The sequence below is a fragment of the Brevundimonas sp. Root1423 genome (genome assembly GCF_001426805.1).
Genome location: NZ_LMFL01000002.1, coordinates 54557 through 110096, shown reverse-complemented (window position 1 = coordinate 110096; position 55540 = coordinate 54557). Strand labels below are relative to the sequence as shown.

Genomic DNA, 55540 nt, shown 5'->3' with positions numbered 1-55540 from the left:
GGGTATCGACCAGCATGGCTCCGGTGACTGCGATCCCGTAGGCGGCGTTAAGGTTGGTCGATGTGCGCAGCGCGACAAGCAGAATGACGACGCCGATCGCCAGAGCCGCGTTGACGGCGGGCACATAGATTTGACCCGCTTGGGTCTCCGAGGTTCGCAGGATGCGAAGCCGGGGCAGCAGGCCCAGTTGCACAGCCTGCTGGGTAAGGGAGAAAGCTCCGCTGATGACAGCCTGGCTCGCGATGATGGCTGCGGCGATGGCGAGCGCCACCACGGGCCAGTACGCGAGTTCGGGGATCATTCGGAAGAAGGGGTTTTGCGCAGCTGTCGGATCGGACAGCACGAGGGCGCCCTGACCCAAGTAGTTCAGCATGAGGCAGGGGAAGACCAGGACGAACCATGCCGCGCGTATCGGTCCCCGTCCGAAGTGGCCCATGTCCGCATAGAGCGCTTCAGCGCCCGTCACGGCGAGGAAGACGCTTCCGAGAATGATGAAGCCGATGGCTCCGCTGTTGAAGAGGAACCACACGCCATAGTGCGGGGAAAGCGCCCGGAAGATCGACAGGTCACTGCCGATGTTGATCAGGCCGAGCGTGGCGATGACCAAGAACCAGAGAATGGTCACCGGGCCGAAGAACCGGCCCATGGCGGCGGTCCCGCGAGACTGAACCATGAAGAGCGCGATCAGGATGACGATGGCGCTTGGCAACGCGAACTTTGCAAGCTGGGGGCCGATTCCAGGCGCTTCCTTGAGGCCCTCCAAGGCTCCCATGACAGACGAAGCCGGGGTGACGATCCCATCGCCGTAGAACAAGGCCGCGCCGCACGCTCCGAGGAGGAACACGATCCTTGAGTGTTTGACCATGGCGCGTTGTGCGAGGGCCATGAGCGCCAAGGTGCCACCTTCGCCCTTGTTGTCGGCGCGCATCATGAAGAACACATATTTCACGGTGACCACGAGGATCAGCGCCCAGAAGATCAGGGACACGACACCGAGAACGGACAGCTCGAGCCCGCCACCGGTATCGGACCGATGGAGCGCTTCTCGCATCGCGTAGAGAGGGCTGGTCCCGATGTCCCCGAAGACGACCCCGATGGATCCGATAGCCAAGGCCAAGAAGCCGCTATGCTTGCCGACCGTGTGCGGCCCCAGCATGCCACCGCTCGGTGTGACATCTTCAGGACTGTCTGACGCCGTCCCGTTTTCGTCGCGGCCCATTCGGTCCCTCAATGCAATTTTTAGGGTGGAGCTGGCGTCACCGCACCCTTCCGGATCACGCGCATAATGCACATCCGCGATCAGCGATCCGCTGAGACGTCGCTTTAAGCAAGAACACTCTCCGCCGGGAGATTGACCTCACGTCTTGCAGTAGCTGTCTGCCTTGTTGTTTTGTCCGCTTTCCCTCCTTATGCGACCGTCTGCTCCCGACCCATAGCGGACGTTTCGGACTGCGTCAGCGAAGTCCGCGATTGCTGCCCTATCCACCGGCCAAGAAGACGTGTCGCCGCCCGCGCGCACCATGTCGCTTTGGCTAACGAGGACAATCTCTCTCCCAATAACCGTGAAGGTGCGGCGTGGGATCACCCATTCCTCGAAGACATAGTCTCGCCTCGGGGAATGCGGCAAAGACTGACGCATTCTGTTTCGTCAGGTCAGTGCAAAACAGGAACGGTTGTCTTTCCCGTAGGCACTTCGGCGCCCCCTGCTGCCAATGATCGACGTAGTCGCCGGTATTCCAGGCCGCGAGGCCGAACAAGACGGTCTCGACCGCATCACCCAAGTGCACCGTTGCCGATCCGTAGCTGGGAGGCACTGAGACCGGCCCACATGGGCCCTCTCCCGGGAAGAAGCCAAATCTGCTCATAGCGGTCACGCTATCGCAGAACGATGTCCGCTAACCACCCTTAGGCAACAGTCCGGTCTCGACCCGTTGTGGACGTTCCAAGTCCGTCGGTCGTCAGAGGAAGAAGACCAGCGGTATCCACGTTGCGAAAAACATGACGAAACCGGCCACCGCGCTGGAAACGAAAGGGTCCGCCCGTCGCTCGGAACAGACCACCATCTACCTATCAGTTCAAACATGAAGATAGGGCTTGGAAATCGCTTCTCGGGTTCAACCAGCCGGAGGGTTCCACCCCCACAGAGGATGGCTGAGACGACCAGGAGGCCCAGCAGAAGATAGGTGATCATCCAGACCCCCTCAAAGGGAACGACGATGTGCAAGGGCCGCTTCTACCACAGCTGAATGTCCGCTTCCCGCCCTCAAGCAGCAGTCGGCTTCCGACCCATTGCGGACTTCAGCTGCGTCATTCCCGAACTCCGCTCTGACTACCGTTCAGGCGAAGGTCCGCCATAGGCCTCCACCTCACGGCCGTTCCAGTTGGAAAGTGTCGAGGTTCGACGTCCGCTCGTGGGGTGATGAAGGGACGGGACATCGGCTTTACTCCAAGCGCGCCTGACACGGACTGTCAGCGCACATAGGGCCCTACGCGCGGGTCCGCACGGGACGCCTCGACCTCCTCCTGGAAAGCACATTTCGCGTCCGCGAGACTGGCGAACAGACGACGGCTCTCGTTTCGCAAGCTCGTAACAGCAAACGTCGGGCAAGCCTTCCTCCAGCGCCTGACTCTGTTGGCTTAGCCGCACACCCGCCGTCATTGCGAGGATGATGCATTGGCGAGGCATTCACCTTCTCCAGGGATCAACCAAACGCGAAGGGGCGGTCGCGAGACCGCCCCTCCTTTAGATCAGAACTCAGGTGTAACGACTATCGAACCCCGATCGGGTCCGGATTTCCGTCCGGGTCCCCGGCAACAGGGCCGCCATTGCGCACCGCACCCGCCAGCAGAAGGCCCGCGAGATGCGGCGTCGCCATCGAGGTTCCGCTGATGGTGTTGTAGCCGCCGTCCTTCCACGTCGATTTGATCGAGGAACCCGGTTCGGCGTAGTCGATGGGCGGATTGCCGAAGTTCGAATAGGACGCCCACCGGTCCCCTACGGCGAACGCGGAAACCGTGAAGACATTCGGGCCATTGGCTCGTGCAGGCGAGTGGTTGTTGGCGTTGTCACTCTCGTTCCCGGCCGCAAGGGCAAAGCGCACGCCGCCCGCGGAAGCAGAAACCACGGCATCGTCCAGCGCCTGGCTGACGCCGCCGCCGAGGCTCATGTTGGCGACATCGCCAGCACGACCGTACTGGGCCACGTAATCGACCCCGGCAATCACGCCCGAGGTGCTGCCGCTGCCGCGACGATCGAGGACCCGCACCGCGACAACAGAAGCGCCGGGCGCGACACCGATCACACCGATGGCGTTGTCGAGCGCCGCGATCGTTCCGGCGACATGGCTGCCGTGGCCGTTCAAATCATCGGGCGAGGCGTCATTGGACAGGAAGCTGCGGCTGCGCGTCACGTCGACACGCAGATCCGGGTGATCGAGGTCGATCCCGGTGTCGATCACCCAAGCGGTGGCGAAAGTCCCTGCGGCGCCGCCGTTGACCCGAGCGATACCCCAAGGCGTTTCCTGAGCCGGCTGGACGCCGCCGCCGCCGCCGGGTCTAGCTTCGGCGCGCACCGGCGGAATGGTGAAGACCTGGTCCTGTTCGCAGTAGGCGATGTTCGGATTTGCGGCGCGGACACGCTCAAGGGCCTGCGGGGGCAGGTCCGCCGAGAACCCTTGCAGGGCGACGCTGTAGACATGTTTCACCCGGCCGCCGCCGGCCTGAACCGCTCTGTTGGCTTCCGCCTGCGCGTTCCCGCGGGAAACCGATCCCTTATTGAAGACGCAAACGTAGCTGCCGGGGATTGCGTCTCCCGCCACCTGCGCCTGGGCCGGCAAGGCCAAAGCCATCAGCGAGACGCCAGCAATACCGAGTACTGTAAGTTTAATCACCCCTGAACTCCCTCTCAGCGTTAATGATCGCGGCCAAATGCCTGTGCAATCAAGTCGATGCTAGGAAGGACGTTCTCGTCTGTCGACTCTAATTTCATCGGTGAAGAGTAAAAACCCTCAACTACACAACCCATTCCTGAATAGTCGAGAGTCATCACGAAGCGGGTACGCTTCGTGATGAGTCAGATACGCACGGAGCAGCACTACGAGGTCGGTGAAATCTCTCTGAAGCTGGGCGCCGGCTCGGATTGAGCATCGAACCGGCGGTGCCGGACGATGCGAGGCGTGATGATGATGTAGAGCTCGGTTTTCGACCGCGTGGACCTGTTGACGCGGAACAGGCTGCCGAGAATCGGGACGGATCCGAGCACCGGAACGCTTGAGGTGGTGGTGAGCGTGTTTTCCTGGGTCAGGCCGCCAATCACGAAGGTCTCGCCGTCCCGTACAGAGGCGGACGTTTCGGCCTCTCGCTGACTGATGGTCGGATAGCCCTGCGAGAACCCTGTCACTGACGAGACCACGCAGTAGATTTGCGAGGTCACGAATCCGTCGGAGCTGACCCGCGGCGCGATCTGGAGGGTGACGCCGACGTTCACATACTGGACCTGTTGTGAGACGGCATTGACTCCGGAAAGCGCGATCGAGGTCAGGATCGGTAGGGCGTCGCCGGTGATGATCTTCGCAGTAGCCCCGCTCTGAGCCGCGATGCGCGGCCGCGAGACGATGCGTCCTTCGCCGGCGAGAACCTGCGCATAAATGGTCGCTTGAAGCTGACCCGAGGCCAGAACCAGCTCAGGATCCGTCCCGAAGGGGAGGTTTGCGCCGGTCTGGAGGGTGGCGACGGCAATCTGCCCGGCGGGGTTGTTGAGGTCGATGCCGAGGTTGCGCACCCCCTGCTCGGTTAGTTCGACGAACTGGGTCTCCAAGATCACGGAGTCGACCGGGATGTCGATCAGTTCGATCTGCGCCTTGACCCGTTCGATCCGTTCCGGCGACCCGGTGATCCATATGGCGTTAAGCCGGCGGTCGATCGCCAATCCCTGGCCGGGGAAGGATTCGCCCAGAGGAACGGCTTCCCGCTCTCCCTGATTTCCGTTGTTGTTGAAGCCTTGCTGGGTGGTCGAGGCGATGGACCCGAAGCCGGGCTCCCGTCGGATGAAAACGTTGTTCGGCTCGATTGTCTGGCCCTCGACAAGCAGGCCAATCACCTCGCTGACGTCCGCATAACGCAGGGGCACCAGTTCCGAGGCTTCGCCCGAAACCAAGCTCCCGCTGGCCACATAGGCTGGGAGGTCCGTCGCCGGCACGACGGCTTCACCGGTCGATCCAAGCGGGCGCGTGCCGGTCGCTTCCTCGTCGCTTATCCGCGTGATGGTAACTTGAAGCCGTCCCTCGCCGGCCGGTTCAGTTCGAACCCTGGAGGGCTCGGCCGTGTCAAATCGCAGGAGCAGGTCGCCGTTCGCCGTTTCGAAGCTCGCCTGTCGAACAAGGCCGTTCGGCAGGCGCGGCGAAACCACTCGCGGCGCTTTCAAAGTCGCGCGCATCCGAAGTTCTGGCCGCCGCAGGTTAGTACTTGTTGGCGCGTGTTGGGGTTCGGCGGGGGAAAAGCGTAGCAGGAACGCCGCCCTGTCTGCGCTCTGGGTGACAAGCGTTAGCTCTTCAAGCACAGATGGCGTCTGCGCTGAACTTAAAGTCGTGCAGAAGAGCACGCTGAGCGCCAAAATGAGACTGGCTGCCCAGCGGGAAACTACCAAGACGTACTGTTGCAAATGCTGTTACCCGATCCCTCAGGGTTTCACCTTATGGCACGCAGGACCAAGCGCAACCCGATACCCGTAAATCTCTAGGGTTAGTACGGTAGCGAACGCGTAATCTGGGAGAGCACCCAGCGGCGATCAGGGGCGAGGGTTTACTGGCTGCTTGGCCACCCCGGCCCGACCTTCCGCTTTCGACCCAAAGCGGACGTTCGCTAGCTGGCTCTGTGTCTGGTCTTGGCCGCGACGTTTCCGCGCCGACGCGGCGACCGCGGTTGCCTGACTTCAGGCGGGGTAGGGCGGCTTTCGGCTTGGCGCGGTTAAACTGACAGCACCATGTGCCCCGGAACACTGAGCGGTTATGATTGGGCCGACAGAGCCGCGCAAACCTAAGGCTCGGCCCGCATCCCGGAGACCATCATGTTGGCATAGGTTTCGCCGATTTCGCGGGCAGTCTGGGGTGAGGTCTCAGGGCGGAACCAGCGGTGGGTCCAGCCGACGACGCCCAACATCCCGTAGGCGACGATGCGCGAGGGGCCGACGTCGCGCAAGGTTCCGTCAGTATAGCCCTCTTCGATGATCTCGATGAAAGCATTCTCGATGATGCGGTTCACCTGGCGCATGTCCGAGGACCATTTCGAACGGGCTCCGGACACACGGCTGAGGTTCTCGCGGATGTAGATGAACAGGAGGGGATAGTGCTCGCCGTACGATTCCATGATCGCGACGATCAGATTCCACAGCTTGTCAGGCGCTGGCAGCGTGCTGCCCGCTATATCGGTGGCGATCTGGGAGTTCCGTTCCGCAACGGCCCTCAGCACTTCGTCGAACAACTCTTCCTTGGACGAGATGTAGTAGTAGACCGAAGCGCGATCGATGCCGAGTTCGGCAGCCACAGCGCTGATGCTCGCGCCCTGCAGACCCAAGCGGTCAAAGACGCGAACGGCCGCCTCCGCGATCTCGCGGCGACGCCGCTTGTAAGCGTCGGAGCTTTCTTCCTTTGCCGCCTTCCGGCGTTTGCCGATGCCGCTGGTCTTGTCGCTTGTCGGACTCATGTCGGGGATTGATTAGCGAGTGCTTGCCGAAAGTCCAAACCGTTCAGGTCGTCAACCACGTGGACCGCCCGCCACGAACAGCACCTGACCTGACACAAACCCCGAGCGTGCGTCGGCGAAGAAGGAGACGGCATTAGCGATGTCTTCGGGCTGGCCCGGGCGACCGGCGGGGATATCGCGCACAATGTCTGCGACCATCGCCTCGAAGGTCACCCCCAGCCGTTCGGCTACAGCAGTCGTCATCGGGGTTACGACAAAGCCGGGTGCGACGACGTTGGCGGTGATGCCGGACTTGCCCATTTCCAGCGCCAAGGTCTTGGTCAGGCCGATCAGCCCGGCCTTGGCTGCGGCATAGTTGGCCTGTCCGTAAGCGCCCAAGGCGGCAATGCTGGCGAGGTTGACGATCCGCCCGTGGCCTTCGCGGCGCATCGCGGGCTGGACCGCGCGGCACATCAGGAACGCCCCGCGCAGGTTGACATCCTGGACAACCTGCCAGTCATCCAGCGTCATCTTGGCCAAGGTCTTCTCGCGCAGGACGCCGGCGTTGTTGACCAGAACGGCGGGCGGCCCCAGCGCGGCTTCGGCAGTTGCGACAGCGGCCTGGACGGAAGTTTCATCGGAGACATCGACGGCCACGGCCATGGCCCGACGCCCGAGCGCCTGGATTCGCTGAACGGTGTCAGCGCAGGCTTGCGTCTGAAGATCCATTACGGCGACATCGCAGCCGTCCCGGGCCAGGCGTTCGGCGATGGCGGCGCCGATGCCGCGCGCGGCTCCGGTCACGAGGGCGACGCGGGAGGGTTCGCTCATGACAGGCCCAGACGTTCGATGGCCAGGCGCGACAGCAGGAATTTGCGGGGTCGCCCTGACGGCGTTAGCGGCACGTCTTCTACCTTGATCGCCAGGATATGGCGCGGCACCTTGAAGCGTGCGAGCCGTTCGGCGCACCAGTTGATCAGGACCTGAGGCTCCAGCCCGCTTCCCGGGCGCGTCACGATGAAGGCAATGCCTATCTCGCCCATGCGGTCGTCTGGCACGGGTGCCACGTAAGCCTGCAAGACTGAAGGGTGCCCCATCAGCACGTCCTCGATCTCGGAGGGGGTGACCTGTTCGCCGCCGCAGCGATAGCTTTCCTTCACCCGGCCGACCAGGCTCAGGTAGCCGTCCGCATCGATCCGGCCGAGGTCGCCGGTGTGCAGCCAGCCCTCGGCATCGAAGGCTTCGGCGGTCGCCTCGGGCTTGTCGAAATATCCTGTGGTGACGCCGGGACCTCTGGCCATCAGCTCGCCGACCTCACCGGGCGCCAGCACCGCGCCGGACTGTGGGTCGACCACGCGATAGTCGACGATGCGGTTGCCGATGGCTGGATCGCCCGCCGACCCTACGTCGCGCAGACGACCGTTGGTCGTCTTCAGGCGGTCGCTGGGATCATCCGGCCGGGTTACCGTGGTCGAGGCCGTGCATTCGCTCATGCCATAGCCGGTGGTGATCTCGATGCTGTCGAAGGTCGCCAGAATACGATCCCACAGACCGGGCGGGGTGCGCCCTCCCGAGGACAGCATCCCCTTGAGCGACGCGGTATCGACCGGCGTGTCGGCCAGGGCATCCAGGACGGCGAGCGTCATCGTCGGGATCAACAGCAGGTCGGTCACCCTGTGGCGCTCGATGGCCCGCAGCGTTTCGCACGGATCGAACTTCAGGTGCGGCACGATCGCCCCGCCTACGAACAGGGCCGCGAGAAGGCCTTCGACATAGCCATACACGTGGTTCATCGGCAGGCTGAAATGGATGCGGCGCCCATCCTCAAACGCACGGGCATAGGCACTGCCGAAGGCCGCGCGCAGCAGCATGTCATGGGTCAGCACCACGCCCTTGGGCGAACCGGTCGTACCGGAGGTGTAGATGATGTCGGCGGGCGCCGCAGGGTCGCCTCGTGGCAGATCGACCGCGCCGCCCTGAAGATTCTCAAACGTGGTCGCGCCCACTCGTCCATCGCCCTCCGCCTTGAAGACCGCGACCGAGCGCAGGTCGGGCAGGGCCGTGCCGCGCCCCCCGGTTTCCCAGCCCGGCGCGATCTCATCCAGCATCCCCAAGTAATCGAGGTCACGAAACCGGTCCATCGTGACCAGCATGACGGCCCGCGACTGGCGCAGCACATAGGCCAGTTCGTCGCGGCGGTTCAGGATGTTGACGGGCACAGCCACGGCCCCGACCGCTGCGATGGCGAACTTCAATGCGGCGAAGGCGGGGTAGTTGGCCATGACGAGGGCAACGTGCTCACCCGGCCGTACGCCGGCGGTGACCAATCCGCCCGCGAGTTGACGCACCCATTGCGCCATCTCCCGATAGGTCCAGGTCCGCTGGTCGGTGATCAGATAAGGACGGTCCGGGAATTCTTCTGCCGCGGCATCCAACATCTCAGCCAAGGTCAGCGGCCGCCATTCGGGGAAGCGCCGCGACAGCGCCGCCTGGCGGTCTTGAACCGATGGAAGGGGGCGGGGGGGCGGCATTGTATGGGGGGCTTTGCCGGTACGGTTAGGGGTTCAGAGCTTCGTGGTGCCGCCGGTAGGCAGGCCGTGCCCAGCCGAACACCAAAGCCGCTGCCAACGTCGACGCGGCCAAGGTGATGCCAAGGGAGACGCCCAGCGCACCTTCGTCCCGAAAGACATAGTCGTTGAGAAGGCCCGGCAGAAGCGGGCCCATTGTCAGGCCACCCAGGTTGGCGATGAACAGGATCAACGCCATCACCTGGCCCCGCACCTGGTTCGGAAACACCATCTGCGCCGCTGCGTAACAGCTACCTGCGGGCATGGCCAAAAGGATCACACCGAGGAAGAAGACGCTCACTGTGGCCCAGTCATTTTGCAGAGCGAGCCCCAATAGAGCGAAGACGGCGAAACCTCCGAGCGAGCTGAGAGCCGCCACCCGGAGTGCCGCGTCGCGACGTCCGCCGCGCAGACCCCGATCGCTGAATCGGCCGCCCGCCAGCATGCCGGCCGTGCCCCCAATCAGCACTACGATCCCCATAACGAGGCCGGTGACCTGTGGGCTCCAGTCAAAGGTGCGCTGAAGCGTGGCAGGGGACCAGAGCATGTAGGAGTAAAGCGCGACGGCCTGGAACATGAGGCCCAGCGCGATGCCGGCTACGGCCTGCCAACGCTTGCCGACCTCCACGAGCGTTTCTTGGATTGTCAGTTGCGCAGTCTGACCGTCCATCGCCTTCAGAGTGTTTTTGCGGGCGGGTTCACGCAGCGACAGAGCCCAGAACGCGATGAACAGACCCGGTAGGCCGACGATCATGAAGGTCGCTCGCCAGGAGGCGATTTCTCCGAACACCGGCAGAGTGATCGCCGGTATCTGTGACACGGCCGCGATTACCGCACCGCCAAGGAGAAGCGCCAGACCGGAGCCCAGGTAGATGCCGATACCGTAGAGGCTCATCGCGGAACCCAGACGATCGTTCGGGAAGGAGTCAGAGATCATGGAAACCGCTGCAGGCGCCAAGGTGGCCTCCCCGATTCCCACGCCCATGCGGGCGAGGAACAGGCCGCCATAACCGGGGGCGATCGCACAGGCGGCGGTCATCAGGCTCCAGAAGAACACACCGGCCCCGATGATGATGCGACGGCTGTATCGGTCGACCAGCCTGCCCAGCGGCAGGCTGACCAAGGTGTAGAATAGCGAGAAGGCGAGGCCGCTCAGAAGGCCGATTTGGGTGTCGGAGACGCCGAACTCTGCCTTGATGGAACCGACCAGCAGTCCGAAAATCTGCCGATCAATAAAGGACAGCGTGTAGCAGACCGTCAGAACCGAAACCGTGTACCAGGCATAGCCGAGATCGGGCCTTGCGGCGGACGCCGGTTTCGGTTCCGCAGCCATCAGAAGGTGTACGAGAACTGGAGTGCGATCTCGCGGCCTCTTGAGACCACGCCGCGCTGCTCGCCGAACGCGCCCGGAACGCTCGCGCCGCCGGTCCGGTCCGCCGCATACTGGAGATAGTATTCGTCGGTCAGATTGCGGCCGATCAGCTGCAGGGACCAGGCTTCATCGGCGGGTTTGAGGGTCAGGCCAGCGTTGAAGCGCCAGAAGGCGTCCTGGATCGACCCGGGCGACATGGCTTCGGAGGCGTAATATTCGCTGGTGTAAAAGGTGTCGCCCGTGACCCCGAGATTGTAGCTGCCCAGCGGCACGTCCCAAGTGAAGCCGGCGCTGCCCGCCCATTCCGGCGAGCGGGCCGGAGCGCGGCCGTTGAAGTCCTGCTGCAGGGTCAGGTTTGTGGTGTTCACGAACGAGCAGTTTGGCGGAGGGGTCGCCGTGGCTCGCGTCGAACCTGTGGGGAAGGCGTAGCTATAGCACTGGCCGACGAAGTCCTTGAACTGGGCGTTGACGTAGGCGATCGCACCCCGAACCGAGAAGGTGTCTGTCACCGAGAAGTTGGCGTCGGCCTCTATGCCGCGCTGCTCCAGGGTGCCCGCATTGTTGATTGTGTAGGCGATGCGCGCCGGGTCGTAGGTATTAACCTGCAGATCACTGAAATCGAACGCGAAGGCTGCCGCGTTCAGGCGCAGCTGTCCGTCCATGAAGATACCCTTGCCGCCCAGCTCGAAGCCCTTGGCTGTTTCCGGACCAAAGTCGATATCCCCGATGACCGTTGTCACCTGCAGGGGGCTGGTCAGGCCGAACCCGCCGGACTTGTAGCCAGTCTTGTAGGCCAGGAAGACCGTATGAGTGCTGTCAGGCCGCCAGGTCAGCGTGACCTCGGGCGAGACGTTCTCGTCCTCGAAAGTCCCCTGGATCTCGCCGACGGTGTCAGAGCCCGCGTAGACCCTGGCCGCCGTATTGAAGGTCCCGATGCCGTATAGATTGCGCTTGCGGAAATCCTTGCTTTCGCGGGTCCAGCGAAGGCCGCCCGCCAGTTCGACGGTGTCGGTGAGGTCCCACAGCACTTGGCCGAAGACTGATTGGGTGTCGCCCTCCTGCGTCGCCAGATCCTCATAGGTCGAGAACCGACCCGAAGCCGCGCTATAGTTGCTGTCGCGCAGCTTGGTATCGTTGTTGGTGAAGAGGTCGGTCTTCTGGAAGTAGGCGCCGACCATGAAGTTGACCGGCCCCTGGAAGTCGCTGGTCAGGCGGAATTCCTGGCTGATCTCCTCGTTGGTCTGCAGATTGTAGAAGGCCAGTTGGGAATAGGCGGTTTGATCCAGTCCCGAAAGAAACTGATATTCGGTCCGATTGTAACCCGTCGTCGAGGCCAGGCTCAGGTCGCCGAACCGCCAGTTCAGGTCGAGCGCGCCGGTCATGATGTCGAGCTCGTCGTAAGGCGCTCCGCTTCCTTGATAGCCCCTCATAGTGCGGGCGATGGCGTCCGGCAGGTCGCCTATGGACGTGTTGCGGTCCGCGACGCATTCACCGGACGGATCGGCGAAGCCGTAGACACGGGGGTTGGGGCCCGTGCAGGGGCCGATGTTCTGGGTCCCGACGCCGGGGCCGCTGCCTTCCGATGAACTTGCGAACAGCTTCAGGCGGGCGTCGAAATTGGGCGAGAAGTCCGCCGTGAGGGTCAGCCGACCCAGCAGTTCCTCATCGCCCGGGCGGCTGTCTGAGGCGCCCGGCAGCTGCGCGGCGCCGATCGGCGCTCCGGTAGACGCTAGGTAGAACGGATTGGCGATCGGCTGCGCCGTATTGCGCAGCCATCCGTCGAGATTGCGGTATTTGACGGCGATACGGGCACCGAAAATCTCGCTGAGCGGGCCCGAAACCACGCCTTCCAGACTGGCCTCGTCGCCGACGAATTCATAGCCGGCGCGAAGCGAGGCCATGAAGTCGGCGGTGGGATCCGCCGACTTGACGGAGATGACGCCCGCCGGACTGTTCTTTCCGAAGAACAGGGCTTGTGGCCCCTTCATCACTTCTACCTGTTGCAGGTCGAAGAAGCCGGCCTGTGTGATTCGGCCGTCGCTGGTCTGCACGCCGTCGATCGCGACCGACACCGCCTGCTCGAAGCCGGTCTGATTGGCCGGCGAGCTGACGCCCCGGATGCCGACGGAACCGCCGCCGTTGGACTTGTAGGCGCCGACGATCACTGTCGGCGTCAGTTCGCCGATGCTGGCCAGACTGTCGGCCCGGTTGCGCTCCAGGACTTCGGTGGTCAGGACGTTGACGACGACGGGGACGCTGACCAGCGTCTCGGTGCGTCGCCGGGCCGTGACCACGACGTCGTCGATCTGCGACGTGGTTTCAGGTTCCGCGGTTTGCGTCGCGGGCGCCGTTTGTGCAAAGGCCGATCCTGCGGTGCATATCAGTACTGAACTCGCGGCCCCGCCCAGCAGCGCCAGCTTCATGGTCGTCCTGTTCATGTCTCTCCCCGGGTTTCCTGCCCTTGTCGTGATCAGGTCATCTGACGCGGCCTGTATGCGACGACGTCAGAGGGAACCATGATACGGCAGGTGTCAATAGGGGTGTTGACGAAAATCAACATTGCCGTTGATCGCCATGATAAGCCCAATGACGCCCGGCTTGAACGTTATCAACGTATGCGTTGACGAACGATTTGAAGTGGTGCAGCGTGACGTGCTTCGCGGGCTAGGCCAGCGGGACTGGAGTCTTCGCCCGCCCAATCCGTTTGAAGAGTGACGCATGTTCTCGGAGACCCTACCCATGACCTCCCGATCACCCGGCAGCGCATTCCGGCATCGGATCACGACGGAAACGCCCGTAGGCTTTGAACTGCAAAGCCTCAAGAAGAAGGCGGCGATCCAGTTAATGGGGTCGCGGCTGTGGGGGCGTTTCAACCCCAACCATTGGGACCCGGTCTATGCGGCGTCGACGGGTCTGGCCGCCCCGATCCAGACGGGCGAGATGTCATCTGCCTACATCGCCGAGATGTGCGTCAACCACTTCGGCGAGGACCTGTTCCGCAACGCACGCGTGGTTTGCAAATACATCGCCTCGACCTTGGCCGACGAGGTGATCAGCACCCACGGCGTGGTGCGCGAGAAGATTCCAAAAGGCGACGGCTACCGGTTTGTCGTCGACACCTGGGCCCGGAATGAGGCCGGTGAAAAGAAGACCGTCGGCTGGGTCGAAGTCGATGTCGGGGTCTGATCGGCGGACCCTCGCCGCAACCGAAGTCTTACAGGCAGTACAATGAGCAGCATTTCACAAACGGATGCCTTGCGGCCCATGTCGCCGATCCAGATCGAGCAGACACGGGACTTCATCGACGGGCTGGCCTCCGTCGCCGAGCCCTATTGGAACATGGTCGAGATCGGCGACGAACTGGTCCGCGAACTCGAGATCACGCCCGAGTTGGTCATCCTCTATGCGGACGGCGTGGAGGACTTCAATCCCTGGTACGAGGGTTGGAAGATGAATACCTGGCGGACGGAGGGGGAATCGCCCTTCGGCGGGGCCATAGTCCCCCCGTTGCTGGTGTCCCACTTCGTGCTGTCCGTGCAGTTCGATCCCGCTCGGCCGTTCGCCATCGGCTCTATCCACACCTTCCACGACTCCGAAATCCTGGAGCCCATTCCTGTCGGCGCTACTGTCCGCATCACCACGCGGGCGGCTGACAAATACGTCAAGCGCGAGCGGCGTTATGTGCGCCATGCCGTGACGGTCGAGGATGTCAAAACCGGCGTCCTCTACTTCCGTGAAACGCGCGACATTCTTTCCCTGTGAGGCTCCGGAAATGACCTTCTCGGCCGTCCCCGTCGTCGAAGGCCTGTTCGAGGTGGAGGCAGAGGTCCCTCGTCTGAACGGTTCCCGCTGTGTGGGGTGTGGGGCGGTCTATTTCCCCTCTTCGTCCAACTGCCGGAACCCCGAATGCCATGACCCACACGTCGCACCCGCGCTGATCGGCGGTCTTGGAGAGCTTTACAGCTACACCGTCCAGAATTACCGCCCGCCTCCGCTGTTCCAGATGGAACCGTGGGCGCCGTATGCGATCGGTCTGGTGGATCTTGCGGACGGCCTGCGCCTGATGGCGGTGCTGTCCGTGCCCGTCGAGGACATCCATATCGGCATGCCCGTCAGGCTCGCGGTTCGGACGCTGTACAACACGAATGAGAGCGGCGAAGTCACGACGCACGTTTTCGTAGCGGACCTCGGGCGCGGAGCCGTGTCATGAGACCGGTCTATTTGCTCGGCGTCGGGGCCCATCCCTGGGGCAAGTGGCCTGAAAAGACCCAGATCGCGCTCGCGCTCCACGCCATGGGCGCTGCGCTCAAGGACGCCGCCCTCGACTGGAAAGACCTTCAGGGTCTGGTCGCCGCCAGTTCGCGGTTCGAAGGCGGGATGGGCTGGGGTCTTCACGCCAACGAGGCGGTCCAGGCCGTCGCCGAGCGAGGAATCGCCTGCGTCAATGTCGGCGGCGCCTGTGCGGCGGGGGCCATTGCCTTCCACACAGCGCACATGATGGTCGCCAGCGGCCAGTATGACGTGATGGCGGCGATGGGCGCCGAGCGGATGCCCAAGGGGTTCATCCCGCGGCCGCCCGGCAGCGCCGACGACATCAGCGACAGCGATTATCTGCGCTGGGTCACCATGGGGGCGACCAATCCGGCCTACTGGGCGATGGAGACCCGCCGGCGCATGCATGACTTCGGCACCAGCGCCGAAACCCTGGCGGCCGCTTCCGTCCTGATGCGCCGCAACGCGGTGCACAATCCGAACGCCCGCTTCAGAACGGCCTCGACGGTGGGCGAGGTGCTGGCGTCGCCGGTCGTCAGCGATCCGCTGCATCTGCTTGAAATCTGCGCCGTGAGCGACGGGGCGGCCGCGGTCATCCTGGGTACGGAAGCCCAGGCGCGGCGCGCCGGCGGCCCCATGATCCAGGTCGCCGCCAGCGCTATCGCCACCGGGACATTCGGCGATCCAGCGGCGCGAATTCCCACAGTGTCCGCCACGCCGAGGCCCGGCGTGCCGCATACGAGCGAGGTGGTCTCGGCCGTGCGCCGCGGCTGGGAGATCGCCGGCGTTGGTCCCGGGGACATCGACCTGATCGAGATCGCCGACAATACCGCCTGGCACATTCTGGCATGGCCGGAGTTCTTCGGTTTCCACGCTCCGGGCGAAAGCGACAGAAGACTGGCGGATGGCGAGTTCGAGATCGACGGTTCGCTCCCGATCAACCCCAGCGGCGGTTTCCTGTCGTTCGGCGAGGCCACGACGGCCCAGGCGCTGATGCAGGTCTGCGAACTGGGGTGGCAACTCCGCGGCCAGGCCGGGGGGCGCCAGGTGCCGGACGCCCGCATCGCCATGTCCGCCGTGCTGGGCCTGGGGGCCAACGGCGGCTCCGTTGTCCTGAAACGATGAGCGAGGCTGTCCAGATCGAGGTCCGGGATCGCGTCGCGGTCCTGACTCTTTCGCGCCCCGACACCGGCAACGCCATCGACCAGGAGATGGCCGACGGCCTGCTGAAAGCCGCCCTGGCCTGTGCATCCGACGACGACATACGGGCGGTGGTGCTGACCGGGCAGGGGAAGTCATTCTGCGTTGGCGGCGACGTGAAGGCCTTCGCGGCCGCCGGTCCGGGTGCGTCGATTCTCGTGCAAGGCCTGACCGCGTCCCTGCATATGGCGGTTGCGCGACTGGCGCGGATGGACAAGCCTCTGGTGACGGCGATTAACGGCGCAGCGGCCGGCGCCGGCTTTGGCCTGGCCATCCTGGGCGACGTCGCTTTGGGGGCCCGATCGGCGAAGTTCGCTATGGCCTATGGCGCGATCGGCCTGACGCCCGATGGCGGGGCGACCTGGCTCCTGCCACGCTTGGTCGGATACCGCCAGTCGCAGCGGCTGGCGCTGACCGGCGCGCGGATCGATGCCGTGGAGGCCGAGCGGATCGGGCTGATCACCCAGGCGATCGACGACGAGGCCTTGCAGGACGAGGCCTTCACACTCGCCGAGACGCTCGCACAGGGTCCGCGGCGCGCCTTCGCCCGCACGCGGGCCCTGCTGCATCAGGCCCTGTCCAACGGGCTGGAGACGCAGCTCGAACTGGAGGCGCAAGGCATCGCAGAGGCCGTCGGCCTGCCCGAGGGCCGGGAGGGTATCACCGCCTTTGTCGCCCGTCGTCCGCCCGACTTCGGCGGCCTCTGACCTCGCTCAGGTCAGGGCAGCGACCAGCCCTTCCGCAAGGCGCGCGATTGCGTCGTCGCTGCGTCTACTGCCCTGTGGGAGGCCCGCGAACCCGTGGATCATGTCCGGATAATGGTAGGCCTTGACCTCTACGCCCGCCTTCCGTGCTCGCTCGACCAAAGCTTGTCCCTCGTCCCGTAAGGGATCGAAGCCAGCCGTAATGACCGTGGTGGACGGCAGCGTCGACAGGTCGCCACCCATCAGGTCGACCATGCCGTCCCTGGCGTAGGCCTGCCATGCCCACAGCATGAACGTCCGCGTCAGCATGTGGTCCTGCCCAAGAGCCAACTGGGATGCGCTGGCGCAGCCAGGGTCCACCGCCGGATAGAGCAAGGCCAGACCCTTGACCGGCTGTCCGACGGCCGCCGACCCCAGCGCGGTCGCCAGGGCCAGCCAGGCTCCTGCGCTGTCTCCAGCCAGCTCGACGGGGAGGCCGGCAAAGCGCGTTCTGACCCAGTCCAGGGCGGCGACCGCGTCGTCCATGCCCGCAGGGTACGGATGCTCCGGGGCCAGCCGGTAATCGACCGCGACCAGGGTCAGGCCGCTGCTCAAGGCAAGGCGTCGGCACACGGCGTCGTGGGTTTCGAGGTTGCCGAAAACGAAGGCTCCGCCATGCAGAAAGACCACGATAGCCCGATCCGGCCCCGGCGCTGGCCGATAGACACGTAGAGCCAGGGGTCCGCCCGGCCCGGTGATCTCCACGTCCTCGACGGCGTGGACGTCCGGTCTGGGCGCACGCGCGAGATAGCCGTTGGCTCCCGACCGAAACGCCGTCAGATCCGTGGGCACGCTCAGGGCAACGCGCGGGTCCGTGAGCCACTTGGCCAGATCGGGGTCCAGCGACCCGTCAGGAAGCGGCACGCATCGTCTCGCTGCCGCGCAGGTCGAAGCCCTCGTAGCCTTGCGCCGCCGCTTTTTCGAGGATGCGGCGATAGCCACGGACACCGCCGGAGTAGGGCATGAAGACGCGGGGCTTACCGGGCATCTCGGCCCCGATGTAGTAGGATGGCGTCTTCATATAGAGGGTCTCATGGGCGCGGGCGTTGACGTGGTCCACCCAGTCTGCCTGGGCCGCCTGTGTCGCCTCGATCTCCGATACGCCCTGCTGTCGCGCCGCGTCGAAGAGGGCCGCCAGCCAGTCGATCTGTTCCTCGCTCGACAGTATGACATTGCTCAGAAGGGACGGGCTGCCGGGTCCGCCGACGAAGAACAGGTTGGGAAAGCCGTGGACCCCGATGCCCAGATAGCTGGCCGGACCGCCGGCCCAGGCGTCCTTCAGGGTCTTGCCGTCCCGGCCCACGATATCGATCTTCAGGATCGAGCCGGTGAAGACGTCGAACCCCGTGGCATAGATCACCACGTCGAACGGTATATCCTGCGCCGTCGTGCGAACACCTGTCGGGGTGAAGCGCTCGATCGGCGTCTCGCTGATGTCCACCAAAGACACGTTTGGCCGGTTGAAGGTGGCAAAGTAGCCTCCATCGACGGAAGGCCGGCGCGTTCCGAAAGGGAAGCCCTTTGGCACCAGCTTGTCGCGCAGCGCCGGGTCCTCGATCTGCTCGCCGATCTTTCTCTGCACGAAGGCCGAGGCGATGTCGTTGGCGGCCTGGTTCAGCAGGATATCCTTGAACGTCAGGGCAAAGCCAAACCCCAGACGGTTCCAGGCCGCCTCGAAGGCCCGTTCGCGCTCGTCCGGATCGACCTCGGCGGCGGACCGGGGATCGGGCGCAAAACCGAGGCCGCTGGGGGAGTTCCGCGCGGCCTCGCGGCGTGTGCGGTAGTTGGCCTTCACCGCCCGATCTTCCTCGTCCGAAACGGGCGCATTGGCGGCGGGAATGGAATAGTTCGCTGTCCGCTGGAAGACCGTCAGGTGCTCGGCCTGGGCTGCGATGATCGGTGTCATCTGTACCCCGGATGAACCGGTGCCGATAATGGCCACCCGCTTGCCCCGCAGATCGACCGGCTCGCGTGGCCAGCGGGCGCTGTAGAAAATCTGCCCCTCGAACGCCTTCTGTCCCGGATAGGTCGTCGCCTTGGGTGTGGACAGTTGACCCACGGCCATGACGAACCGTTGGGCGGACCAGCGCCGCCCGTCTTCCGCCTCGATCAGCCAGCGGCCCGTGGAAGCGTCCAGCTCTGCGCGCCGAACGCGCGTGTTCAGGCTGACAGAGCGGCGCAGGTCAAAACGGTCGGCAACGTGATTGATATAGCGCAGGATTTCCGGCTGTTTCGCGTAGCGCTCGGTCCATCGCCATTCCTGTTCCAGCTCTTCGGAAAAGCGGTACGAATAGTCGAAGCTTTCGACGTCGCAGCGGGCTCCCGGATAGCGATTGAAGTTCCAGACGCCGCCGATCTCGTCGGACGCTTCCAGCACCTGAACCCCGAACCCTTGTGCCCGGAAGGTGTGAAGGGCGCGCAGGCCGGCCAGTCCGGCCCCTATCACGACGACGTCGATATGAACGGCTTCAACCATAGCGCTCTCCCTCCTTCGAGGTTGCCACGGTGACCAATGCTCGTCAACGATGGTGTTGATTATGGAGGACTGCTTGGGTGCTGTCAGTCTGATGGCAACCAGTCTCGACGCTGGGCGCGGCAGAAGAGCTGGTATGCGTGTGAGGTTCGAGTCTCTGGCCCGGTTCAGCGAATGGCGTTTAGGCGAGGCGAGGGACCAACGTCTGCTTTTGGGCAGAAAGCTTTTGCCGGAAGCGGACATTGGCGCGGCCTCACCTACAGAGCTACTGTGGCGATGACCTATGTCGAAATCGGACGGCTGATCCTTTTCTTGGTCCCCGTCTACGCCATCGCGTTTTTCCTTTTCCCTTCGCACTTGGCATCTTATTTCGAACGGGATGGCCTGCCGAGCCATGAGATTGTGCGGCAGTTCCGCGTTCTCGAACGACGGCGTCTCTGGATTGGAGCGGGGGGCTTCGGGGCGTGCTTGCTTTTGCTCCCGCTCCACGGGTCACACGTGACCTTTATGGTGACCATGATCGCCGGGTTGGCAGCCCTGTGGGTGGCAGACGCCTTTCAGTTTTGCAGCATTTCGCGGGATCACCGGAATGTCGCCTGAGGGTCGGGAGCGGACAATGGTCTACGGGTCGATAGACGACGCTAGCGTCAGGCGGGAGTGCTACGTCCTCCGCCCGACCTGCAACGAAGATGCGGAATTCTCGCCAATTTTAACGGCATGTGCACCGCATGCAGCCACCATCCGGGAGCAACTGTCAGGAGTATGGCGTGCATCCCGCTCCCAAGCCTCAAGATGAGGCTGGTCGTCTCAAGGCGCTTCGGCGCCTGAAGCTTCGCGACATCCAGCAATCGCTTCATCTGGAACGCGCGACCCGCCTCGCTCGTCGCTTAACGGCGAGCCTGAGTGCATCCGTCGCCTTCGTCGAAGACGATACGGTTTGGTACGCAGCTGCCGAAGGCCTTGCGGCGAGCGACCAGCCGCGCCACGAGACCGCCTCGGCTTGGGTGATCCTCTCGCCGGACGTCCTCTGGATTGAGGATTGCCGCAAGGATCAGCGCTTTGCCGATGGCTCCATGGTCGTCGGTCCGCCTTACATCCGCTTTTTCGCGGGCGCCCCGATCACAATTCAGGGATATCGCATCGGCTGCGTAACGATTGTGGACCCGGCGCCGCGGCCATTCGACGCCTCGCTCGCGGCCGCCTTGGCCGACGTTGCGGGACTGGTTGGTGACGAGATCGAGCTGCTGGCGGCCCGCCGCAGCCTGGAGGCGGCCCGCCGGCGAGCTGAGCGGTCGTCAGCCAAAGCGGTTAGCGCCAGCGTGCTGATGAGCGAGATGGTGGAGGCTCTGCCCGTGGGAGTGGCCTTGTACGACGGAGAGGACCGGCTGGCCGCGTGGAACAGTGGATATGCCGGGTCAGCGGGCTCGTTCGCCATGCACCTGAAGAAGGGGCGACCGTACCGACAGCTCTTGCAGGGGGTGCTAGCGGAAGGAGGCAAACCCGAGATCGTTGGGCGCGAAACTGCGTGGATCGAGGAGCGGGTGAGGGGGCGACGAATGGCCGACGCGGACCCGCACGAACAGCTCCAGAGCGACGGTCGCTGGTTCCAAGTGCAGGATCGCAACCTTACGTCGGGGGGCGTTCTGAGCAGCGTCATCGACATTACGGAGTTGAAACGGCGCGAGTTGTCCTTCGAACTGCTGTTCTCCGCAAACCCGGTCCCTCTCGCCATCATCGAGAGGTCAACGGGTACTTTCATCGACGTAAACGAGGCGGCTGTAAGACAATACGGCTACGCGCGAGACGACTTCGTCGGGATGTCCTTGGCGGATATCCTTCCGATCGAGGAGTGGGAGGCGTTCCTGGCGTTGAAGTCGGAAGGATTAGGGAAGGTTTATTCGGCCGAGCGGGTGTGGCGGCACTTTACCGCGGAGGGTCGTGAACTGCTCATCGCGCCTTATATCGTCGCCACAGAATTCGAGGGAAGGGCGGCGCTTATCGGAGCGCTTATCGACGTTACCGCGCAGATGGAGGCAGAAAGGCAACTGCTTGCGACCGCGGAGCGGGAACGGGTTGCCCGGGACGCCGCGGAATCGGCGAATCTCGCCAAGACCGAATTCCTTGCGAACATGAGCCATGAAATCCGGACCCCGCTCAACGGGGTCGTGGCGATGGCCGATCTGCTCGGCGCCACGGACCTGGCGTCGGCGCAAAAGGAGATGGTGGAGATCATCGGCACGTCCGGCCAGATGCTCAGTCATCTGCTGGCAGACATCCTCGATTCCGCCCGTATCGAGTCCGGCAAGCTTCAGATCGAGCGGGTCGAGGTGGACATCGTCGACCTAATACGTTCGGTTGTCGGGCTCTATCGTCTCCAGGCAGCGGCCAAGGGCGTCGATCTGGCTTTTGATAGCGGAGATGTCCGCGATCTGTGCGTCTGGGGCGACGGCGTCCGTCTTCGCCAAGTCGTCGGGAATCTGGTGTCGAACGCCATCAAGTTCACCGAGGACGGTGCGGTCAAGGTTTCGCTGAGCGTTGACGGCCCTGGACTGCTGCGGATCGATATCGAGGACTCCGGCATCGGCTTTGATCCCGCCATGAAGGCGCAACTGTTCGGGCGCTTCCAGCAGGCCGACGGCACCATCACACGGCGTTTCGGGGGCACCGGGCTGGGTCTGGCGATCAGTCGCGAACTGGCCATGCTCATGGGAGGCGAGCTTGACTGCGCCAGCGAGCCGGGTCGCGGATCGCGGTTCTGGCTCTCCCTTCCGTTCGAGGAGGTGGCGGCCATCTCGCCAGCGCCGCAAGCTTCCCCCGAGGTTACCATTCGGGAGATCCCGCTACGGGTGCTGCTGGCCGATGACCATCCCACCAACCGCCGGGTGGTGGAGCTGATGCTCGCCGACACCGGGATCGAACTGACGATGGCGGAGGATGGATGCCAGGCGCTTGAACTCTTCCGGGCGCAGTGCTTCGACGTGATCCTCATGGATATGCAGATGCCCGTCATGGACGGCCTCACGGCGGTCCATGAAATTCGCCGGGAAGAGGCGTCACGCACCCGGCCGCGCACCCCGATCATCATGCTGACGGCCAACGTGTTGCCGGAGCATGTGACCGCGGGCACGAAAGCGGGTGCGGACGGCCACCTCGCGAAGCCCCTCAACGTTCGGGCGTTGTTCGAAAGCATCGAGGCCGCGGCGACCCGCGTTTCCGATCATGAAGCGTCGCCTTCGCCAACTCTGGGCGCCGCTCTTAAATCCCAACCATCGGCGTCAGCGGTGTGAAAACGTGGCATGGGCCGGGCCGTTAGACAGGCTAGCGCCATGGACGGCGTGCTGCCCGCGCGCGGATGCACCCCTATCGGCCCGACACGTTTCCGTAGCAGATTTGGCTACGGGTTCCACCCCAAGTCTAACACCTGCCTCGCCTATTCTATCAGGCACACCCCCGCCCGCGCCGCGGGTCCGGCTGTCCCCCCCCCCCCCCCCATTGAGCCAAATGCGGCGGTTACCGTTCAGATCAAGCCGATTCACGACAATCATCCGCAGGTCATCAATTGGGCACCCAGCCGCCCGCCGCCGGTCAGATGCAGTTGTTGGCTGGGCAGGTAGAGCGCTCCGGTCAGATCGATGGCGCCGGCGGGTTTCTCTACGCAGGCCAGCGCTGGAAAAGCCTTTCCGAAATCGCTCGCCAGATTACGGGAAGCCGCTGGAACGGGCCTCGCTTCTTCGGACTGGGCAAGGAGGCAGTGCGTTGAAGGCGCTGCGCTGCGCCATCTACACCCGCAAAAGCTCCGAGGGGGGTCTGGAGCAGAGCTTCAACTCGCTGGATGCCCAGCGCGAGGCCTGCGCCGCCTACATCGTCTCGCAGAAGGGCGAGGGCTGAAGCCGGTCCGGACCGTCTACGACGATGGCGGCTTCTCCGGCGGGAACATGGAACGCCCGGGTCTGGTCAGCCTGCTTCGCGACATCGGCTCCGGCCTGATCGATGTCGTGGTGGTCTACAAGGTGGACCGCCTGACGCGGTCGCTGCCGGATTTTGCCCGGATCGTCGACCAGTTCGACCGCAAGGGGGTTTCGTTCGTCTCGGTGACCCAGGCGTTCAACACCACGACCAGCATGGGCCGGCTGACTCTGAACGCGCTGATGTCATTCGCTCAGTTCGAACGCGAGGTCACAGGCGAGCGGATCCGGGACAAGATCGCCCAGTCCAAGGCCAAGGGCATGTGGATGGGGGGCGCACCACCCCTTGGCTACGCCGGCCACGAGCGGACCTTGAAGATCGTGCCCGACGAGGCGACCACCGTGCGCCGCATCTTCGCGCGCTATCTCGAGCTCGGCTCGGTGCATCAGCTCAAGTTGGAACTCGAACAGCAGGGGGTCACATCGAAGGTCAGGGTTTCCGGGAAGGGCAACCGGACCGGCGGGCTGCCGATCAACCGCGGGGCCCTGTTCCACATGCTGCGCAATCCGATCTACGTCGGCGACATCAAGCACCGCGAGAAGGTGTTTGCCGGCTTGCACGAGCCGATCATCAATCGGCCAACGTTTGACGCCGTAGGCGTTACGCTTGCTGCCAATGGGGGTGCGAGGCGCGCCAGGCGTCAGTCATCACCGGCGCTGCTAACCGGCCTGCTGAAAGATGCCACCGGCGGCCGATGAGCCCCGTGGCGACGCGGCAGGAGGAGCGGACCTACCGGTACTATGTATCGACGGCCGTTCAGCGCGGGGAAACTCGATCCGGTCAAAGCCATCCTCGCGTATCGGCTCTTCTGGTTGAGACAACGATTGTGGAGGCGCTCCGCGAGGTCACGGGAACAGCCTCGGCGAATGGTCCTCCCTGCGCCCACTCCTCACATCCGTCATGCTCATCGATCACTCCGTCCGGCTCCTGTTTGCGCCCGGACTCGAAAGCCGGCTGTGTCGCCGGTCGCGCCATGAGCTCATCGAGACCTCCGACGGGTTGATGCTGACGCTCCCTGTGAATCTGGCCATGCGAGGCGGAAGATCATGGACTACCGCATCCATCGACGCGCCGACGAACCGCAGGAGAATCGACAAGGTGCTGGTCGCCGGACTGCGGCGGGGACACCGTGAACTCCGACAAGCGGGCGCTGACGTGATGCTCCGGAGGCCTGCATGGCGGGAGATGGCCGGGATCAACGATCCCTATATCCGCAAATTGGTCCGCCTCGCCTTCCTCTCCCCCGACATCCAGCAGGCCATCATGGATGGCCAGCAGCCCGTCGGTCTCACGCTCGAGGTTCTTCGAGAGAGCGAAGTGCCTTGCAGCTGGGATGCACAACGACGTCTGCTGGGCTTCGGCCAGCCAGCTTAGCCGCCTGCTTGATGCGAAACTGGGCGTGGTTTTGAGCGTTGCAGGACGTGTTTTCCGCCCAAACTGGACCTGTTATCACCTGTTAATTTTGCGACTCCTCGAGCGACGCAACCTTGCTGCGGGCCGGCAGTCAGGCGCTTTCCGCCGGAATCCGCGACTTTAGGCCGGCGATCCTGAGCGTGCTTTTCGTCAGAACAGGCGGAACTCGCATTGCTCAAAGGGTGTGCGGCCGCGGACCGGCAGAGACGGAAGCGCGAATACGCGCCTGGTACGGGCTATCCAGCGCAGGAACGGCGGCGCAGCTCACCCATGCGCAGGCTTTTGGCGCGGCAATACCGTGGCTTGGAGGGCCAACTACCCTTCAGAGCCGGCTCGGCGAAACGGTGGCGGACAGGGTGGGATTCGAACCCACGGCAGGCTTTCACCTGCGGCGGTTTTCAAGACCGCTGCCTTAAACCACTCGGCCACCTGTCCGTCGTATCGAGCGCATGGGCCGCATAGCGCCAAACGTCCTGTTAACCAAAGCGGAAATGTCTCGGGGCATCCTTCCGGCGTTCAGGGACGGGGCGATGAGGACGAAACTCACCATCAAGCTGGTCAGGGGCGCCCTGGCCGTTGCGCTGCTGTCGCTTCTGGCCGCCTGCGCCGGCGGCGCGCGACCGGATGCCGGCCGTCTCCCGGTCGTGACGGATCCCGCGCCGATTGTCGCGGGGACCATGCGCCCCTATCAGATCCGCGGACGCTGGTATCAGCCGGAAGAACAACCCCGCTACGACGAGACCGGCATGGCGTCCTGGTACGGAGACCAGTTCAACGGCCGACCGACCGCGACCGGCGAGCGATTCGACATGCATGCGCTGACGGCCGCGCACAAGACGCTGCCGCTGCCCGGACTGGTGGAGGTCACCAACCTGGCCAACGGCCGCCGCATCGTTGCGCGGGTCAACGATCGCGGCCCGTTCGTCGACGGCCGGATTATCGACCTGTCGCGCGGCTCGGCCTCGGCGTTGGGCCTGCTGTCGGCGGGGGTGGGCGAGGTGAGGGTGCGTTATCTGGGTCGGGCCCCCCGCATCGGTGGCGGGACAGCGCTGCAATACGCCGCGACGCCGGCGCCGCGGCCAATTGCGGCTCCGCCTTCTGAACCCGCGCCCGGCGACGACGCCTACTGGATCCAGGCCGGCGCCTTTCCGGACCGCCGGGCGGCGCGACGCGTCGCCGATCGGCTGGGACATCGCGCCACTGTCGATGTCTCGTCCGGCGGCGGCGAAGGGCTGTTCCGCGTTCTGGTGGGGCCGTGGCCCGACGCCAACGCCGCGGAACACGCCCGCCAGGCGGTCATCGCGCGCGGATACGCCGACGCCCTGTTGATATCGGCGCGCTGAGGCTTGCGAACCGGGCCGGCGCCGCCATTGTGCGCCGGTGACCCAGGGCAGATTCATTACATTCGAAGGCGGTGAGGGGACCGGCAAGTCGACCCAGGTCGCGCGCCTGGTGGAACGCCTGCGCGCGCGTGATCTCGAGGTGGTCCAGACGCGCGAACCGGGAGGGTCGGCGGGGGCCGAGGACATCCGCAACATCGCCCTGAATGGCGACGCTGGCCGCTGGTCGCCCATGACCGAGACGCTGCTGATGTTCGCCGCCCGAAGCGACCATCTGGAGCGAACCATCCGGCCCGCGCTGGAAGCGGGACGCTGGGTGGTCTGCGACCGCTTCGCCGATTCCAGCCGCGCCTACCAGGGCGTCGGCGGCGGAACGCCCGCGGCGTTCATCGAAACGCTCGATGCCGCCATTGTCGGCGACACCCAGCCGGACCTTACCCTGATCTTCGACCTGCCGGTCAGTATCGGTCTGGAGCGCGCCTTCGGACGGGGGCTGTTCGAAACGCGCTTCGAGTCAAAGGGGCTGGAATTCCACGAGCGTCTGCGGCGCGGCTTCCTCGACATCGCCGCGCGCCATCCCGAGCGCTGCGTCGTCATCGACGCCGACGGGGATCAGGACGCCGTTGCGGCCCGCGTGTGGGCGGCGATAGAGGCGCGGCTGCTGTGAGCGAGCATCCGCGCGACCGGTTCGACCTGATTCCGGACGCCGCGGCCGAGGCGGCGTTTCTGGACGCCTTCGACAAGGGTCGGCTCCACCACGCCTGGCTGCTCTGCGGCGTCGAGGGGTCCGGCAAGGCGACGTTCGCCTACCGCGCCGCCCGCCGTCTGCTGGGAGCGGCGCCGGATCCATCGCGCGGCTTGCTGGGGACCCGGCCGGACGATCCGGTCGCCCGTCTGGTCACGGCCCAGTCCCATCCCGACCTGCTGGTGCTGGAACGCGCCGTCGAGGGCGGCAAGACGAAGAAGTCCATCTCGGTCGATCAGGCCCGCGACCTGCCGGAGTTCTTTTCCAAGAGTCCCTCGCAGGCCCATTATCGGGTGGCGATCATCGACGCCGCCGATGACCTGAATCTGAATGCGGCCAATGCCTTGCTCAAGGTTCTTGAAGAGCCGCCGGAGCGCGGGGTGCTGTTCCTGGTGACCCATGCGCCGGGGCGTCTGCTGTCGACCCTCCGCTCACGCTGTCGCCGTCTGGCCTTCCCGGTCTGGCCCCTGCATGCGCTGGAGGAACTGGTCCGCAACCAGACCGGCGTGTCTTCGGCCGAGGCCGCGCGCATCGCCGCCATGGCGGCCGGCTCGCCGGGACAGGCGCTGGCCTTGGCCTCCGGGGCCACGCTGGAGGCAGACCAACTGGCCCAGGCCTGGGTCGCGGCGCCGGCCGTGGACCGGGCCGAGGCCCTGGCCGTGGCCGACCGGTTCCGCGGGGCGGAAGGGCAGGAGCGGTTCGAAACTCTGATGGACCGGCTGATCGCGGCCGTGAAGGTGCGGGCTCTGGAGGAGGGGGCCTCGGGGGCGCGTTGGGCCGAGCTGTGGAGCCGCCTGTCCGAACTGCCGGACCGGACCGCCGCCATCAATCTGGATCGGGGAGACGTCCTGGCCGGAGCCCTGGCCGACCTGCAGCGCACCAAGGCGGGCGGCGGATGATCATCGACAGTCACGTCAATCTGCACGCCCCGCAGTTCGACGAGGATCGCGACGCGGTCATCACCCGGGCCCGCGCGGCCGGGGTCGGCCTGATGGTCGAGATTTCCGACAAGCTGTCGACCTTCGAGGCCACCCACGGCCTGGCCATGGCCCATGACGACATCTGGTGCACGGTCGGGGCCCACCCGCACGAGGCCAAGGATCACGTCGACCTGACCGCCGACCGGCTGGTCGAGCTGGCGGGGCGTCCGCGGGTGGTCGGGATCGGCGAATGCGGGCTGGATTTCCACTACGACCTCAGCCCCCGCGACGTTCAGGCGGCGGTGTTCCGGACCCATATCGCCGCCGCGCGCCGGACCGGCCTGCCGCTGGTGGTGCACACGCGCGAGGCCGACGACGTCATGGCCGCCATCCTGGCCGAGGAACAGGCCGAGGGACCGTTCCGGTTCCTCATGCACTGCTATACCAGTGGCCCGGAACTGGCGGAAAAGGCGGCGGAGCTGGGGGCATGGTTTTCCGTGTCCGGGATCGCCACCTTCAAGGCGGCCAGCGATGTGCGCGAGATCGTGGCGGCCATGCCGGCGGACCGGATCATCGTCGAGACCGACTGCCCCTATCTGGCGCCCATGCCGCACCGGGGGCGGCGCAACGAGCCGGCTTGGGTGGTTCATGTGCTGGACAAGCTGGCGGAGATCCGCGGCTGGAGCCGGGACGAGGCCGAGGCCCGCACGACCGACGCCTTCTTCGCCCTGTTCGACCGCATCCCGCGACCGGAGGGGGCATGACCGGGGCGACGGGCGAGCTGGAGGTGGTGATCCTCGGCTGCGGTTCGTCGGGGGGCGTGCCGCGCGGGGACGGCGACTGGGGCGCCTGCGATCCGGCCGAGCCGAGGAACGCCCGCACCCGCTGTTCGCTGCTGGTCCGCCGCCACGGGCCGGACGGCGTGACGAGCGTGCTGATCGACACGTCGCCCGACCTGCGGGCCCAGGTGCTGGCCGCCGACGTCCGCCACATCGATGCGGTGCTCTACACACACGACCACGCCGACCAGACCCACGGCATCGACGACCTGCGGGTCTTCGCCCAGCGGGCCCGTCGGCGGCTCCCGGCCTGGATGGATGCGGCCACCTACGCCGCCCTCCACGAACGGTTCCGCTACATTTTCGAAAGCGTGGAAGGCTATCCGGCCATCCTCGACGACAAGCTAATCCCGCCGCATGGCGAGGCCTGGTCGGTCGAGGGCGCAGGCGGCGCCATCCCGGTCCTGACCTTCGACCAGGCCCACGGGCCGATCCGCTCCGTCGGCTACCGCATCGGGCCGGTGGCCTATTCCAGCGACGTGTCCGACCTCGACGAGGCGGCGATCGGGGCGGTGCGGGGTTGCGCTCTGTGGATCGTCGACGCCCTGCGCTGGACCCCGCACCCGACCCACGCTCATGTCGAGAAGGCGCTGGACTGGATCGCGCGGTCGGGCGTGAAACGCGCCGTTCTGACCAACCTGCACCTTGATCTGGACTACAACGCCCTGAAGGCTGCTGTGCCCGGGCACGTCGACGTCGCCCATGACGGCTGGTCGGCGCGGCTTTCGCTTTGACGATGGAGACCTGACGCGATGAAACGCCTGGTTCCGGCCCTGTGCGGCCTCGCCGCCCTGCTGCTGTCCTCGGTGGCGGCGGCCCAGCCTGCGCCGGCGGAGGGGCATTTCAGCGTCGCCGACTTCGTCCTCGCCTCCGGCCAGGCCCTGCCCGAACTGCGCATGCATTACCGGACTCTGGGCCAGCCGCGCCGCGGCGCCGACGGGCGGGTCGAGAACGCCGTGCTGCTGTTGCATGGGACGGGCGGGACAGGCGCTCAGTTCCTGTCGCCCCAGTTCGCCGGCGAGCTGTTCGGGCCCGGCCAGCCGCTGGACATCGCGCGCTACTACATCGTCATGCCCGACAACCTCGGCCACGGCGGCTCGTCGAAGCCGTCGGACGGCTCGCGCGCCCGCTTTCCGGAGTACGGCTACGCGGACATGGTCGAGGCGCAGCGCCGCTTGCTGACCGAGGGCCTCGGCGTCGATCGCCTGCGACTCATCCTCGGAACCTCGATGGGCTGTATGCACATCTTCGTCTGGGCCGAAACCCATCCGGACTTCGCTCAGGCCCTGATGCCCATGGCCTGCCAGCCGACCGCCATCGTCGGCCGCAACCGGCTGTGGCGCACCATGCTGAAGGATGCGATCCGCAGCGACCCGGTCTGGGCCGGCGGCGACTATGCCGCCCAGCCCGTCGAGGGGCTGCGCGCCGCGGTCGACCTGCTGCTGCTGGCGGGCTCGGCGCCGATGGCGATGCAGCAGGATCTGGCGACCCCGGCCGCTGTCGATGAGTGGCTGGCGGCGCAGCAGGCGCGACGCATCCCGGCGCTGGACGCCAACGACCTCTGGTATCAGGTCAACGCCTCATTCGATTACGATCCCTCTGCCGGGCTGGAGCGAATCACCGCGCCCATGACCTGGATCAACTCGGCCGACGACTTCATCAATCCGCCGGAGCTGGGCCTGGCGGAGCAGTTCATGCCGCGCATCGCCGGCGTCCGCTACCGGCTGATCCCCAACAGCGCCGGGGGGAAGGGGCACGGGACCCACACCTGGGCGGTGTTCTGGAAGGACGACCTGGTCGACCTGCTGGGGCGGTCGGAACCCTAGAGCGCCGCGATCGCCGACCGCGGGGCGCGGTGACGCCACGCCCGGGTGAGGGCGTCGCGCAGGGTCGCCTCGTCCACCCCGGCCACGAACACCAGCGTTGCGCCGCTCTTGCCCCAGCCGCCGGGGACCGGGGCGAAGATCGCCGGTTCCGCCTCCACCAGCATCGCCTGTTCCTCGGGCTTGAGGAGCACCATGCCGGCGTCCTTGTCCGGATGCAGGCTGGCGAAGATGCGATTGCCCACCCGGAAGTCGGTGCGACCCATGTGCGCGCCCTGAACCGCCTCGGGCAGGCTGAGGGCGACGCGCGTGAAGTCGTCGAGCGTCATCCGCCCAGCAGCCGCGCCGCCTGCGGGGCGAAATAGCTCAGCATCCCGGCGCACCCGGCGCGCTTGAAAGCATGCAGGGATTCGAGGATGGCGCGGTCCTCGTCGAGCCAGCCATTGGCCATGGCGGCCCGCATCATCGCGTACTCGCCGGACACCTGATAGGCGAAGGTCGGAATTTTGAAAGTCTCTCTAACCTGCTGAATAATATCGAGATACAGCATCCCCGGCTTGACCATGACGGCATCGGCGCCTTCGGCGATGTCCATGGCCACCTCGCGCAGGGCCTCGTCGGAATTGGCGTAGTCCATCTGGTAGGTCTTCTTGTCGCCGGTCAGGGCCTTCGCCGACCCCACGGCGTCGCGGTAGGGGCCGTAGAAGGCCGAGGCGTATTTGGCGGCGTAGGACAGGATCATGGTGTCGTGGAAGCCGTTGGCCTCCAGCGCCTCGCGGATGGCCTGGACGCGGCCGTCCATCATGTCCGAGGGGGCGACCACGTCGGCCCCGGCGTGGGCGTGGATGAAGGCCTGTTCGGCCAGCCGCTCGAGGCTGGCGTCATTGAGGATGCGACCGTCCTCGACCACGCCGTCGTGGCCGTGGTCGGTGTAGCAGTCCAGCGCCACGTCGGTGATGACGCCGATCTCGGGGGCGGCGTCCTTGATGGCCCTGATGCAGGCGGGGATCAGGCCGTCGGGGTCGGTCGCGCCCGTGCCGATCGCGTCCTTGAGGGCCCCGTCGACATTGGGGAACAGGGCCACGGCGGGGATGCCGAGATCGCGCGCCTCGACGGCGGCGGCGGCGGCGGCTTTCGGCGACAGGCGGAAGACGCCGGGCATGGAGGCGACCGGAACCCGGTCCTCGGCGCCGTCATGGACGATCAGCGGCCAGACGAGATCGGCGGGCGTCAGCGTCGTCTCGGCGACCAGCCGGCGGACCCAGGGGCTGCTGCGCAGGCGGCGGGGGCGGGCGTAGGGGCGTCAGCGTCGTCTCGGCGACCAGCCGGCGGACCCAGGGGCTGCTGCGCAGGCGGCGGGGGCGGGCGTAGGGGAAGGCGGCGGGGGCGAACGGCTGGGTCATGCAGCGGTCATAGGCGGCTTGGCGGCCGGGGAAAACAGGGGCCGAAGCGTTTGGCGGGTCCGGAGCGGTGGGTCCCCGCGCGAAAACGCGGTGCAAGGCGTGCGAACCGTGCGCTGCGAGCGTGGCGTCTCAAGAGTCTCATGCGTCTCATCCGTTCATTCCCCGCCGGTCACAGCCGCCCTCGCAGGCAATCTGGCACGCCCTGCGTCAGAAACGGACGTAGGCCGAGGGTGACGCCGCGGCAGGGGTTGGATAGAAGCACCGCGAGCGGCCCGGCAGAGGCCGACCACGACCCAGGAGCTTTCATGGACTTCGCCCTCAACGACGACCAGCGCGCCATCCAGGACGCCGCCCGCCAGTTCGCCGAGGCGGAGCTGGCTCCGCACAGCGCCGAATGGGACGAGACCAAGCATTTCCCGGTCGACGTCATGCGCCAGGCCGCCGAGATGGGCTTCTGCGGCATCTACACCGGCGAGGAGCACGGCGGCATGGCTCTGGGCCGCGTGGAGGCGGCGCTCATCTTCGAGGAGCTGTCGCGGGGCGACGTGTCGACGGCGGCCTTCATCTCGATCCACAACATGGCCACGTGGATGATCGACAAATTCGGCTCCGACGATCTGCGCGGCCGCTATGTGCCCTCGCTGGTGTCGATGGAGCGGATCGCCAGCTACTGCCTGACCGAGCCGGGTTCAGGGTCTGACGCGGCGGGCCTGCGCACCACGGCCCGGCTGGACGGCGACCACTGGGTGCTGAACGGATCCAAGGCCTTCATCTCGGGGGCGGGGACATCGGACGTCTATGTGGTCATGGCCCGCACGGGGCAGGACGGGCCCAAGGGCATTTCGACCTTCGTCGTCGACAAGGACGCGCCGGGCCTGAGCTTCGGGGCACAGGAGAAGAAGATGGGCTGGAACAGCCAGCCCACGGCCATCGTCGCCTTCGACGACTGCCGCATCCCGGCGGCGAATCTGCTGGGCAAGGAAGGCGACGGCTTCCGCTACGCCATGATGGGCCTGGACGGCGGCCGGCTGAATATCGCCGCCTGTTCGCTGGGCGGGGCGCGGCTGGCGCTGGAGGCGGCGCAGGCCTACGTCACCACGCGAAAACAATTCAACAAGCCGTTGTCTGATTTCCAGAATGTCCAGTTCAAGCTGGCCGATATGGCGACCCAGCTGGAGGCGGCGCGCCTGCTGGTCCTTCGCGGCGCCTGGGCCCTGGACGCCCGCCACCCAGAGGCGACGAAATGGTGCGCCATGGCCAAGCGGTTCGCCACGGACGCCTGTTTCGAGATCGCGGACGAGGCCCTGCAGCTGCACGGCGGCTACGGCTATCTGAAGGACTATCCGCTGGAACGGATCGTCCGCGACCTGCGGGTCCATCGCATTCTCGAGGGGACGAACGAGATCATGCGGGTGATCACGGCGCGAGAGATGTTGCGGCAGTGACCCGGCGCCCGTAGAGCGGCCCCCATGAGCGATTCCGAAGTCCTGACCCGCGTCGAATCCGGCGTGGGCCGCATCACCCTGAACCGACCCAAGGCGCTGCATGCGCTGAACCGGGACATGTGCGAGGCGATGACGGCCGCGCTGCTGGCGTGGCGCGAGGACGCGGCCGTGCAGTCCGTCATGATCGACCATTCGGGCGAGCGAGGCTTCTGCGCCGGCGGCGACATCCGCATGATCGCCGAGAGCGGGGCGGGGGATGCGTCGGAGGCCATGGCTTTCTTCCGGACCGAGTACCGGCTGAACCACCTGATGTTCGAATATCCGAAGCCGATCACCGCGATCGTCGACGGCATCGTCATGGGCGGCGGGGTCGGCATCTCCGAGCCGGCCGAGGTGCGGATCGCCACCGAGCGCACGACCTACGCCATGCCCGAAACCGGCATCGGCCTGTTCCCCGACGTCGGCGGCGGCTGGTTCCTGCCGCGGTTGCCGGGCCGGACCGGCGTCTGGCTGGCCCTGACCGGGGCGCGGCTGAAGGCGGCGGACACGGTGGCCCTGGGCATCCATACGCACTTCGTACCTTCTGACCGGGTCGAGGCGCTGAAGAGCGCCCTGATCGCCCATCCCGCCGCACCGAAAACCGTCGCGGACACTCTGGCCTCCGATCCCGGCGCCGCGCCGACGGCGGCCCATCGCCAGGCCATCGACCGGCTGTTCGCCTTCGACACGGTCGAGGCCATCTTCGCGGCGCTCGAGGCGGACGGGTCCGAATGGGCGCTGGCCCAGCTGGCCGTTCTGAAGACCAAGTCGCCGCAGTCGATGAAGATCACCCTGCGCCAGCTGCGCACCGGGGCGACGCTGGGAACCTTCGCCGACAACATGGCCATGGAATACCGGCTCGGCGGCCGGGTGGTGCGCAGCCACGACTTCCAGGAGGGGGTGCGCGCCGTCATCGTCGACAAGGACAATACGCCGAACTGGTCGCCGGCCGATCTGGCCGGGGTGACCGAAGCGACGCTGGACGCCCTGTTCGCGCCCCTGCCGGCGGCGGAGGAATGGTCGCCGCTGCCCTGAGCCGCCGGCTGTGAGGTCTTGCATCCGCGCCGGTTCCGGGGCGTAGCTTGGCGCGGGAACAGGAGGGATCGTGATGATCAGGACCTTGGCTATTGCGCTTGCGGCCTCGGCGGCCCTGGGCGGCTGCGCGTTGACGGACGGCCAGACCGTCTTCCCCGGCGGCGAGGCCCGGGCGGGGCTGGAAGCCGGCCACGCCGCGGCCGTCGCCGACCCCCGGCGTCTGCCGGCCGAGGTCGCGCGGGATCCGCTGCGCAAACCGCGCAAACCCGCCGACATGCTCGCCCTGATGCGGCTGGCGCCGGGGCAGGCGATCGCCGACATCCGCCCGGAGGAGGGATATTTCACTCGTCTGTTCGCGCCGGCCGTCGGTCCCGGCGGCCGAGTCTACGCCTTCGTGCCCAATCAGACGGCGCAACGCGAGAACGCCTTCGCCGACACCCTGGCATCGACCTATCCGAACGTCAGCCGGGTGACGGGCGCGCTGGAGACGATGACCTTCGACCGGCCCCTGGACGTCGTCTTCATGGGCGAGGAGTACCATGACTTCACCATCCCCCGGTTCGGCGTGGACGTGGCGCGCATGAATGCGGCGGTGTTCGCGGCCCTGAAGCCCGGCGGCCTCTACGTCATCCTCGATCATCAGGCCGCCGACGGGGCGGGAATCAGCGTCGCCGGAACCCTGCACCGGATCGAGGCGGCCGAGTTGCGTCGACAGGTCGAGGCCGCCGGCTTCGTCTTCGACGGCGAGAGCGACGCGGTTCGCGTTCCGGGCGACGATCATTCCCTGAGCGTGTTCGACGAAAGCATCCGCGGCCGCACCGACCGGTTCGTCTATCGCTTCCGCAAACCGGGCTGACGGGGGACGCTTCAAGGTCTAGCTTCCGGCCAGCGCCGCCATAGCGCGTCAGGAGGATTTCCCATGCGTCGTTCCCTGTTCATGGCCGCCGTGGCGGTCGTCGCCCTGTCTTCCGCCGGCTGGACGGTCGCTCCAGCGGTCGACTTCTTCCCCCATAGCTATGCGGCCGCCCTGGCCGATCCGATCCGCACTGACGCGGATCGCGCGAGGGATGAGTCGCGTCATGCGGCCTATACGCTGGACTTCGCCGGAGTGAAGCCAGGCGAGAAGGTCGCCGACATGATCATCGGCGGCGGCTATTTCACCCGACTCCTTTCGGCGGCCGTGGGGCCCGAGGGCCATGTCACCGCCTGGCAACCCGAGGAGTTCATCGCCTTCCAGGCCAGTTATGGCGACAGCCTGAGCGCGGCGGACGCCCTGCCGAATGTGGACGGCGTCCGCTCGCCGATCGGCGCGCCCGGCTTTCCGGCGGGGCTGGATCTGATCTTCACCGCCCAGAACTACCACGACCTGCACCTGCAGCCGTTCCCGACGGACACGGCGGCCAGGATCAACGCGGCGGCCTTCGCGGCGCTGAAGCCGGGCGGCCGCTATGTGATCATCGACCATGACGCGGCGGCCGGTTCGGGCCTCGGCGCGGCCCACACCCTGCACCGGATCGACATCGAGGCGGTCAAGCAGGAGGTCCAGGCAGCCGGCTTCGTGCTGGACGGCGAGAGCGGGGTTCTGGCCAATCCGGAAGATCCGCGAACGGCGAACGTCTTCAATCCGGCGATCCGGGGCCGGACCAGCCAGTTCATGCTGCGATTCAGAAAGCCGGGCTGAGCGAAAATCCGCCCGGCGCCGCTGGCGACAGGGCAGGGGACGGGCTAACGCTCCCGAAAATCATTCGGGAGACCACGCCATGACCCTCAGGATCGCCTTCATCGGCCTCGGCAACATGGGCGGAGGCATGGCGGCCAACCAGGCGAAGGCCGGCAACGCCGTCTCCGCCTTCGATCTGTCGCAGGACGCTCTGGATCGCGCCGCCGCCGCGGGCTGCACCCCGGTCGGGTCCGTGGCCGAGGCGGTCAGGGACGCCGACGTCGTCATCACCATGCTGCCCGCCGGTCCGCATGTGCTGAAGGTCTATTCGGAACAGGTGATCGGCGCCGCGCCGACCAGCGCCCTGCTGCTCGACTGCTCCACCATCGACGTCGACACGGCCCGCAAGGTCGCCGGTCTCGGGAAGGACGCCGGCTACGCCTTCGCCGACGCCCCCGTCTCGGGCGGCACCATGGCGGCCGACGCCGGCACCCTGGCCTTCATGGTCGGCTGCGACGAGCCGGACTTCGCCCGCATCGAGGCGGCGCTGGAGCCGATGAGCCGCGCGACCTTCCGCGCCGGCGACCACGGGGCGGGGCAGGCGGCCAAGATCTGCAACAACATGATCCTGCTTGTTCGACCATCGACGTGGATACGGCGCGCAAGGTGGCGGGGCTGGCCAAGGAGGCGGGCTACGCCTTCGCCGACGCGCCGGTGTCTGGCGGGACGATGGCGGCGGACGCCGGGACGCTGGCCTTCATGGTCGGCTGCGACGAGCCGGACTTCGCCCGCATCGAGGCGGCGCTGGAGCCGATGAGCCGCGCGACCTTCCGCGCCGGCGACCACGGGGCGGGGCAGGCGGCCAAGATCTGCAACAACATGATCCTCGGCATCACCATGCTGGGGACCTGCGAAGCCATCGGCCTGGCCGAGAAGCTGGGCCTCGATCCGGTGAAGATGTTCGACATCGTCGCCAAGTCTTCGGGCCAGAGCTGGTCGACGACCACCTACTACCCGTGGCCCGGCCCGGTGCCGACGGCGCCGTCGAACCGCAACTATGACGGCGGCTTCGCCACGGCCATGATGCTGAAGGACCTGAAATTGGCGCAGGACGCGGCGGCCAAGGTCGGGGCGACCACGCCGCTGGGGGCCCAGACCGAGGCGCTGTTCCAGATGTTCAACGGCCTCGGCTACGGCGGCCGCGACTTCTCGGCCATCCTGCAGATGCTGCGCGGCAAGCTGGACGATCTGCCGAAGGGGTGACGGAGCCGCAGGAGCCGCCGGACCCCATGGGGCAAATTCTGCGAACCGTTATCAATTAAGGTCTTGCGGCGATTTGTCGGGCCGTTCGCGTGGACAAATCCACCGTCAAGGCGCATCAGACGGGGGCATTTTTACCGCGCAGAGCTGTTCGTTTTGTACGACTACAAGGCCGCATTCGGGACCGCCGTGGAGCAGGTCAGGGGCGAGGGGCGCTATCGCGTCTTCGCCGACCTCAAGCGCGTGCGCTATCGCGTGTACGACTACAAGGCCGCATTCGGGACCGCCGTGGAGCAGGTCAGGGGCGAGGGGCGCTATCGCGTCTTCGCCGACCTCAAGCGCGTGCGCGGCCAGTTYCCGAAGGCGGTCCGCCGTCGCGAGGACGGGTCCGAGCAGGACGTCATCGTCTGGTGCTCGAACGACTATCTCGGCATGGGCCAGCACCCGGCCGTGCTCGAGGCCATGCAGGCCGAGATCGAGGCGGTCGGCGCCGGGGCCGGCGGCACCCGCAACATCTCGGGCACGACCCGGTCGGCGGTCGATCTGGAGGCCGARCTGGCCGCCTGGCACCGYAAGGAAGCGGCCCTGCTGTTCACCTCGGGCTATGTCGCCAACGAGGCGACCCTGACCACGCTGCAGCGCATCCTGCCSGGGCTGATCGTCTTCTCCGACAGCCTCAACCACGCCTCGATGATCGCGGGCATAAGAAACGGCGGCTGCGAGCGGCACATCTTCGCCCACAACGACCTCGAACACCTCGAAAGCCTGCTGAAGGACGCCCCGGCCGACGCGCCCAAGCTGGTGGCCTTCGAGAGCGTCTATTCSATGGACGGCGACATCGCCGACCTCGCCGGGACCATCGCCCTGGCCCGCAAATACGGGGCCCTGACCTATCTCGACGAGGTCCACGCGGTCGGCCTGTACGGCGAAACCGGYGCGGGCGTGGCCGAGCGCGACGGGGTGCTGGACGGCATCGACATCGTCGAATGCACCCTCGGCAAGGCCATCGGCGTCATGGGCGGCTATATCGCCGCCGACGCGGTGATCATCGACGCCGTGCGCAGCTGGGCCTCGGGCTTCATCTTCACCACCAGCCTGCCGCCGGCCCTGACGGCGGGCGCCCTGGCCTCGGTGCGCTGGCTMAAGGCCCATCCCGAGGTGCGCGAGGCCCACCAGGAACGCGCCGCCGCCCTCAAGGCCCGCTTCCGCGCCGCCGGCATCCCGGTGATGGAGAGCGTCAGCCACATCGTGCCGGTGTTCGTGGGCGATCCGGTCCACGCCAAGATGATCTCCGACATGCTGCTGGAAGAGCACGGCGTCTATGTCCAGCCGATCAACTATCCGACCGTGCCCAAGGGCACCGAACGCCTGCGCTTCACCCCCTCGCCCAACCACTCCGACGCCATGATGGACGACCTCGTCAAGGCGATGGACCGCCTCTGGACCCACTGCAACGTGGCGCGTCACCGCCTCTGGACCCCCAACCACTCCGACGCCATGATGGACGACCTCGTCAAGGCGATGGACCGCCTCTGGACCCACTGCAACGTGGCGCGTCTGCCTGCCGTCGCCTGAGGACAGCCTCGGCGAGGTCATCGTCGAACTGACCCGCAACGGGTCCTATCTGAAATGCTCGGCCATCCATGTCGCGACCGGCGTGGAGGCCTCCGCGGTTGGACCGGTCGCCCAGCGGGCAGGGCTGGAACGGATCGCCCTCGGCAAGCTGAAACGGGCGCTGGCCGCCCGCTGACCACAAGATGTTGTGGTGAACCGGCGTCAGGCCTAAATGGGTCGCCGCGCCAGAGCTTCGGGGATTCCAGTGACCGCCTTCACCCACGCCGACTATTTCTCGAAGAGCCTTGCCGAGGCCGATCCCGACATCTTCGGCGGCATCGAGGGCGAACTGGGCCGCCAGAAGGAGCAGATCGAGCTGATCGCCTCCGAGAACATCGTCTCGAAGGCGGTGCTGGAGGCGCAGGGCTCGGTGCTGACCAACAAATACGCCGAGGGCTATCCCGGCCGCCGCTACTACGGCGGCTGCGAATATGTCGACGTCACTGAGAACCTCGCCCGCGAGCGCGCCAAGGCGCTGTTCGGCTGCGCCTTCGCCAACGTCCAGCCGCACTCGGGGGCCCAGGCCAACCAGGCGGTGTTCCAGGCCCTGCTGACGCCCGGCGACACCTTCCTCGGCATGGATCTGGCGGCCGGGGGCCACCTGACCCACGGCTCGCCCGCCAACCAGTCCGGCAAATGGTTCCGGCCGGTGACCTACAAGGTGCGCGAGAGCGACTGCCTGATCGACTATGACCACGTCGCCGAGATGGCCGAGAAGGAGAAGCCGAAGCTGATCCTGGCCGGGGCCAGCGCCTACAGCCGGCACATCGACTTCAAGCGGTTCCGCGAGATCGCCGACAGCGTCGGGGCCTGGCTGATGGTCGACATGGCCCACTATGCGGGCCTGATCGCCGGCGGCGTCTATCCCGACCCGCTGCCGCACGCCCACGTCGTCACCACCACGACGCACAAGACCCTGCGTGGCCCGCGCGGCGGCATGGTGCTGTCGAACGACATCGAGCTGGGCAAGAAGATCAACTCGGCCGTCTTCCCCGGGCTGCAGGGCGGACCGCTGGAGCATGTCATCGCGGCCAAGGCCGTGGCCTTCGGCGAGGCGCTGAAGCCCGAGTTCAAACTGTATGCGCAGCAGGTGGTGACCAATGCGCAGGCGCTGGCCGCGGTGCTGGTCGAGCGCGGCGCGGCCATCGTCTCGGGCGGCACCGACAGCCATCTGATGCTGGTCGACCTGCGGCCCAAGGGCGTCACCGGAAAGGCCACCGAGGCGGCGCTCGAGCACGCCCTGATGACCTGCAACAAGAACGGGGTGCCGTTCGACACGGCACCGTTCACCGTGACCTCGGGCGTCCGTCTCGGCACCCCGGCCGGGACGACGCGCGGCTTCGGCGTCGGCGAGTTCCAGCAGGTCGGCCACTGGATCGCCGACGTCATCGATTCGATGAAGGGCACGGACGAAGCGGACGCCGGCGTGTCGCAACGCGTGGCGGGCGAGGTGCGTGAGCTCACGCGTCGCTTCCCGATTTACGGATAAGCGCTGATGAAGTGCCCTTTCTGCGGACATCAGGACACCCAGGTGAAGGACAGCCGCCCGTCGGATGACGGCGCCGCCATCCGTCGCCGCCGGTCCTGTCCGTCGTGCAGCGGGCGGTTCACCACCTTCGAACGGGTGCAGCTGCGCGAACTGATGATCCTCAAGCGCAACGGCCGCCGCACGCCCTTTGACCGTGACAAGCTGGAGCGGTCGCTGAACGTGGCCCTGCGCAAGCGCCCGGTGCAGCCCGAGCAGGTCGAACAGCTGGTCAGCCGCATCACCCGCCAGCTGGAAAGCCTCGGCGAGACGGAAATCCCGTCATCGACGGTCGGCGACTTCATCATGAAGGCGCTGAAGTCGGTCGATGAGGTCGCCTACGTCCGCTACGCCTCGGTCTACAAGGACTTCCGCCACACCGGCGATTTCGCCCGGTTCCTGGGCGATGAGGGTCTGGACGAAAGCTGATGCGCCCCCCGGGTCAAAGGATGCGCGTCACCCTGAAACTGGCGACGTCCCTCGACGGTCGGATCGCGACCGCCACGGGTGAAAGCCGGTGGATCACCGGCGAGGCCGCGAGGCTGGAAGGCCACCGCCTGCGCGCCGCTCATGACGCCATTCTGGTGGGCGTCGAGACCGTGCTGGCCGACGACCCTGAACTGACGGCGCGTCTGCCCGGGCGCCCCGTCGATCAGCCCCTCCGCGTGGTGCTCGACAGCCGGCTCCGCACGCCGCCCACCTCGAAGATCGCCCATGGCGACAGCCTGATCCTGACCGTCGCCGAGCCTGCGCCGGTGGGGACCGCGGTCGTCGAACGTGTCGAGGCCGACCACGGCCGCCCGTCGGTGGCCGCGAGCCTGTCGGCGCTGACGCGACGGGGCGTTTCGTCCGTCCTGATCGAGGGGGGCGGGCAGGTGGCGGCCAGCTTCCTGCGCGCCGGCCTGGTCGATCGTCTGGAGTGGTTCCGGGCGCCGATCCTGCTGGGCGCCGAGGGCCGGCCCTGCGTGGCGGCCCTCGCCCTTTCGAAGCTGGCGGACGCCCCCACTTTCCGGCGCCTTGCGGTGGAGCCTTGCGGTGACGACCTGTGGGAACGCTACGAGAGAGTTTGAATGTTCACCGGGATTGTCACGGACATCGGCCGCGTCCGTTCGGTCAGGCAGACCGAGCGCGACCGGCGGTATGAGATCGAGACCGCGTGGGACACGTCGGGCATCGATCTGGGCGCATCCGTCAGCCATGCCGGCTGCTGCCTGACAGTGACCGAAAAGGGCCCCGGCTGGTTCGCCGTCGAGGTCTCGGGCGAAACCCTCTCGAAAACCAACCTCGGCGACTGGACCGAGGGCCATCGCGTCAATCTCGAGCGGGCGGCCAGACTGGGCGACGAGATGGGCGGCCATGTCGTCTCGGGTCATATCGACGGCCTCGGCCGGGTCGTCTCGGTCACGCCCGAAGGCGGTTCGCACCGGATCGACATCGAGGCCCCGGCGCCGCTGCACCGCTATATCGCCGCCAAGGGCTCGATCACGGTCGACGGGGTGTCGCTGACGGTCAACGCCGTCGAAGGCCGGACCTTCGGCCTGAACATCATTCCCCACACCTGGGAGGCCACGACTTTGGGCGCCCTGAAACCCGGCGACGCGGTCAATCTCGAGATCGACATGCTGGCGCGATACCTCGCGCGGTGGCAGGAGACGGCGTGATGCAATTGGCCGCGAACATGAACGACAGCCCGATCAGCCCCATCGAGGACATCCTCGAGGACGCCCGCAACGGCAAGCCCTACATCCTCGTCGACGCCGAGGATCGCGAGAACGAGGGCGACATCATCATTCCGGCCCAGTTCGCCACGCCGGACCAGATCAATTTCATGGCCCGCCACGCCCGTGGTCTGATCTGCCTCGCCATCACCGCCGACCGCGCCCGCCAGCTGCGCCTGCCCCCGATGGCGGCCGAGAATCGCGAGAGCATGGGCACGGCCTTCACCGTCTCGATCGAGGCGCGCGAGGGCGTGACCACCGGCATCTCGGCCGCCGACCGCGCCCGGACCGTTCAGGTGGCGGCCGACCCGACCCGGGGCGCCGACGACATCGTCTCGCCCGGCCACGTCTTCCCGCTGGTCGCCCGCGACGGCGGGGTGCTGGTCCGCACCGGCCACACCGAGGCGGCGGTCGACATCAGCCGCATGGCCGGGCTGACGCCGGCCGGGGTGATCTGCGAGATCATGAATGACGACGGGTCGATGGCGCGGATGCCCGATCTGGTCGCCTTCGCCCAGCTGCACGGGCTCAAGATCGGCACCATCGCCGACCTGATCGCCTATCGCCGCCGCACCGAGCGGATGGTCGAGCGGGTCATGGACACGCCGTTCGACAGCGTCCACGGCGGCCCGTTCCGGCTGATGCTGTACCGCAACGCCATCGAGGGCGTCGAACACGTCGCCCTGGTCAAGGGCAAGATTGAACCCGGCAAGCCCACCCTGGTGAGAATGCACCAGGTCGATTTCGCCGCCGACCTGCTGGGCCATGTCGAGGCGCGCCAGAATTATGTGCCCCGCGCCCTGAAGGGGATCAGCGACCATCCGGGCGCCGGCGTCACGGTGTTTCTGCGCGATCCGGAACTGCACGGCCTGGCGGAGCGGCTGGCCGGGGTCGAGAAGCCGACCGCCGTCGACCGGTCGATCCGCAACTACGGCGTCGGGGCGCAGATCCTGCTGGATCTGGGCGTCCGCGACATGATCGTGATGAGTTCGACCCGCCCCAATCCGGCTGCGCTGGAAGGCTACGGCCTGCGCATCGTCGGCTGGCGTGACATGGACGGAGAAGACCAATCGTAAGCGAGCCCATCCGCGTCCTCATTGTCGAGGCGCGCTTCTATGACGACCTCGCCGACGCCCTGCTGGAAGGGGCGAAGGACGCCCTGCGCGCGCGGGACGTGGAGTTCGACATCGTCTCGGTTCCGGGCGCGCTGGAAGTGCCGACGGCGATCGCCCTGGCCGTCGAGGCCGGCCGCTATCCGACCGCTCCCCGCTATGACGGCTTCGTCGCCCTCGGCTGCGTGATCCGCGGCGAGACCTATCATTTCGAGATCGTATCGGACCAGTCGGCGGCCGGAATCCGCAACCTCGGCCTCAACGGCGTGGTCATCGGCAACGGCATCCTGACGACCGAGGACGAGGACCAGGCCTGGGCCCGGGCCCGCATCAGCGAGGGCGACAAGGGCGGCGGCGCGGCGCGCGCCTGTCTGGAGCTCATTGCCTTGCGCAAGCGGCTGCGCGTAGGACTGGGCGCGTGACCGAACCCGCCAGCATCCAGACTGGGCGCGTGACCGAACCCGCCAGCATCCAAGCCGTCCTCGCCCAGCCGCTATGACGGCTATGTCGCCCTGGGCTGCGTGATCCGCGGCGAGACCTATCATTTCGAGATCGTCTCGGATCAGTCGGCGGCCGGGATCCGCAATCTGGGCCTGAACGGCGTGGTCATCGGCAATGGCATTCTGACCACCGAGGACGAGGATCAGGCCTGGGCCCGGGCCCGCGTCAGCGAGGGCGACAAGGGCGGCGGCGCGGCGCGCGCCTGTCTGGACCTCATTGCCTTGCGCAAGCGGCTGCGCGTAGGACTGGGCGCGTGACCGAACCCGCCAGCCTCCAGTCCGTCCTCGCCCAGCTCGCCGAGGCCGAGAAGCAGCGCGCAGAGCCGCAGCTGACCAGCCGCCAGCGCCGCGCGCGCACCGTCGCGCGCCTCGCCGCCGTGCAGGCCCTCTATCAGATGGAGCTGGCCGGCGAGGGGGTCGAAACCGTGATCTCCGAATTCTCCAACCATCGCTTCGACGCCGACATCGACGGCGAGGCGCTGGCCGAGGCTGACGAGGACTATTTCGCCGAGATCGTGCGAGGCGTGGTCAGCGGCCAGCGCGACATTGACGACGCGGTCAAGGCGCGGCTGGCCTCCAACTGGCGGATGGAACGGCTCGATTCCACCCTGCGGGCCCTACTGCGGGCCGGGGCGTGGGAGCTGCGCGAGCGGCAGGACGTGCCGCGCGAGATCGTCATCGACGAATATGTCGAGCTGGCCAAGGCCTTCTTCGACGACGCCGAGGCGAAGTTCGTCAATGCGGCGCTGGACGGCGTCGCCCGAGACGCCCGGCCCAGGGGCTGACCCCGCCATGCCCGCGGTCGACGTCGCCGGCGAGTTCGAAACCATCCGCCGCCTGTTCGCGCCCCTGGCCCATCCGGTCTGGGGCCGCGGCCTCCTCGACGATGTGGCGGTCGTCCCGTCTCGCGCCGGCCACGACCTGGTCCTGACCAAGGATGCGATCGTCGAAGGCGTCCATTTCCTGTCAACGGACCCGCTGGACACCGTCGCCCGCAAGCTGATGCGGGTGAACCTGTCCGACCTGGCGGCCAAGGGGGCCGAGCCGTTCGGCTATCTGCTGGCCTGCCACTGGTCCGAGCGCTGCGGCTGGCCGGAGCGGACGACCTTCGCCGAAGGCCTGCGCGTCGATCAGAAGGCGTTCGGTGTCGCCCTGCTGGGCGGGGACACGGTGGCGACGCCCGGCCCGGCCGGCTTCTCCATGACCATGCTGGGCTGGGTTCCGAAGGGGCGTGCCGTGGGCCGCGCCGGCGCCCGGCCGGGGGACCTCGTGTTCGTGACGGGCACGGTTGGAGACGGGTGGCTCGGGCTGGAGGCGGTGCAGGGCAAGCTGTCGCTGGATCCCGAGCGGATGGCCGCCTTGTCGGATCATTACCGGACGCCGACGCCGCGCGTCGACTTCGCCGGTCCGGTCCGGGACATGGCCAGCGCGTCCATCGATATTTCCGACGGCCTGATCGCCGACCTCGGGCATCTGGCCGAGGCCGGCGGGGTGCGCCTTGAGATCGATCTGGAGAACGTGCCCCTGTCCGCGGCCGGTCAGGCCTGGTTCGACGGCCGGGTCGATGCGCAGGCGGCGCTGGAAAAGCTGGTGACCGGCGGCGATGACTACGAAATCGCCTTCACCGCCACGCCGCGGGAAGAGGCCGCGCTGCGTCGGGAGGCCGAGCGTCGGCATCTGCGCCTGACCCGGATCGGCCGCGTGACGGCGGGGGAGGGCGTCGTCGCCCGCTTCGGCGGCCAGCCCGTGGCGTTCGACCGGCCAGGCTTCACTCACGACTGACAACGAAATCTCAAGGCGTGGCGGTCAACATGCGGGGATGCGCCGTCGCGATCTCATTGCAGCTTCCGCCGCCCTGCCGGTTCTCTCCGCGGGGAGCGACGCCCTCGCCGGCGAGCGACCAGCGGCGGGAGGCGCCAGCATCAGCATGCCGGGCGTGGGCTTGCCGATCATCGCGGGGGGGCGGCTGCGAAACTATGTCTTCGTCTCGCTGCGCCTGCATCTGGGAGGGTCCGCCACGCCCGAATCGATGCGACCGAAAGAGGCTTTCCTGCGCGACGCCTTGGTGCGCGCGGGGCACCGGACGCCCTTCACCGTGCCCGACGACTGGCGGGTCATCGACACCGCCGCCCTGTCAGCCAGCCTGATGCGATCGGCCGCTACGATAGCCGGACGCGGCTCGGTCACCCGGGTCGAGATCGTGAGCCAGGCGCCCCGCCGCCGGACGGGCGTAACCGCCGGCTGAACTTCGTTCACCAACGCTGTTGCGTCGGCCCCCGGCATTTGGCACGTTTCCGCCGCAATTCCCCAAGGACGCAACATGCGTCCGGTGCGCACGGGGGGACCGGAAGGCGGACAGAGGCGAATAACGCCCGCCGCGCCAAGGAACCGGGCGCCTGAACACACAGGGTTTGGAAACGCCATGAGTAACTATCTGTGGCTGGTCATCGCCGCAGGCGCGCTGGGAGTCCTCTACGGGCTGATCCAGACCGCCGCGTTGATGAAGGCCAGCACCGGCAACGACAAGATGCGCGAGATCGCCGCGGCGATCCAGGAAGGGGCCTCGGCCTATCTGCGCCGCCAATACACCACCATCGCCATGGTCGGAGTCGTGATCCTGATCGCGGCCTGGCTGCTGATCGGGCCCTATGCGGCCATCGGCTTCGTCATCGGCGCGGTGCTTTCGGGCCTGGCCGGTTTCGCCGGCATGCTGATCTCGGTCCGGGCCAACGTCCGCACCGCACAGGCGGCCTCGGAAAGCCTCGCCAAGGGTCTGGACCTGGCCTTCCGGTCGGGCGCCATCACCGGCATGTTCGTGGCGGGCGGCGCGCTTCTGGCCGGCATGGGCGGCCTCGGAAAGCCTCGCCAAGGGTCTGGACCTGGCCTTCCGGTCGGGCGCCATCACCGGCATGTTCGTGGCGGGCGGCGCGCTTCTGGGCGTGGCCGGCTACTACGCCTTCCTGACCGCCGGCGCGGGCTTCGAGAGCACCAGCCGCGAGGTCATCGACGGACTGGTCGCCCTGGGCTTCGGCGCCTCGCTGATCTCGATCTTCGCCCGCCTCGGCGGCGGCATCTTCACCAAGGGCGCCGACGTGGGCGGCGACATGGTAGGCAAGGTCGAGGCCGGCATCCCGGAGGATGACCCTCGCAACGCCGCGACCATCGCCGACAACGTCGGCGACAACGTCGGCGACTGCGCCGGCATGGCCGCCGACCTTTTCGAGACCTATGCGGTGACCACGGTCGCCACCATGGTGCTGGCGGCGATCTTCTTCCGCGACCAGCCCTATGTCGAAACCATGATGCTGCTGCCGCTGGCCATCTGCGCCATCTGCGTGGTGACCTCGATCATCGGCAGCTTCTTCGTCCGTCTGGGCAAGAAGCAGAACATCATGGGCGCCCTGTATCAGGGCCTGATCGTCACCGGCGTCCTGTCGGTCGGCGCGGTCTGGTGGGTCATCACCCAACTGGTCACGGGCCCCGTCACGACGACCAGCGGTCTGGTCATCGAGCCGATGAGCCTGTTCTGGTCCGGCCTTGTCGGTCTGGGCGTCACCGCGGCCATCGTGGTGATCACGGAATACTACACCGGCTCCAACTTCCGCCCGGTGCGCTCGGTCGCCAACGCCTCGGTTTCGGGCCACGGCACCAATGTGATCCAGGGTCTGGCCGTTTCACTGGAATCGACCGCCCTGCCGGCGCTGACGATCATCGTCGGCATCATCGCCAGCTACCAGCTGGCGGGCCTGTTCGGCATCGCCATCGCCACCACGACCATGCTGGGCGTGGCGGGGATGATCGTGGCTCTGGACGCCTTCGGTCCTGTCACCGACAACGCCGGCGGCATCGCCGAGATGGCGGGCCTGCCCTCGGACGTGCGCCACGTGACGGACGCCCTGGACGCCGTCGGCAACACCACCAAGGCGGTCACCAAGGGCTATGCGATCGGTTCGGCCGGCCTCGGCGCCCTGGTGCTGTTCGCGGCCTATACGTCGGACCTGCAGTATTTCTCGGCCAACCCTGACGTCTATCCGTTCTTCGCCAACATGCGCGAGGTCGCCTTCGACCTGACCAACCCSTACGTCGTCGTCGGCCTGCTGTTCGGSGGGCTGCTGCCCTTCCTGTTCGGCGGCATGTCGATGATGGCGGTCGGYCGGGCCGCTGARTCKGTSGTGGAAGARGTCCGCCGCCAGTTCCGCGAGAACCCGGGAGAACCCGGGSATCATGACCTATGAGGTCAAGCCCGAGTACGGCCGKGCGGTCGACATCCTGACCAAGGCGGCGATCCGCGAGATGATCGTGCCGTCGCTGCTGCCGGTGCTGTCGCCGATCGTSCTGTTCGTGGCCATCCTGTTCCTGTCGGACAAGGCGGATGCGTTCGCGGCCCTGGGCGCCATGCTGATGGGCGTGATCGTGACCGGCCTGTTCGTGGCCATCTCGATGACCTCGGGCGGCGGCGCGTGGGACAACGCCAAGAAGGTGATCGAGGAGGGATTCACCGACAAGAACGGCGTCGTCCACGGCAAGGGCTCCGAGGCTCACAAGGCCGCGGTGACCGGCGACACCGTCGGCGATCCCTACAAGGACACCTCCGGMCCGGCGGTGAACCCGATGATCAAGATCACCAACATCGTCGCCCTGCTTCTGCTGGCGGTGCTGGCGAGCGGCAAGATCGTCTGAACCTGATCGGCCTCTCCGGTTCGCCGGAGAGGCCGTCTGTCCTGAAACGAAAGAGGCCCCGGAGATCGCTCTCCGGGGCCTTCTTTTTATGTCGTCGGCCTTGGCCCTATTCGCGGCGCTGCTGGCCCGGCGTGTCTTCGTCGGTGCGGGGCAGCTGGCCGCGGCCGACGTTGCCGAGCAGCTGCTCGAGGATCGTCAGTTGGCGGCCGCGGGTCGGCGTCTCGCGACCGTTCATGGCCACGACCTGGCCGTCCTCAAGCCCGAGGTTGTTGACCGCCGACACCTGACCGGCGTCGTTGAAGGTGATCTCCGTCACCGAACGCTGGGTCACGTGGGGGCGGTTATAGGTGTATTTCTCGGTGACCTGGCTGATGTAGTACCAGATGCTGTCGCGCTCGAAGGTCGAGGTCGTCGAGGGCGTGCCCAGCTTGGTCAGCACGGTCTGCTTGGTGTCCGTGCCGGCGACGATGTCGGTGGGCCGGGCGTCGATCGCCTGGAAGCCGTTCTGACCCACCACGGGGGCGCACGCGGCCGTGAGAGCCGCGACGGACAGAGCAGCGATAASGAGCTTSGAACGGASCATTTGCGGCGCCTGCGACTTCAACAAGGTCTTTGACCTAACCGGACCCGAGCCTTAGTTCAACGGCGCGGCGGAAAAGGGGCCGCATGATCATGCCGGCGCGGCGCGACTTCAACAAGGTCTTTGACCTAACCGGACCCGAGCCTTAGTTCAACGGCGCGGCGGAAAAGGGGCCGCATGATCATGCTTCAGAATCTGTTCCGAACCCGTCCCCGAGAGCGTCTCGGCCAGCCACTGTATGAACTGGCGGTGCGCCAGGCCCGCCGGCCCGGCTTCTACACCACGCTGGGCGTCGCTGACCGGATCGATGCGCGATTCGAGCTCTACACCCTGCATGTGCTGCTGCTGGTCATGCGTCTGCGCGATGAGGGCGAGCGGGGGGCGGAGGCCGGGCAGGCCCTGTTCGACACCTATGTCTCGGCCCTGGACCACGCCCTGCGGGAGCTGGGCGTCGGAGACATCTCGGTGGGCAAGAAAATGCGCAAGCTGGGCGAGGCCCTGTACGGCCGGATGACCGCATACGAGGGACCGTTGCGCGACGGCGACGCCGCCGCCCTGTCCGCCGGTCTGGCGCGTAATGTCTACGAGAGCGACGATCCCGCGGTCGGCGCCGCGCTGGCCGCCTATGCCCTGGCCAGCCGGGCCCGTCTGGCGGCGCAGGATTTCGATGCGGTGGCGGCGGGTCCTGACTGGGCGGAGATTGATCAATGAGCGTTCCGAGCCTTCCCTATAGCGAACCGGTCCGCCTGCATCAGGTGCCGGGCGGCGTGAAACGCACGCTGGAGCCCGACGCGGCGGCCCGGGCGAGGATCGCCAAGGCGCTGGACCTGGCGTCGCTCGACTCGTTTACGGCCGAGATTGATCTGGCCCGCGTCGACGCCGGCTGGCGGCTGTCCGGCCGGGTGCGCGCCAGCCTGGCCCAGACCTGCGGCATCACCCTTGAGCCGCTGCCTCTCGAGGTGGACGCGCCGTTCTCCCTGACCCTGGCCGAGGCGGTCGACGAGGATTCCGACGAGATCGTCATCACCCTGGACGACGAATCGTCGGATCTCATCGAGGACGGCCAGATCGACCTGGGCCAGTATGCGGTCGAGCAACTGGCCCTGCGGCTGGATCCGTTCCCCCGCAAGCCCGGCGCCGAGTTCGTCCAGCCCCCGGAACCCGCCGAAATTTCGCCCTTCGCCGTGCTGAAGCAACTCCGGCCCTCCGACGAAGGTTGACGCAGCGGCGGCGCGGTTGCATCCCCCCGGGGCGGCGCTATCGTCGCCTTACTGACAAGCGCCGAACGCACGGCGCGACGGAGTCGAAACGGCTTGTCATCCCCGATCCTGATTTCGCTCGACGCCATGGGCGGGGACCACGGTCCATCGGTCGTGGTCGGCGGCGTCCGCGACTACCGCAAACGCCACGGCGGCGAGGGCGTGCGTTTTCTGCTGCATGGCGACGAGACGGCGATCCGGGCCGAGATGGCCCGATGCGCGCTGACGGAAGACGTCTGCGTCGTCCGCCACACCGACAAGGTCGTGGCCATGGACGAAAAGCCCGCCCAGGCCATGCGCCGCGGCAAGGGCTCCAGCCTGTGGAACGCCATCGAGGCGGTGAAGCTGGGCGAGGCGGGCGCCGTCGTATCGGCCGGCAACACCGGCGCCCTGATGGCCATTTCCAAGCTGCTGCTCAGGATGTCGGCGCCCGGCCTGGAGAGGCCGGCCATCGTGGCCGGCTGGCCGACGCCGCGAGGCGTCACGGCCGTGCTCGACGTCGGCGCCAATGTCGAGAGCGACGCGGCCCAGCTGGTCGAGTTCGCCATCATGGGCGAGGCCTTCATGACCGCCGTCCACAGGATCACGAAGCCGACCATCGGCATCCTGAATGTCGGCTCCGAGGACATGAAGGGCCACGAGGAGGTGCGCGAGGCGGCGCGTCTGCTGCGTGAGGGCGGCTTCGGACTGGACTATTTCGGTTTCGTCGAGGGCACGGACATCGCCAAGGGCACGGTGGATGTGATCGTGACCGACGGCTTCACCGGCAATATCGCGCTGAAGACGGCCGAAGGGGTGGCCAAATTCATCGCGGGGCTGATGAAGGAAGCACTGAGCTCAAGCCTGACGTCAAAGGCCGGCGCGCTGCTGGCGATGCCGGCGTTGAAGCGTATGAGCCGGAAGATCGACCCCAACGCCAACAACGGCGGGCCTCTGCTGGGCCTCAACGGGATTGTCGTGAAAAGCCACGGCGGGGCGACGGCGGGCGGCTTCGGCGCCGCTATCCGGGTGGCGGTCGAACTGGGCCGCAGCGACTATCTGACCAAGGTCAGCGCGAGCTTCAACCGGCTGACCGCCGTCATGGAACAGCCGTCCGAGCCCGCGGAACCGGCCATGGAGACTCCCCAGTGAGCGTCATTCGCAGCGCCGTGACCGGCGTCGGCTCATTCCTGCCGGAACAGGTCGTGACCAACGCGGACCTGGCGAAGATCGTCGATACTTCCGATGAATGGATTCAGGAGCGGACAGGCATTCGTCAGCGACACAAGGCCCGCGACGACCAGCCGACCAGCGACCTCGCGGTCGAGGCGGCGAAGAGAGCTCTGATCGACGCCGGCCGGACGGCTGCGGAGATCGACCTGATCATCGTCGCCACGACCACCCCCGACATGACCTTCCCGTCGGTCGCCTCGATCGTGCAGCGCAAGATCGGCGCCCCGACCTGCATCGCCTTCGACGTCCAGGCCGTGTGTTCAGGCTTCGTCTACGCTCTGAGCGTGGCGGACGGCTTCGTCGCCCGGGGCCTGGCGAAATGCGCCCTGGTGATCGGCGCCGAGGAAATGACCCGGCTGATGGACTGGACCGACCGCTCGACCTGCGTGCTGTTCGGCGACGGCGCCGGCGCGGTCGTCGTCGAGCCGCGCGAGGGGCAGGGGACCAAGGAGGACCAGGGTCTGCTCGGCTTCGCCCTGCGTTGCGACGGCACCAAGACCGACCTGCTGTACGTCGACGGCGGCCCGGCGACCACGGGGACGGTCGGGCACCTGCGGATGGCGGGAAACCAGGTCTTCCGGCACGCCGTGGTCAATATCGCCGAGGCCATCACCGCCGCCTGCGCCGCATCGAACATCGAGATCGCTGACGTCGACTGGTTCGTGCCCCACCAGGCCAATCAGCGCATCATCAAGGGCGTGGGCGACCGGCTGGGGCTGGATGAGAACAAGGTGATCTCGACCGTCGCCATGCACGCCAACACCTCGGCCGCCTCCATCCCGCTGGCTCTCGACGCCGCCATTCGCGACGGCCGCATCAAGCGCGGCGATCTGGTCCTGCTGGAGGCCATGGGCGGCGGTCTGACCTGGGGCGCCTGCGCGTTTCGTCTGTAGGGCGTATTTCCGGCTTTCCATTTGACGACGCTTGCCCTTTTATGTCGCCGACCGACCTTTGGAGGGGAGCGGACCTTGGCCGAACACCAGACCCTGACACGCGCGGACCTGTGTGAAGCGGTGCATGAGGAGGTCGGCCTGTCCCGACAGGAATGCTCGTCGCTGGTCGAGCGCACGCTCGAGCTGATCATCGAGTCGCTCGAACGCGGCGAAACCGTCAAGCTGTCGGGCTTCGGTGTCTTCCAGGTGCGCGAGAAGCGCGCCCGGATGGGGCGCAATCCGAAGACGGGCCAGCCCGCCGCAATCCATCCGCGCCGCGTGATCAGCTTCCGCGCCTCGCAGATCATGAAGGGCCGGGTTCACGACGCCGTCGTGAACGCCTGACGCCCGTGGCCAAGAGCCCGAACGCCTTCCGGACGATTTCAGAAGCCTCCGACGAGGTCGGCGCGCCCCAGCATGTGCTGCGCTTCTGGGAGACGAAATTCGTGTTCCTGACGCCGCTGAAGCGAGCGGGCGGGCGGCGGTTCTATCGCCCGCAGGACATCGTCGTGCTCAAGGCCGTCAAACGGCTGCTGCATGAGGAAGGCCTGACCATCAAGGGCGTGCAGCGGCTGCACAAGGAGCAGGGGCTCAAGCGCCTCGCCCATTACGGCGACCCCGAGGGAACGGTGACCTTCGAGCCCGAGGGCGCCGCGCCGGCCGGGGATTCCGCGCCTGTCGCGAGCGCGCCGTCGACCATCCGCCTGCGTCAGGTGCTGGCCGAACTGGAGGGCGCGCGGGCCCGGCTGGAAGCGGTGCTGTCGAGAAGCGCCTGAGGGCTGCTTTTTCGGTTTGCGGCGCCGCCAACCCCGTCTATAGGGAGCGCCTCTCGGAGCGTGGCGCAGCCTGGTAGCGCACTTGACTGGGGGTCAAGGGGTCGCAGGTTCGAATCCTGTCGCTCCGACCATTTTCCTTGCGAAAATCGGTTGGTTGAAGGGGTCGTCTCAGGACGGCCCCTTTGCAATTGGGCCGTCACTTCTTTCCGGAACCGCCTTCGGCCCAGCGGAACAGCGGGTAGAGGGGCACGCCCCAGCCGATGCCGGCGACGGCGTAGACCAGCAGGTCGATCAGGGGCGACGGCGGCAGCAGGCCCCGGATCGCGATCGCGCCCCAGATCCAGACGACGAGAAAGGCGACCACGCCCAGCATGGCGACGAAGCGGCGTGTCCGCGGACTCATGGTCAGCGCTTGCTCCGGAACAGGAAGAAGCCGCCGAGGGCCAGGGCCGAGGCGGTAAGGGACCAGACGACCCAGTCCCACTCGTCCATGGTGCCGATGGCGAAGACGCGGATGGCCAGGAACCAGCCGGCGACGGCGGCGACGCCGGAGACCAGCGAGGTGGCGAACAGGCCGCGGCGGCCGGTGACCAGGTCGGCCAGCCAGGCCAGGGCGAAGGCGCCCACAACGGCGATGGCGATGTCGGCGTACTGCAACGGCCTCTCCTGACTTGCGGCGATGCGACGCCGAAAAGCGACTCGATCTCGCCGCGCCGGGCGGGCATACCGCTCAATCCGGCGTCGGACCAGTGACGCGCCGGCACTGTAACGGTCGGGACGGCGGGCGTCGAATGAAGCGTTTCATCGGGGGCGATCAGAGCCGGGCCGTCGCCATCTGGCTGTTCATCTGCGCCGTGCTGGTGTTCGCCATGGTGGTGGTCGGCGGCGTGACCCGCCTGACCGGCTCGGGCCTGTCGATCACCGAGTGGAAGCCGATCATGGGGGCGCTACCGCCGATGAACGCGGCGGACTGGAACGCGGCCTTCGAGAAATATCGCGCCATCCCGCAATACGCCCAGGTCAACGCCGGCATGAGCATGGGCGAGTTCCAGGGGATCTTCTGGTGGGAGTGGGCGCATCGGTTGCTGGGGCGGCTGATCGGGGCCGTCTTCTTCCTGCCGTTCGTCGTGTTTCTGCTGCTGCGCAAGCTTCCGCGCCGGCTGATCGGGCGCTGCGCCGTGCTGCTGGCGCTGGGCGGGCTGCAGGGGTTCATCGGCTGGTGGATGGTGTCCAGCGGCCTGTCGGAACGGGTCGATGTGGCGCCCGAGCGGCTGGCGACGCACCTGGGGCTGGCGCTGCTGATCTTCATGGGCCTGATCTGGACGGGGCTGGAGGCCTGGAACGGCGAGTCGCATTCGCGCGCGCCCCAAGGGTGGAGCCGGGGCGCGGCGATCCTGCTGGGCGCGGTCTTCGTGCAGTGCCTGCTGGGCGGGCTGGTGGCGGGGGCCAAGGCGGGGTTCGTCTACACCGACTGGCCGATGATGAACGGGGCGGTGCTGCCGCCGGTGGACTGGGGCAGGGGCGCGCTGGCGGTCCTGCACGACCAGGCGCTGGTTCAGTTCAATCACCGGGTCTGGGCCTATGCGTTGCTGCTGGGAGGCACGGTCTATGCGGTGCAGGCGTGGCGCTGGCGGCTGGCCGAGGGGCTGGGCGTTTCGGCCTTCGTGACAGCGGCCGTGCTGTGGCTGCAGGCGCTGCTGGGCGTGGTCACGCTGGTCCACGCCACGCCGCTGTGGCTGGGCGCGCTGCACCAGGCGGGGGCGGCGCTGGTGCTGACGGCGGCGACGGTGAACCTGTGGCTGGTCCGCAGATCGCAGGCGCGGCTGTTTACGTCCGGACCGAGGTCCAGGGGCCTCTGATCGCGAAGGTGATGCCCGGGTACTGGATGTTGACGAACAGCACCTGACCGTCCGGCGAGAACACGGCGCCGGCGAACTCGGAATTGCCGGTGAAGACGTTGCGGGCGATCGTGTAGAGCTTGCCGTCGGGAGTGACGCCCTTCACGTGGTTGCGGATCTCGTCCGAATAGTTGTCCTCGCAGACGACCAGATGGCCCCACGGCGCGACGCAGAGGTTGTCGCCCATGTTGATGGTCTTCTCGTCGGCGCTTTCGACGAACAGCTGGATCCGGCCCGGGCGCAGCCGCTCGCCGACCGAACCCTCGAAGCGCGAGGGGACATAGCGCAGGATCTGGCCGCGCTTGATCGGGCCGCCCGAGGTGGCGGTCAGATACAGTTCGTCGTCGCCCCAGAATACGCCTTCGCCGCGCGACACCAGGGTGGCGCCGGCCGCGTGGCCGCGCCGGCGCAGGTCGTTGGCGGGGCTTTCGACGTCCTCGAGATCGATCCAGACGACCTCGCGCCAGTCGCCGACGGACCAGATGCGGGTCTCGTGGTTGGAGGAGTCCGATCCGCGGGCGTCGCGGAAGGCCATGGCCTG

Annotated in this window: 56 protein-coding genes, 2 tRNA genes and 3 pseudogenes (2 of these 61 cut by a window edge); 43 read left to right on the top strand and 18 right to left on the bottom strand. The window is 66.7% G+C overall.

The window, feature by feature from the left end:
* The 8 genes from ASD25_RS02980 to ASD25_RS02945 form a co-directional block, all read right to left on the bottom strand.
* Positions 1-1219, bottom strand: the 5' portion of a protein-coding gene (locus ASD25_RS02980; protein WP_055829442.1) for a potassium transporter Kup. The gene continues 731 nt to the left of window position 1, outside the view; the window shows 1219 of its 1950 coding nt (coding positions 1-1219); the start codon lies at positions 1217-1219; its stop codon lies off the left edge, out of view.
* Positions 1220-2768: 1549 nt separating this feature from the next.
* On the bottom strand, positions 2769-3848 hold the full coding sequence (locus ASD25_RS02975) for a S8 family serine peptidase (protein WP_055829445.1): 1080 nt from the start codon (positions 3846-3848) through the stop codon (positions 2769-2771).
* Positions 3849-4093: 245 nt separating this feature from the next.
* Complete coding sequence (locus ASD25_RS02970; protein WP_082560058.1) at positions 4094-5434, bottom strand: type II secretion system protein GspD; 1341 nt, start codon at positions 5432-5434, stop codon at positions 4094-4096.
* 599 nt (positions 5435-6033) lie between these two features.
* The gene (locus ASD25_RS02965; RefSeq protein WP_055829452.1) at positions 6034-6699 is read right to left on the bottom strand and encodes a TetR/AcrR family transcriptional regulator; all 666 of its coding nucleotides are present in this window, start codon (positions 6697-6699) and stop codon (positions 6034-6036) included.
* Between the two features lie 51 nt (positions 6700-6750).
* Positions 6751-7509 carry a 3-oxoacyl-ACP reductase FabG gene (gene fabG / locus ASD25_RS02960; RefSeq protein ID WP_055829457.1) on the bottom strand — a complete coding sequence of 253 codons (759 nt, stop codon included), beginning with the start codon at positions 7507-7509 and terminating at the stop codon, positions 6751-6753.
* The gene (locus ASD25_RS02955; protein WP_235562584.1) at positions 7506-9116 is read right to left on the bottom strand and encodes a class I adenylate-forming enzyme family protein; all 1611 of its coding nucleotides are present in this window, start codon (positions 9114-9116) and stop codon (positions 7506-7508) included. The genes fabG and ASD25_RS02955 overlap by 4 nt, the downstream gene beginning before the upstream one ends.
* A 118-nt stretch (positions 9117-9234) precedes the next feature.
* Positions 9235-10578, bottom strand: coding sequence for an MFS transporter (locus tag ASD25_RS02950; RefSeq protein ID WP_055829461.1), 1344 nt, complete (start codon positions 10576-10578; stop codon positions 9235-9237).
* Entirely contained in the window at positions 10578-13055 is a 2478-nt protein-coding gene (locus ASD25_RS02945; protein ID WP_055829464.1) for a TonB-dependent receptor, read from the bottom strand. Before ASD25_RS02945 ends, ASD25_RS02950 begins: the two co-directional genes overlap by 1 nt.
* A 280-nt stretch (positions 13056-13335) precedes the next feature.
* On the opposite strand from ASD25_RS02945, the gene ASD25_RS02940 reads away from it, so the two are divergent.
* From ASD25_RS02940 to ASD25_RS02920, 5 genes are all read left to right on the top strand, one after another.
* Positions 13336-13803, top strand: a complete 468-nt coding sequence (locus tag ASD25_RS02940; RefSeq protein ID WP_235561720.1) for a MaoC family dehydratase — start codon at positions 13336-13338, stop codon at positions 13801-13803.
* Between the two features lie 78 nt (positions 13804-13881).
* Positions 13882-14379, top strand: a complete 498-nt coding sequence (locus ASD25_RS02935) for a MaoC family dehydratase (RefSeq protein WP_235561721.1) — start codon at positions 13882-13884, stop codon at positions 14377-14379.
* 10 nt (positions 14380-14389) lie between these two features.
* Positions 14390-14827: a Zn-ribbon domain-containing OB-fold protein gene (locus ASD25_RS02930; protein WP_055829471.1), complete on the top strand. Its 438-nt coding sequence runs from the start codon at positions 14390-14392 to the stop codon at positions 14825-14827.
* The gene (locus tag ASD25_RS02925) at positions 14824-16014 is read left to right on the top strand and encodes a lipid-transfer protein (RefSeq protein WP_055829475.1); all 1191 of its coding nucleotides are present in this window, start codon (positions 14824-14826) and stop codon (positions 16012-16014) included. The genes ASD25_RS02930 and ASD25_RS02925 overlap by 4 nt, the downstream gene beginning before the upstream one ends.
* Positions 16011-16796, top strand: coding sequence for an enoyl-CoA hydratase/isomerase family protein (locus tag ASD25_RS02920; RefSeq protein ID WP_055829478.1), 786 nt, complete (start codon positions 16011-16013; stop codon positions 16794-16796). The genes ASD25_RS02925 and ASD25_RS02920 overlap by 4 nt, the downstream gene beginning before the upstream one ends.
* Positions 16797-16802: 6 nt before the next feature.
* Here ASD25_RS02920 and ASD25_RS02915 read toward each other — a convergent pair whose 3' ends face one another.
* Together ASD25_RS02915 and ASD25_RS02910 are read right to left on the bottom strand one after the other, a co-directional pair.
* On the bottom strand, positions 16803-17696 hold the full coding sequence (locus ASD25_RS02915; protein ID WP_055829487.1) for an alpha/beta hydrolase: 894 nt from the start codon (positions 17694-17696) through the stop codon (positions 16803-16805).
* Positions 17683-19548, bottom strand: coding sequence for an NAD(P)/FAD-dependent oxidoreductase (locus ASD25_RS02910; protein WP_235561722.1), 1866 nt, complete (start codon positions 19546-19548; stop codon positions 17683-17685). The genes ASD25_RS02915 and ASD25_RS02910 overlap by 14 nt, the downstream gene beginning before the upstream one ends.
* Positions 19549-19581: 33 nt before the next feature.
* On the opposite strand from ASD25_RS02910, the gene ASD25_RS02905 reads away from it, so the two are divergent.
* From ASD25_RS02905 to ASD25_RS30120, 6 genes are all read left to right on the top strand, one after another.
* On the top strand, positions 19582-19905 hold the full coding sequence (locus tag ASD25_RS02905) for a hypothetical protein (RefSeq protein ID WP_055829493.1): 324 nt from the start codon (positions 19582-19584) through the stop codon (positions 19903-19905).
* Between the two features lie 167 nt (positions 19906-20072).
* Positions 20073-22592 (top strand): ATP-binding protein, encoded by a 2520-nt coding sequence (locus tag ASD25_RS02900; protein WP_055829496.1) that lies wholly within the window; start codon positions 20073-20075, stop codon positions 22590-22592.
* A 272-nt stretch (positions 22593-22864) separates the two neighbouring features.
* Positions 22865-23065, top strand: a complete 201-nt coding sequence (locus ASD25_RS31550; RefSeq protein ID WP_235562576.1) for a DUF2924 domain-containing protein — start codon at positions 22865-22867, stop codon at positions 23063-23065.
* Positions 23062-23193 carry a recombinase family protein gene (locus tag ASD25_RS31545; RefSeq protein ID WP_235561734.1) on the top strand — a complete coding sequence of 44 codons (132 nt, stop codon included), beginning with the start codon at positions 23062-23064 and terminating at the stop codon, positions 23191-23193. Before ASD25_RS31550 ends, ASD25_RS31545 begins: the two co-directional genes overlap by 4 nt.
* A complete protein-coding gene (locus ASD25_RS29090; protein WP_235562582.1) occupies positions 23154-23969 on the top strand; it encodes a recombinase family protein in 816 nt (271 codons plus the stop codon). The genes ASD25_RS31545 and ASD25_RS29090 overlap by 40 nt, the downstream gene beginning before the upstream one ends.
* 202 nt (positions 23970-24171) lie before the next feature.
* The gene (locus ASD25_RS30120; protein ID WP_055829503.1) at positions 24172-24645 is read left to right on the top strand and encodes a hypothetical protein; all 474 of its coding nucleotides are present in this window, start codon (positions 24172-24174) and stop codon (positions 24643-24645) included.
* A gap of 384 nt (positions 24646-25029) precedes the next feature.
* Here the strand turns inward: ASD25_RS30120 and ASD25_RS02885 are convergent.
* Positions 25030-25119: transfer RNA gene (locus ASD25_RS02885), tRNA-Ser, on the bottom strand.
* Between the two features lie 95 nt (positions 25120-25214).
* Between ASD25_RS02885 and ASD25_RS02880 the strand changes: the two genes are divergently transcribed.
* Genes ASD25_RS02880 through ASD25_RS02855 form a run of 6 tightly spaced genes read left to right on the top strand, consistent with a single transcriptional unit; the run spans position 25215 to position 30354 of the window.
* Complete coding sequence (locus ASD25_RS02880) at positions 25215-26027, top strand: septal ring lytic transglycosylase RlpA family protein (protein WP_055829507.1); 813 nt, start codon at positions 25215-25217, stop codon at positions 26025-26027.
* 37 nt (positions 26028-26064) lie between these two features.
* Complete coding sequence (gene tmk / locus ASD25_RS02875; protein ID WP_055829510.1) at positions 26065-26691, top strand: dTMP kinase; 627 nt, start codon at positions 26065-26067, stop codon at positions 26689-26691.
* Positions 26688-27668, top strand: coding sequence for a DNA polymerase III subunit delta' (locus ASD25_RS02870; RefSeq protein ID WP_055829512.1), 981 nt, complete (start codon positions 26688-26690; stop codon positions 27666-27668). The genes tmk and ASD25_RS02870 overlap by 4 nt, the downstream gene beginning before the upstream one ends.
* On the top strand, positions 27665-28453 hold the full coding sequence (locus ASD25_RS02865; RefSeq protein ID WP_055829515.1) for a TatD family hydrolase: 789 nt from the start codon (positions 27665-27667) through the stop codon (positions 28451-28453). The genes ASD25_RS02870 and ASD25_RS02865 overlap by 4 nt, the downstream gene beginning before the upstream one ends.
* A complete protein-coding gene (locus ASD25_RS02860) occupies positions 28450-29262 on the top strand; it encodes an MBL fold metallo-hydrolase (protein ID WP_055829518.1) in 813 nt (270 codons plus the stop codon). The genes ASD25_RS02865 and ASD25_RS02860 overlap by 4 nt, the downstream gene beginning before the upstream one ends.
* A gap of 18 nt (positions 29263-29280) precedes the next feature.
* Complete coding sequence (locus ASD25_RS02855) at positions 29281-30354, top strand: alpha/beta fold hydrolase (protein ID WP_055829519.1); 1074 nt, start codon at positions 29281-29283, stop codon at positions 30352-30354.
* Here ASD25_RS02855 and ASD25_RS02850 read toward each other — a convergent pair.
* From ASD25_RS02850 to ASD25_RS30115, 3 genes are read right to left on the bottom strand one after another with little or no spacing between them, the layout of a single operon-like run.
* On the bottom strand, positions 30351-30680 hold the full coding sequence (locus ASD25_RS02850) for an MmcQ/YjbR family DNA-binding protein (protein ID WP_055829522.1): 330 nt from the start codon (positions 30678-30680) through the stop codon (positions 30351-30353). The genes ASD25_RS02855 and ASD25_RS02850 overlap by 4 nt on opposite strands.
* The gene (hemB, locus tag ASD25_RS02845; RefSeq protein WP_056614952.1) at positions 30677-31630 is read right to left on the bottom strand and encodes a porphobilinogen synthase; all 954 of its coding nucleotides are present in this window, start codon (positions 31628-31630) and stop codon (positions 30677-30679) included. Before hemB ends, ASD25_RS02850 begins: the two co-directional genes overlap by 4 nt.
* Complete coding sequence (locus ASD25_RS30115) at positions 31545-31754, bottom strand: hypothetical protein (RefSeq protein WP_156389176.1); 210 nt, start codon at positions 31752-31754, stop codon at positions 31545-31547. Before ASD25_RS30115 ends, hemB begins: the two co-directional genes overlap by 86 nt.
* Before the next feature lie 305 nt (positions 31755-32059).
* Between ASD25_RS30115 and ASD25_RS02840 the strand changes: the two genes are divergently transcribed.
* The 18 genes and pseudogenes from ASD25_RS02840 to ASD25_RS02755 all read left to right on the top strand — a co-directional run bounded on the left by ASD25_RS02840 (position 32060) and on the right by ASD25_RS02755 (position 48342).
* Complete coding sequence (locus ASD25_RS02840; protein ID WP_055829527.1) at positions 32060-33199, top strand: isobutyryl-CoA dehydrogenase; 1140 nt, start codon at positions 32060-32062, stop codon at positions 33197-33199.
* Positions 33200-33223: 24 nt separating this feature from the next.
* Positions 33224-34273 (top strand): enoyl-CoA hydratase/isomerase family protein, encoded by a 1050-nt coding sequence (locus ASD25_RS02835; protein WP_055829530.1) that lies wholly within the window; start codon positions 33224-33226, stop codon positions 34271-34273.
* Positions 34274-34346: 73 nt separating this feature from the next.
* Positions 34347-35129, top strand: a complete 783-nt coding sequence (locus ASD25_RS02830; RefSeq protein WP_056614951.1) for a class I SAM-dependent methyltransferase — start codon at positions 34347-34349, stop codon at positions 35127-35129.
* Positions 35130-35192: 63 nt separating this feature from the next.
* The gene (locus ASD25_RS02825) at positions 35193-35954 is read left to right on the top strand and encodes a class I SAM-dependent methyltransferase (RefSeq protein ID WP_055829534.1); all 762 of its coding nucleotides are present in this window, start codon (positions 35193-35195) and stop codon (positions 35952-35954) included.
* Positions 35863-36750 carry an NAD(P)-binding domain-containing protein gene (locus ASD25_RS02820; RefSeq protein WP_369816543.1) on the top strand — a complete coding sequence of 296 codons (888 nt, stop codon included), beginning with the start codon at positions 35863-35865 and terminating at the stop codon, positions 36748-36750. The genes ASD25_RS02825 and ASD25_RS02820 overlap by 92 nt, the downstream gene beginning before the upstream one ends.
* On the top strand, positions 36663-37196 hold the full coding sequence (locus ASD25_RS02815; protein ID WP_369816540.1) for an NAD-binding protein: 534 nt from the start codon (positions 36663-36665) through the stop codon (positions 37194-37196). Before ASD25_RS02820 ends, ASD25_RS02815 begins: the two co-directional genes overlap by 88 nt.
* A 252-nt stretch (positions 37197-37448) precedes the next feature.
* Positions 37449-38657: pseudogene (gene hemA / locus ASD25_RS02810) on the top strand (5-aminolevulinate synthase); the annotation flags it as partial.
* Positions 38658-38979: 322 nt separating this feature from the next.
* Positions 38980-40296: a serine hydroxymethyltransferase gene (glyA, locus tag ASD25_RS02805; protein WP_156376928.1), complete on the top strand. Its 1317-nt coding sequence runs from the start codon at positions 38980-38982 to the stop codon at positions 40294-40296.
* Positions 40297-40302: 6 nt separating this feature from the next.
* Complete coding sequence (gene nrdR / locus ASD25_RS02800; protein ID WP_055829008.1) at positions 40303-40761, top strand: transcriptional regulator NrdR; 459 nt, start codon at positions 40303-40305, stop codon at positions 40759-40761.
* A gap of 20 nt (positions 40762-40781) precedes the next feature.
* Positions 40782-41402, top strand: a complete 621-nt coding sequence (locus ASD25_RS02795) for a RibD family protein (protein ID WP_055829004.1) — start codon at positions 40782-40784, stop codon at positions 41400-41402.
* Complete coding sequence (locus tag ASD25_RS02790) at positions 41403-41993, top strand: riboflavin synthase (protein WP_055829002.1); 591 nt, start codon at positions 41403-41405, stop codon at positions 41991-41993.
* Positions 41993-43126: a 3,4-dihydroxy-2-butanone-4-phosphate synthase gene (ribB, locus tag ASD25_RS02785; RefSeq protein WP_200943517.1), complete on the top strand. Its 1134-nt coding sequence runs from the start codon at positions 41993-41995 to the stop codon at positions 43124-43126. Before ASD25_RS02790 ends, ribB begins: the two co-directional genes overlap by 1 nt.
* Positions 43120-43584, top strand: a complete 465-nt coding sequence (ribH, locus tag ASD25_RS02780; RefSeq protein ID WP_055828996.1) for a 6,7-dimethyl-8-ribityllumazine synthase — start codon at positions 43120-43122, stop codon at positions 43582-43584. Before ribB ends, ribH begins: the two co-directional genes overlap by 7 nt.
* 54 nt (positions 43585-43638) lie before the next feature.
* A pseudogene (locus tag ASD25_RS02775) lies at positions 43639-43920 on the top strand (6,7-dimethyl-8-ribityllumazine synthase); the annotation flags it as partial.
* Complete coding sequence (nusB, locus tag ASD25_RS02770) at positions 43917-44447, top strand: transcription antitermination factor NusB (RefSeq protein WP_055828992.1); 531 nt, start codon at positions 43917-43919, stop codon at positions 44445-44447. The pseudogene ASD25_RS02775 and the gene nusB, both read left to right, overlap by 4 nt.
* Positions 44448-44454: 7 nt before the next feature.
* A complete protein-coding gene (thiL, locus tag ASD25_RS02765; protein WP_055828989.1) occupies positions 44455-45444 on the top strand; it encodes a thiamine-phosphate kinase in 990 nt (329 codons plus the stop codon).
* A 37-nt stretch (positions 45445-45481) separates the two neighbouring features.
* A complete protein-coding gene (locus ASD25_RS02760) occupies positions 45482-45907 on the top strand; it encodes a hypothetical protein (protein WP_055828986.1) in 426 nt (141 codons plus the stop codon).
* A gap of 177 nt (positions 45908-46084) precedes the next feature.
* Positions 46085-48342 (top strand): annotated as a pseudogene (locus ASD25_RS02755) (sodium-translocating pyrophosphatase).
* Between the two features lie 106 nt (positions 48343-48448).
* Here ASD25_RS02755 and ASD25_RS02750 read toward each other — a convergent pair.
* Positions 48449-48925, bottom strand: coding sequence for an outer membrane protein assembly factor BamE (locus ASD25_RS02750; RefSeq protein ID WP_056614949.1), 477 nt, complete (start codon positions 48923-48925; stop codon positions 48449-48451).
* 174 nt (positions 48926-49099) lie between these two features.
* Between ASD25_RS02750 and ASD25_RS02745 the strand changes: the two genes are divergently transcribed.
* The 7 genes from ASD25_RS02745 to ASD25_RS02715 all read left to right on the top strand — a co-directional run bounded on the left by ASD25_RS02745 (position 49100) and on the right by ASD25_RS02715 (position 53232).
* Entirely contained in the window at positions 49100-49633 is a 534-nt protein-coding gene (locus ASD25_RS02745) for a ubiquinol-cytochrome C chaperone family protein (protein WP_235561718.1), read from the top strand.
* A complete protein-coding gene (locus ASD25_RS02740) occupies positions 49630-50142 on the top strand; it encodes a DUF177 domain-containing protein (protein WP_055828978.1) in 513 nt (170 codons plus the stop codon). The genes ASD25_RS02745 and ASD25_RS02740 overlap by 4 nt, the downstream gene beginning before the upstream one ends.
* Positions 50143-50235: 93 nt before the next feature.
* On the top strand, positions 50236-51312 hold the full coding sequence (gene plsX, locus ASD25_RS02735; protein WP_156376927.1) for a phosphate acyltransferase PlsX: 1077 nt from the start codon (positions 50236-50238) through the stop codon (positions 51310-51312).
* Entirely contained in the window at positions 51309-52286 is a 978-nt protein-coding gene (locus tag ASD25_RS02730) for a beta-ketoacyl-ACP synthase III (protein ID WP_055828976.1), read from the top strand. Before plsX ends, ASD25_RS02730 begins: the two co-directional genes overlap by 4 nt.
* Before the next feature lie 75 nt (positions 52287-52361).
* Positions 52362-52670: an integration host factor subunit alpha gene (locus ASD25_RS02725; RefSeq protein ID WP_055828963.1), complete on the top strand. Its 309-nt coding sequence runs from the start codon at positions 52362-52364 to the stop codon at positions 52668-52670.
* 5 nt (positions 52671-52675) lie between these two features.
* A complete protein-coding gene (locus tag ASD25_RS02720; protein ID WP_055828960.1) occupies positions 52676-53101 on the top strand; it encodes a MerR family transcriptional regulator in 426 nt (141 codons plus the stop codon).
* 54 nt (positions 53102-53155) lie between these two features.
* A tRNA-Pro gene (locus tag ASD25_RS02715) sits at positions 53156-53232 on the top strand.
* A 65-nt stretch (positions 53233-53297) separates the two neighbouring features.
* On the opposite strand, the gene ASD25_RS02710 is transcribed toward ASD25_RS02715, so the two are convergent.
* Together ASD25_RS02710 and ASD25_RS02705 are read right to left on the bottom strand one after the other, a co-directional pair.
* Positions 53298-53504 (bottom strand): DUF2842 domain-containing protein, encoded by a 207-nt coding sequence (locus tag ASD25_RS02710; protein ID WP_055828958.1) that lies wholly within the window; start codon positions 53502-53504, stop codon positions 53298-53300.
* Between the two features lie 2 nt (positions 53505-53506).
* The gene (locus ASD25_RS02705; RefSeq protein ID WP_055828955.1) at positions 53507-53758 is read right to left on the bottom strand and encodes a hypothetical protein; all 252 of its coding nucleotides are present in this window, start codon (positions 53756-53758) and stop codon (positions 53507-53509) included.
* Positions 53759-53892: 134 nt separating this feature from the next.
* Here ASD25_RS02705 and ASD25_RS02700 point away from each other — a divergent pair, with 134 nt between their 5' ends.
* Complete coding sequence (locus ASD25_RS02700; protein ID WP_055828950.1) at positions 53893-54960, top strand: COX15/CtaA family protein; 1068 nt, start codon at positions 53893-53895, stop codon at positions 54958-54960.
* Here ASD25_RS02700 and ASD25_RS02695 read toward each other — a convergent pair.
* Positions 54929-55540 carry the end of an alkaline phosphatase PhoX gene (locus tag ASD25_RS02695; protein WP_055828949.1) on the bottom strand. 801 nt of this gene lie beyond the right edge of the window, so only the last 612 of its 1413 coding nucleotides appear in the window; its start codon lies off the right edge, out of view; its stop codon occupies positions 54929-54931. The genes ASD25_RS02700 and ASD25_RS02695 overlap by 32 nt on opposite strands.

Excerpts from the sequence above, each read along its gene's own strand:
- ASD25_RS02975 (WP_055829445.1), bottom strand. The coding sequence starts at position 3,848 with ATGGCTTTGGCCTTGCCGGCCCAGGCGCAGGTGGCGGGAGACGCAATC.
- ASD25_RS02970 (WP_082560058.1), bottom strand. The coding sequence starts at position 5,434 with ATGCGCGCGACTTTGAAAGCGCCGCGAGTGGTTTCGCCGCGCCTGCCG.
- ASD25_RS02965 (WP_055829452.1), bottom strand. The coding sequence starts at position 6,699 with ATGAGTCCGACAAGCGACAAGACCAGCGGCATCGGCAAACGCCGGAAG.
- fabG (WP_055829457.1), bottom strand. The coding sequence starts at position 7,509 with ATGAGCGAACCCTCCCGCGTCGCCCTCGTGACCGGAGCCGCGCGCGGC.
- ASD25_RS02955 (WP_235562584.1), bottom strand. The coding sequence starts at position 9,116 with ATGTTGGATGCCGCGGCAGAAGAATTCCCGGACCGTCCTTATCTGATC.
- ASD25_RS02950 (WP_055829461.1), bottom strand. The coding sequence starts at position 10,578 with ATGGCTGCGGAACCGAAACCGGCGTCCGCCGCAAGGCCCGATCTCGGC.
- ASD25_RS02945 (WP_055829464.1), bottom strand. The coding sequence starts at position 13,055 with ATGAACAGGACGACCATGAAGCTGGCGCTGCTGGGCGGGGCCGCGAGT.
- ASD25_RS02940 (WP_235561720.1), top strand. The coding sequence starts at position 13,336 with ATGTTCTCGGAGACCCTACCCATGACCTCCCGATCACCCGGCAGCGCA.
- ASD25_RS02935 (WP_235561721.1), top strand. The coding sequence starts at position 13,882 with ATGTCGCCGATCCAGATCGAGCAGACACGGGACTTCATCGACGGGCTG.
- ASD25_RS02930 (WP_055829471.1), top strand. The coding sequence starts at position 14,390 with ATGACCTTCTCGGCCGTCCCCGTCGTCGAAGGCCTGTTCGAGGTGGAG.
- ASD25_RS02925 (WP_055829475.1), top strand. The coding sequence starts at position 14,824 with ATGAGACCGGTCTATTTGCTCGGCGTCGGGGCCCATCCCTGGGGCAAG.
- ASD25_RS02920 (WP_055829478.1), top strand. The coding sequence starts at position 16,011 with ATGAGCGAGGCTGTCCAGATCGAGGTCCGGGATCGCGTCGCGGTCCTG.
- ASD25_RS02910 (WP_235561722.1), bottom strand. The coding sequence starts at position 19,548 with ATGTCCGCTTCCGGCAAAAGCTTTCTGCCCAAAAGCAGACGTTGGTCC.
- ASD25_RS02905 (WP_055829493.1), top strand. The coding sequence starts at position 19,582 with ATGACCTATGTCGAAATCGGACGGCTGATCCTTTTCTTGGTCCCCGTC.
- ASD25_RS30120 (WP_055829503.1), top strand. The coding sequence starts at position 24,172 with ATGCTCATCGATCACTCCGTCCGGCTCCTGTTTGCGCCCGGACTCGAA.
- ASD25_RS02880 (WP_055829507.1), top strand. The coding sequence starts at position 25,215 with ATGAGGACGAAACTCACCATCAAGCTGGTCAGGGGCGCCCTGGCCGTT.
- ASD25_RS02865 (WP_055829515.1), top strand. The coding sequence starts at position 27,665 with ATGATCATCGACAGTCACGTCAATCTGCACGCCCCGCAGTTCGACGAG.
- ASD25_RS02860 (WP_055829518.1), top strand. The coding sequence starts at position 28,450 with ATGACCGGGGCGACGGGCGAGCTGGAGGTGGTGATCCTCGGCTGCGGT.
- ASD25_RS02855 (WP_055829519.1), top strand. The coding sequence starts at position 29,281 with ATGAAACGCCTGGTTCCGGCCCTGTGCGGCCTCGCCGCCCTGCTGCTG.
- ASD25_RS02850 (WP_055829522.1), bottom strand. The coding sequence starts at position 30,680 with ATGACGCTCGACGACTTCACGCGCGTCGCCCTCAGCCTGCCCGAGGCG.
- ASD25_RS30115 (WP_156389176.1), bottom strand. The coding sequence starts at position 31,754 with ATGACCCAGCCGTTCGCCCCCGCCGCCTTCCCCTACGCCCGCCCCCGC.
- ASD25_RS02840 (WP_055829527.1), top strand. The coding sequence starts at position 32,060 with ATGGACTTCGCCCTCAACGACGACCAGCGCGCCATCCAGGACGCCGCC.
- ASD25_RS02835 (WP_055829530.1), top strand. The coding sequence starts at position 33,224 with ATGAGCGATTCCGAAGTCCTGACCCGCGTCGAATCCGGCGTGGGCCGC.
- ASD25_RS02830 (WP_056614951.1), top strand. The coding sequence starts at position 34,347 with ATGATCAGGACCTTGGCTATTGCGCTTGCGGCCTCGGCGGCCCTGGGC.
- ASD25_RS02825 (WP_055829534.1), top strand. The coding sequence starts at position 35,193 with ATGCGTCGTTCCCTGTTCATGGCCGCCGTGGCGGTCGTCGCCCTGTCT.
- ASD25_RS02815 (WP_369816540.1), top strand. The coding sequence starts at position 36,663 with ATGGCGGCGGACGCCGGGACGCTGGCCTTCATGGTCGGCTGCGACGAG.
- glyA (WP_156376928.1), top strand. The coding sequence starts at position 38,980 with ATGGGTCGCCGCGCCAGAGCTTCGGGGATTCCAGTGACCGCCTTCACC.
- nrdR (WP_055829008.1), top strand. The coding sequence starts at position 40,303 with ATGAAGTGCCCTTTCTGCGGACATCAGGACACCCAGGTGAAGGACAGC.
- ASD25_RS02795 (WP_055829004.1), top strand. The coding sequence starts at position 40,782 with ATGCGCGTCACCCTGAAACTGGCGACGTCCCTCGACGGTCGGATCGCG.
- ASD25_RS02790 (WP_055829002.1), top strand. The coding sequence starts at position 41,403 with ATGTTCACCGGGATTGTCACGGACATCGGCCGCGTCCGTTCGGTCAGG.
- ribB (WP_200943517.1), top strand. The coding sequence starts at position 41,993 with ATGCAATTGGCCGCGAACATGAACGACAGCCCGATCAGCCCCATCGAG.
- thiL (WP_055828989.1), top strand. The coding sequence starts at position 44,455 with ATGCCCGCGGTCGACGTCGCCGGCGAGTTCGAAACCATCCGCCGCCTG.
- ASD25_RS02760 (WP_055828986.1), top strand. The coding sequence starts at position 45,482 with ATGCGCCGTCGCGATCTCATTGCAGCTTCCGCCGCCCTGCCGGTTCTC.
- ASD25_RS02745 (WP_235561718.1), top strand. The coding sequence starts at position 49,100 with ATGATCATGCTTCAGAATCTGTTCCGAACCCGTCCCCGAGAGCGTCTC.
- ASD25_RS02740 (WP_055828978.1), top strand. The coding sequence starts at position 49,630 with ATGAGCGTTCCGAGCCTTCCCTATAGCGAACCGGTCCGCCTGCATCAG.
- ASD25_RS02710 (WP_055828958.1), bottom strand. The coding sequence starts at position 53,504 with ATGAGTCCGCGGACACGCCGCTTCGTCGCCATGCTGGGCGTGGTCGCC.
- ASD25_RS02700 (WP_055828950.1), top strand. The coding sequence starts at position 53,893 with ATGAAGCGTTTCATCGGGGGCGATCAGAGCCGGGCCGTCGCCATCTGG.